Annotated in this window: 53 protein-coding genes and 2 riboswitches (2 of these 55 cut by a window edge); of the genes, 26 read left to right on the top strand and 27 right to left on the bottom strand. The window is 71.9% G+C overall.

What is annotated here, in order from left to right; all coding sequences use genetic code 11:
- The 7 genes from BJP65_RS10555 to BJP65_RS10525 form a co-directional block, all read right to left on the bottom strand.
- Positions 1–377, bottom strand: the 5' portion of a protein-coding gene (locus tag BJP65_RS10555; RefSeq protein ID WP_181015917.1) for a sensor histidine kinase. The gene continues 874 nt to the left of window position 1, outside the view; only the first 377 of its 1251 coding nucleotides appear in the window; it begins with the start codon at positions 375–377; its stop codon lies off the left edge, out of view.
- Complete coding sequence (locus BJP65_RS10550) at positions 374–1177, bottom strand: ABC transporter permease (RefSeq protein WP_070409108.1); 804 nt, start codon at positions 1175–1177, stop codon at positions 374–376. Before BJP65_RS10550 ends, BJP65_RS10555 begins: the two co-directional genes overlap by 4 nt.
- Entirely contained in the window at positions 1174–2049 is an 876-nt protein-coding gene (locus tag BJP65_RS10545; RefSeq protein ID WP_070409954.1) for an ABC transporter ATP-binding protein, read from the bottom strand. Before BJP65_RS10545 ends, BJP65_RS10550 begins: the two co-directional genes overlap by 4 nt.
- A gap of 237 nt (positions 2050–2286) precedes the next feature.
- Positions 2287–3603, bottom strand: coding sequence for a 23S rRNA (adenine(2503)-C(2))-methyltransferase RlmN (gene rlmN / locus BJP65_RS10540; protein WP_258027460.1), 1317 nt, complete (start codon positions 3601–3603; stop codon positions 2287–2289).
- A gap of 139 nt (positions 3604–3742) precedes the next feature.
- A complete protein-coding gene (locus BJP65_RS10535) occupies positions 3743–4573 on the bottom strand; it encodes a PRD domain-containing protein (RefSeq protein ID WP_055832807.1) in 831 nt (276 codons plus the stop codon).
- Positions 4574–4617: 44 nt separating this feature from the next.
- Complete coding sequence (locus BJP65_RS10530; protein WP_055941001.1) at positions 4618–6069, bottom strand: glycoside hydrolase family 1 protein; 1452 nt, start codon at positions 6067–6069, stop codon at positions 4618–4620.
- Positions 6056–7963 carry a beta-glucoside-specific PTS transporter subunit IIABC gene (locus BJP65_RS10525; RefSeq protein WP_070409107.1) on the bottom strand — a complete coding sequence of 636 codons (1908 nt, stop codon included), beginning with the start codon at positions 7961–7963 and terminating at the stop codon, positions 6056–6058. The genes BJP65_RS10530 and BJP65_RS10525 overlap by 14 nt, the downstream gene beginning before the upstream one ends.
- Positions 7964–8226: 263 nt before the next feature.
- Between BJP65_RS10525 and BJP65_RS10520 the strand changes: the two genes are divergently transcribed.
- The 4 genes from BJP65_RS10520 (at position 8227) to BJP65_RS10505 (ending at position 13527) form a co-directional block, all read left to right on the top strand.
- Entirely contained in the window at positions 8227–9135 is a 909-nt protein-coding gene (locus BJP65_RS10520) for a PRD domain-containing protein (RefSeq protein ID WP_070409106.1), read from the top strand.
- Positions 9136–9325: 190 nt separating this feature from the next.
- Positions 9326–11185 carry a beta-glucoside-specific PTS transporter subunit IIABC gene (locus tag BJP65_RS10515; RefSeq protein WP_070409105.1) on the top strand — a complete coding sequence of 620 codons (1860 nt, stop codon included), beginning with the start codon at positions 9326–9328 and terminating at the stop codon, positions 11183–11185.
- Between the two features lie 19 nt (positions 11186–11204).
- Positions 11205–12620 carry a glycoside hydrolase family 1 protein gene (locus BJP65_RS10510; protein WP_070409104.1) on the top strand — a complete coding sequence of 472 codons (1416 nt, stop codon included), beginning with the start codon at positions 11205–11207 and terminating at the stop codon, positions 12618–12620.
- Between the two features lie 64 nt (positions 12621–12684).
- Positions 12685–13527, top strand: a complete 843-nt coding sequence (locus tag BJP65_RS10505; protein WP_070409103.1) for an HAD family hydrolase — start codon at positions 12685–12687, stop codon at positions 13525–13527.
- Between the two features lie 158 nt (positions 13528–13685).
- Here BJP65_RS10505 and BJP65_RS10500 read toward each other — a convergent pair whose 3' ends face one another.
- A complete protein-coding gene (locus BJP65_RS10500) occupies positions 13686–14387 on the bottom strand; it encodes a GntR family transcriptional regulator (protein WP_070409102.1) in 702 nt (233 codons plus the stop codon).
- A 187-nt stretch (positions 14388–14574) separates the two neighbouring features.
- Between BJP65_RS10500 and BJP65_RS10495 the strand changes: the two genes are divergently transcribed.
- From BJP65_RS10495 to BJP65_RS10470, 6 genes are read left to right on the top strand one after another with little or no spacing between them, the layout of a single operon-like run.
- Complete coding sequence (locus BJP65_RS10495) at positions 14575–15492, top strand: ABC transporter permease (RefSeq protein ID WP_070409101.1); 918 nt, start codon at positions 14575–14577, stop codon at positions 15490–15492.
- On the top strand, positions 15489–16388 hold the full coding sequence (locus BJP65_RS10490; protein ID WP_070409100.1) for an ABC transporter permease: 900 nt from the start codon (positions 15489–15491) through the stop codon (positions 16386–16388). Before BJP65_RS10495 ends, BJP65_RS10490 begins: the two co-directional genes overlap by 4 nt.
- Positions 16385–18055, top strand: a complete 1671-nt coding sequence (locus BJP65_RS10485; RefSeq protein ID WP_070409099.1) for an ABC transporter ATP-binding protein — start codon at positions 16385–16387, stop codon at positions 18053–18055. The genes BJP65_RS10490 and BJP65_RS10485 overlap by 4 nt, the downstream gene beginning before the upstream one ends.
- The gene (locus tag BJP65_RS10480; RefSeq protein ID WP_070409098.1) at positions 18052–19590 is read left to right on the top strand and encodes an ABC transporter substrate-binding protein; all 1539 of its coding nucleotides are present in this window, start codon (positions 18052–18054) and stop codon (positions 19588–19590) included. The genes BJP65_RS10485 and BJP65_RS10480 overlap by 4 nt, the downstream gene beginning before the upstream one ends.
- Entirely contained in the window at positions 19587–20810 is a 1224-nt protein-coding gene (locus tag BJP65_RS10475; RefSeq protein ID WP_070409097.1) for an amidohydrolase family protein, read from the top strand. The genes BJP65_RS10480 and BJP65_RS10475 overlap by 4 nt, the downstream gene beginning before the upstream one ends.
- Entirely contained in the window at positions 20810–21799 is a 990-nt protein-coding gene (locus tag BJP65_RS10470) for an ornithine cyclodeaminase family protein (RefSeq protein ID WP_156784873.1), read from the top strand. Before BJP65_RS10475 ends, BJP65_RS10470 begins: the two co-directional genes overlap by 1 nt.
- A gap of 423 nt (positions 21800–22222) precedes the next feature.
- On the opposite strand, the gene BJP65_RS10465 is transcribed toward BJP65_RS10470, so the two are convergent.
- The 7 genes from BJP65_RS10465 to BJP65_RS10435 all read right to left on the bottom strand — a co-directional run bounded on the left by BJP65_RS10465 (position 22223) and on the right by BJP65_RS10435 (position 28840).
- On the bottom strand, positions 22223–23053 hold the full coding sequence (locus BJP65_RS10465) for an NAD(P)-dependent oxidoreductase (protein ID WP_070409095.1): 831 nt from the start codon (positions 23051–23053) through the stop codon (positions 22223–22225).
- On the bottom strand, positions 23050–23826 hold the full coding sequence (locus BJP65_RS10460) for an enoyl-CoA hydratase/isomerase family protein (protein ID WP_070409094.1): 777 nt from the start codon (positions 23824–23826) through the stop codon (positions 23050–23052). The genes BJP65_RS10465 and BJP65_RS10460 overlap by 4 nt, the downstream gene beginning before the upstream one ends.
- Positions 23823–24584, bottom strand: coding sequence for an SDR family NAD(P)-dependent oxidoreductase (locus BJP65_RS10455; RefSeq protein ID WP_070409093.1), 762 nt, complete (start codon positions 24582–24584; stop codon positions 23823–23825). Before BJP65_RS10455 ends, BJP65_RS10460 begins: the two co-directional genes overlap by 4 nt.
- Before the next feature lie 45 nt (positions 24585–24629).
- The gene (locus tag BJP65_RS10450; RefSeq protein ID WP_070409092.1) at positions 24630–25589 is read right to left on the bottom strand and encodes a hypothetical protein; all 960 of its coding nucleotides are present in this window, start codon (positions 25587–25589) and stop codon (positions 24630–24632) included.
- Between the two features lie 385 nt (positions 25590–25974).
- Positions 25975–26760, bottom strand: a complete 786-nt coding sequence (locus tag BJP65_RS10445) for an energy-coupling factor transporter transmembrane protein EcfT (RefSeq protein ID WP_070409091.1) — start codon at positions 26758–26760, stop codon at positions 25975–25977.
- On the bottom strand, positions 26757–28205 hold the full coding sequence (locus BJP65_RS10440; RefSeq protein ID WP_070409090.1) for an ABC transporter ATP-binding protein: 1449 nt from the start codon (positions 28203–28205) through the stop codon (positions 26757–26759). Before BJP65_RS10440 ends, BJP65_RS10445 begins: the two co-directional genes overlap by 4 nt.
- On the bottom strand, positions 28205–28840 hold the full coding sequence (locus BJP65_RS10435) for an ECF transporter S component (protein WP_070409089.1): 636 nt from the start codon (positions 28838–28840) through the stop codon (positions 28205–28207). Before BJP65_RS10435 ends, BJP65_RS10440 begins: the two co-directional genes overlap by 1 nt.
- Positions 28832–28942: riboswitch (TPP riboswitch) on the bottom strand. (Overlaps the previous gene by 9 nt.)
- 36 nt (positions 28943–28978) lie before the next feature.
- On the opposite strand from BJP65_RS10435, the gene BJP65_RS10430 reads away from it, so the two are divergent.
- From BJP65_RS10430 to thiD, 8 genes are all read left to right on the top strand, one after another.
- Complete coding sequence (locus BJP65_RS10430) at positions 28979–30577, top strand: D-alanyl-D-alanine carboxypeptidase family protein (protein WP_070409088.1); 1599 nt, start codon at positions 28979–28981, stop codon at positions 30575–30577.
- A 5-nt stretch (positions 30578–30582) separates the two neighbouring features.
- Positions 30583–30939 (top strand): GntR family transcriptional regulator, encoded by a 357-nt coding sequence (locus BJP65_RS10425; protein ID WP_055832787.1) that lies wholly within the window; start codon positions 30583–30585, stop codon positions 30937–30939.
- Positions 30940–31167: 228 nt separating this feature from the next.
- Positions 31168–31476, top strand: coding sequence for a hypothetical protein (locus BJP65_RS10420; RefSeq protein WP_070409087.1), 309 nt, complete (start codon positions 31168–31170; stop codon positions 31474–31476).
- Between the two features lie 132 nt (positions 31477–31608).
- On the top strand, positions 31609–32940 hold the full coding sequence (locus BJP65_RS10415; RefSeq protein WP_070409086.1) for an HNH endonuclease signature motif containing protein: 1332 nt from the start codon (positions 31609–31611) through the stop codon (positions 32938–32940).
- Positions 32941–33069: 129 nt separating this feature from the next.
- Positions 33070–33735 carry an SDR family oxidoreductase gene (locus BJP65_RS10410; RefSeq protein ID WP_070409085.1) on the top strand — a complete coding sequence of 222 codons (666 nt, stop codon included), beginning with the start codon at positions 33070–33072 and terminating at the stop codon, positions 33733–33735.
- Positions 33736–33820: 85 nt separating this feature from the next.
- Positions 33821–33912, top strand: a riboswitch (TPP riboswitch).
- Positions 33904–34716, top strand: coding sequence for a hydroxyethylthiazole kinase (gene thiM, locus BJP65_RS10405; protein ID WP_055940938.1), 813 nt, complete (start codon positions 33904–33906; stop codon positions 34714–34716). (Overlaps the previous riboswitch by 9 nt.)
- Positions 34713–35357: a thiamine phosphate synthase gene (gene thiE / locus BJP65_RS10400; protein ID WP_070409084.1), complete on the top strand. Its 645-nt coding sequence runs from the start codon at positions 34713–34715 to the stop codon at positions 35355–35357. The genes thiM and thiE overlap by 4 nt, the downstream gene beginning before the upstream one ends.
- A complete protein-coding gene (thiD, locus tag BJP65_RS10395) occupies positions 35354–36793 on the top strand; it encodes a bifunctional hydroxymethylpyrimidine kinase/phosphomethylpyrimidine kinase (RefSeq protein ID WP_070409083.1) in 1440 nt (479 codons plus the stop codon). The genes thiE and thiD overlap by 4 nt, the downstream gene beginning before the upstream one ends.
- A 40-nt stretch (positions 36794–36833) precedes the next feature.
- Here thiD and BJP65_RS10390 read toward each other — a convergent pair whose 3' ends face one another.
- From BJP65_RS10390 to BJP65_RS10370, 5 genes are all read right to left on the bottom strand, one after another.
- The gene (locus BJP65_RS10390; RefSeq protein WP_055832781.1) at positions 36834–37019 is read right to left on the bottom strand and encodes a DUF5302 domain-containing protein; all 186 of its coding nucleotides are present in this window, start codon (positions 37017–37019) and stop codon (positions 36834–36836) included.
- Positions 37020–37125: 106 nt separating this feature from the next.
- Positions 37126–38052, bottom strand: a complete 927-nt coding sequence (locus BJP65_RS10385) for a DnaJ domain-containing protein (protein WP_055832780.1) — start codon at positions 38050–38052, stop codon at positions 37126–37128.
- An 87-nt stretch (positions 38053–38139) separates the two neighbouring features.
- Positions 38140–38667 carry a hypothetical protein gene (locus BJP65_RS10380; RefSeq protein WP_055940929.1) on the bottom strand — a complete coding sequence of 176 codons (528 nt, stop codon included), beginning with the start codon at positions 38665–38667 and terminating at the stop codon, positions 38140–38142.
- The gene (locus tag BJP65_RS10375) at positions 38664–39515 is read right to left on the bottom strand and encodes an LssY C-terminal domain-containing protein (protein ID WP_070409082.1); all 852 of its coding nucleotides are present in this window, start codon (positions 39513–39515) and stop codon (positions 38664–38666) included. The genes BJP65_RS10380 and BJP65_RS10375 overlap by 4 nt, the downstream gene beginning before the upstream one ends.
- A 120-nt stretch (positions 39516–39635) precedes the next feature.
- Positions 39636–40700: an enoyl-CoA hydratase/isomerase family protein gene (locus BJP65_RS10370; protein WP_070409081.1), complete on the bottom strand. Its 1065-nt coding sequence runs from the start codon at positions 40698–40700 to the stop codon at positions 39636–39638.
- Between the two features lie 87 nt (positions 40701–40787).
- On the opposite strand from BJP65_RS10370, the gene BJP65_RS10365 reads away from it, so the two are divergent.
- From BJP65_RS10365 to BJP65_RS10355, 3 genes are all read left to right on the top strand, one after another.
- A complete protein-coding gene (locus BJP65_RS10365; protein WP_070409080.1) occupies positions 40788–42065 on the top strand; it encodes an ABC transporter ATP-binding protein in 1278 nt (425 codons plus the stop codon).
- Positions 42062–42880: an ABC transporter permease gene (locus tag BJP65_RS10360; protein ID WP_070409079.1), complete on the top strand. Its 819-nt coding sequence runs from the start codon at positions 42062–42064 to the stop codon at positions 42878–42880. Before BJP65_RS10365 ends, BJP65_RS10360 begins: the two co-directional genes overlap by 4 nt.
- A gap of 170 nt (positions 42881–43050) precedes the next feature.
- Positions 43051–43869, top strand: coding sequence for a TSUP family transporter (locus BJP65_RS10355; protein WP_070409078.1), 819 nt, complete (start codon positions 43051–43053; stop codon positions 43867–43869).
- 44 nt (positions 43870–43913) lie between these two features.
- Here the strand turns inward: BJP65_RS10355 and BJP65_RS10350 are convergent, their stop codons facing one another.
- Positions 43914–44303, bottom strand: a complete 390-nt coding sequence (locus BJP65_RS10350; protein ID WP_055832773.1) for a hypothetical protein — start codon at positions 44301–44303, stop codon at positions 43914–43916.
- A gap of 141 nt (positions 44304–44444) precedes the next feature.
- On the opposite strand from BJP65_RS10350, the gene cofG reads away from it, so the two are divergent.
- The 4 genes from cofG to cofC all read left to right on the top strand — a co-directional run bounded on the left by cofG (position 44445) and on the right by cofC (position 50314).
- Positions 44445–46925, top strand: a complete 2481-nt coding sequence (gene cofG / locus BJP65_RS10345; RefSeq protein ID WP_083285808.1) for a 7,8-didemethyl-8-hydroxy-5-deazariboflavin synthase CofG — start codon at positions 44445–44447, stop codon at positions 46923–46925.
- The gene (locus tag BJP65_RS10340) at positions 46922–48412 is read left to right on the top strand and encodes an NAD(P)/FAD-dependent oxidoreductase (RefSeq protein ID WP_156784872.1); all 1491 of its coding nucleotides are present in this window, start codon (positions 46922–46924) and stop codon (positions 48410–48412) included. Before cofG ends, BJP65_RS10340 begins: the two co-directional genes overlap by 4 nt.
- Positions 48409–49419, top strand: a complete 1011-nt coding sequence (fgd, locus tag BJP65_RS10335; protein WP_055832771.1) for a glucose-6-phosphate dehydrogenase (coenzyme-F420) — start codon at positions 48409–48411, stop codon at positions 49417–49419. The genes BJP65_RS10340 and fgd overlap by 4 nt, the downstream gene beginning before the upstream one ends.
- A gap of 265 nt (positions 49420–49684) precedes the next feature.
- Positions 49685–50314, top strand: a complete 630-nt coding sequence (gene cofC / locus BJP65_RS10330; protein ID WP_070409950.1) for a 2-phospho-L-lactate guanylyltransferase — start codon at positions 49685–49687, stop codon at positions 50312–50314.
- A gap of 212 nt (positions 50315–50526) precedes the next feature.
- Here the strand turns inward: cofC and cofD are convergent, their stop codons facing one another.
- From cofD to hemQ, 6 genes are all read right to left on the bottom strand, one after another.
- Positions 50527–51492, bottom strand: coding sequence for a 2-phospho-L-lactate transferase (gene cofD, locus BJP65_RS10325; RefSeq protein WP_055832770.1), 966 nt, complete (start codon positions 51490–51492; stop codon positions 50527–50529).
- A 281-nt stretch (positions 51493–51773) separates the two neighbouring features.
- Complete coding sequence (gene hemL, locus BJP65_RS10320; protein ID WP_070409077.1) at positions 51774–53114, bottom strand: glutamate-1-semialdehyde 2,1-aminomutase; 1341 nt, start codon at positions 53112–53114, stop codon at positions 51774–51776.
- Positions 53115–53217: 103 nt separating this feature from the next.
- Positions 53218–54201 carry a porphobilinogen synthase gene (gene hemB, locus BJP65_RS10315; RefSeq protein ID WP_070409076.1) on the bottom strand — a complete coding sequence of 328 codons (984 nt, stop codon included), beginning with the start codon at positions 54199–54201 and terminating at the stop codon, positions 53218–53220.
- Entirely contained in the window at positions 54198–55013 is an 816-nt protein-coding gene (locus BJP65_RS10310) for a uroporphyrinogen-III synthase (protein ID WP_070409075.1), read from the bottom strand. The genes hemB and BJP65_RS10310 overlap by 4 nt, the downstream gene beginning before the upstream one ends.
- A complete protein-coding gene (gene hemC, locus BJP65_RS10305) occupies positions 55010–56008 on the bottom strand; it encodes a hydroxymethylbilane synthase (RefSeq protein WP_055832766.1) in 999 nt (332 codons plus the stop codon). The genes BJP65_RS10310 and hemC overlap by 4 nt, the downstream gene beginning before the upstream one ends.
- Entirely contained in the window at positions 56005–56676 is a 672-nt protein-coding gene (hemQ, locus tag BJP65_RS10300; RefSeq protein ID WP_055832765.1) for a hydrogen peroxide-dependent heme synthase, read from the bottom strand. Before hemQ ends, hemC begins: the two co-directional genes overlap by 4 nt.
- A gap of 140 nt (positions 56677–56816) precedes the next feature.
- Between hemQ and BJP65_RS10295 the strand changes: the two genes are divergently transcribed.
- Positions 56817–57145, top strand: the beginning of a protein-coding gene (locus BJP65_RS10295; protein WP_055832764.1) for a DUF4239 domain-containing protein. The gene runs 460 nt beyond the window's last position; 329 of the gene's 789 nt are visible here — the first part of the coding sequence; the start codon lies at positions 56817–56819; its stop codon lies beyond the right edge, outside the window.

The raw sequence follows: 57145 nt of genomic DNA, 5'->3' as shown, positions 1-57145 counted from the left end.
TACGCCGCGAACTGCAGCATCGCGATCCACGGCACGCACGCGATGGCCAGGGGAAGGAGCAGCAGCGTCGACACCGCCAGCCCCGTGGCGACCCGCGGCGCTCCCTGCTCGCTCAGCACACGAGGGAGGACGACGAGCACGAGCGCGGCGTGCACGACGACGGCTCCCAGCGCCACGAGCGCCGGCCCCCACGGGACCGCCCCGATGCTCCCGGCCACGAGGGCGATCGCGATGCCCACGGCACCCGCGATTGCGTAGACCAGGGTCCATCCGCGCACGGCCGAGGCCACGGCATCCGCCCGCTCCCGCTCCCCGCGCGGGCTATCGGTCCCCGTCGCTACGGCGCCGCCGGAGGCGACGGTTCCCGCGCCCCTCACGCGTCTTTCCGGATCCATCGGAACGTCGCCCGCACCACCGCGAGCCCCACGATGAGCCAGAGTCCCGTCACGAGCAGGATCAGCGGGTGCTCCCACGACCCCGACGGCTCGGCCGCGGCGAAGCCCTCGGGCAGGAAGACCGAGCGGAAGCCCTGCGCCAGCCACTTCAGCGGGAACACGCTCGCCACGTTCTGCAGCCACTCCGGCAGGGCGGCGAAGTTGATGTAGACCCCCGAGATGAACTGCAGCAGCAGCACGATCGGGATGACGACGCCGGTGGCGCTGCGACCAGTGCGCGGGAGGGCCGAGAGCCCGATGCCGAGGATCGCGCAGGTGGTGACGCCCAGCAGGAACACCCACGCGAAGGTCAGCCAGCGCTCCGGTTCGGTGGGCAGCGGCACGCCGAAGAAGACCGCCGCGACGACGATCAGCAGCACCGACTGCAGAAAGCCGGTCACCAGCACCTGCCCGAGCTTGCCGATGAAGTACGACACGGGGCTGAGTGGAGTGCCACCGAGGCGCTTGAGGGTGCCGTCGCTGCGTTCCATCGCGATGTCGATCGACATGTTCTGCAGACCCGACAGCAGCACGCCCGCGGCGAGCATGGCGGGCAGGTAGAACTGCGCGGCCTTCACCTCGTCGCCCGGGGGACCGAAGGTCTGCGCGTCGAAGGCGACGGCGAAGATCAGCAGGATCATCACGGGGAACAGGAAGGTGAAGAACACCGAGTCGCCCTGGCGGAAGTACGCGCGCACCTCGAACCCCACGCGTGCGGCACCGAGCCGCAGGACCCGGCTCACGCGGCACCCCCCGCAGCCGCGGTGCGGCGCTCATCGGCACCGAGGAACGACAGGTACACGTCTTCGAGGCTCGGCCGCACGACCTCGAGCCGCTCGGGTTCACCGCCTCGGGCGTAGAGGGCCGCGACGAACGCGCCCGGGTCGTCGGTGCGCTGCTCGCGCGTCACCCCGCCCTCGCGCCACCGCACGAACGGCACGCGGGCGTCGGGTCCGCCGAGTTCGTCGATGCGGCCCACGGATGCCACCTGCCCGGCCACGATGATCGCGGCGCGCTCCGAGAGCTCGGCGGCCTCGTCGAGGTAGTGGGTCGTGAGCAGGATGGTGGTGCCCTCCGCCTGGAGCAGGCGGATGAGGTCCCAGAACTGCCGCCGCACCTCGGGATCGAAGCCGGTGGTGGGCTCGTCGAGGAACAGCAGCTCGGGGCGGCCGATGATCCCCAGCGCCACGTCGACGCGGCGACGCTGCCCGCCCGAGAGCTTGCGCACGCTGACCGTGGCCTCCTCGGTGAGACCGACCGCGGCGATGACCTCGTCGACGTCCCGCGGGCGCGGGTAGAACGAGGCGAAGTGGGCGAGGAGCTCCCGCACGGTCGCGGTCGGCGCCTCGCCGGTGTTCTGCAGGACGATGCCGAGTCGCGCCTTCCAGTCGAGGCCCCCGCGGTGCGGGTCGACGCCGAGCACGCTCACCTCACCGCTCGTGCGATCGCGGTAGCCCTCGAGGATCTCGATGACGGTGCTCTTGCCGGCGCCGTTGGGGCCGAGCACCGCGAACGTCTCGCCGCGTCGGATGTCGAAAGAGACCCCGCGCAGCGCTTCGACGCCTCCGCGGTAGGTCTTGCGCAGGTTCTGCACCCGCACGACGTGTTCGCTCATGCCCTCAGTCTGACCGCGCGCGGCCCCGGCGGGGAACGACGGACCGGTGGACTCGGCATCCACCGATCGGTGGACGCGCGGCCGCCACCCCCACGCGGAAACGCCGATCCTGCGCATGAACGCTCAGCCAGCGCGTTTATGCACAGGAAGAGCGTTTATGCCCGGGGCGGCGAGAGCGCTCGACGGGCACCGCCGAACGCACGGGCGGGCGTCAGCCGCCGAACGGACCGGCGGGCGTCAGCCGACGGGCGTCGCCGCGGCCGCCACCGCGTCGTCTTCGGTCGCCACGAGCTGACCGCAGGCGCCGTCGATCTCTTTGCCGCGGGTGTCGCGGAGGGTCGTCGGAATGCCCGCGTCGTTCAACCGGCGCACGAACTCGTTCTGCACGGGCACCTCGGATGCCGTCCAGATCGACCCCGGAGTCGGGTTCAACGGGATGGGGTTCACGTGCACCCAGCCGCGACCGCGGGCGTTGAGCTTCTCGGCCAGCAGGTCGGCGCGCCAGGCGTGGTCGTTCATGTCCTTGATCAGGGCGTACTCGATCGAGACACGGCGGCCGGTCTTGTCGAAGTAGTTGCGCGCGGCATCCAGTGCCTCGTCGACCTTCCACTTGGAGTTCACCGGGATGAGCTCGTCGCGCAGGTGGTCGTCGGGAGCGTGCAGCGACAGGGCGAACGTCACCGGGATGTCTTCATCGGCGAGCTTCTTGATCGCGGGCACGAGTCCGACGGTCGAGACGGTGATGCCGCGGGCGCTCATGCCCAGGCCGTGGTCCTTGTCGACCATCACGCGCACGGCCTGCATGACCCGCGCGTAGTTGGCGAGCGGCTCACCCATGCCCATGAAGACGATGTTGCTGACGCGGTCGAGCGAGTGGTCGTCGTGCTTCTTGCCGCCCAGGCCGCCGGAGGCGATGAGCGCGTTGGCCCGCACGATCTGCTCGATGATCTCGGCCGCCGACATGTTGCGGGTCAGACCCGCCTGGCCGGTGGCGCAGAAGGGGCAGTTCATGCCGCACCCGGCCTGGCTCGACACGCAGAGCGTGATGCGGCCGGGGTAGCGCATGAGCACCGACTCGACGAGCGCGCCGTCGTGCAGCTTCCAGAGGAACTTGATCGTGTCGCCGCGGTCGGTCTCGAGCCGGCGTACCTCGGTGAGCAGCGGCGGCAGCATTCCCGCGACGAGCTCTTCGCGACCGGATGCCGGCAGGTCGGTCATGTCGGCGGGGTCCGACGTGTAGTGCGTGAAGTAGTGCTTCTCGAGCTGCTTCGCGCGGAAGCCGGGCAGGCCCAGCTCCTTGGCCTTCTCGACCCGCTCCGCGGGGGTGAGGTCGGCGAGGTGCACGGGGGGCTTGCCGCGCTTCGGGCTGGCGAACTGCAGCAGCGGACGACCGGTCTCGTCTGTCGCCTGCTTCCACCCCTCGGTCGCGGGGCGCACCTGGCGGACGCGCGTCGACGGCGCGGGGCGCGTCTCGCGGATGCCGGTGTTCGCCGGGGCCCCCTCGGGGCGCACCTGCCGGGGCGTGGTGGAGCGCACGGGGGGCTGATCGGTCATGGTTTCCAGGTTACCCGGCGCGCCTGCACCGCGGCTGGACGCCCCCGCCCGAGAGCCGCGTGAGTCGCCAGGAATCGTCGCTCCGGGGCGTCGCCGGGCGACGAATTCCGGCGACTCACGCAACGACGCAGCGGGGTGCTCAGGCGGATTGCGCCCGCGCGATGTGCAGGGCGAGGTAGCCGACCTCCTCGTCGGAGATCTCCACCTCGTGCTCCTTGCGCACGAAGGCGCGCACGCGCTCGGCCGTGGCGACCGCCCGCGGGTGCTTCTGCGTCATGGTCGCGAAGAGCAGGTCGTCGTCCTGCCCGGCCAGGCGGCCCGAGAACAACCGCTCGGCGAAGAACTGCAGGTGGGTGAGGAACCGCCGGGTGTGCAGATCGTCGCCGTCGAGCGCCACGCCCCCGGAGTGCGTGACGATCGTGGTGATGTCCGACACCAGCCCCACCACGCGGATCGAATCGACCGCCGGACGCCCCACCTCGGAGTTGACGAGATGGAACGCGATGTTGGCGGCCTCCTCGTCGGGCAGGGCGACGCCGGTGCGCTCGCGCAGCAGCGCCAGCGCCCGAAGGCCCACCTCGTACTCGCCGGGGTAGACCGTCCGCACCTCCCACGCCAGGCGGTTGGTCACCTGCAGCCCCCGCCGTTGACGTTCCACGGCGAAGTGCAGGTGATCGGTGAGGGTCAGGTAGATGTGCGCATCGAGCTGGATGCCGGAGTTCTCGGCATCCAGCACGATGGCCCGGGTGAGCTCGACGAACTCCCCCGGAATCTGCGCCAGCAGTTCGACGAGGTTGCGCTGGTCGGCGTCGTCGAGGGCGACGAAGACCCGATCGGTCGCCTCGGGGGCGACGCTGTCGCCCTGCTTCGCGCCGAAACCGATGCCCTTGCCCAGCAGCACGCGCTCCACGCCGCGCTCGTCCTCGACGAGCACGACGCTGGAGTTCAGCACCTTCTTGATGATCTGCATGGGTGTCTCCGTCGACCCCGGGGAACGCGCATCGAGTGCGGCGGTCACCCCAGGTCGGCCCCGTTCGAGGAGATGACCTTCTGGTACCAGAAGAACGAGTCCTTGCGGCGCCGCTCCCCGGTCCCGTTGCCGAGGTCGTCCTGATCGACGTGGATGAAACCGTACCTCTTCGAGATCTGCGACGACGAGGCGCTGATGATGTCGATCGGGGCCCAGCTCGTGTAGCCGCGCAGGTCCACGCCCTCGTCGACGGCGCGGATCATCTCCGCGAAGTGCGAGCGGAAGTAGTCGATGCGGTACGGGTCGTGGATGCGCCCGTCGTCGGTCAGCTCGTCGCGCATGCCCAGACCGTTCTCGACGATGAACAGCGGCTTGCCGTAGCGGTCGTAGAGGTCGATGAGTGCGATGCGGAGCCCCACCGGGTCGATCTGCCAGCCCCACTCGCTCGAGGCGAGGTACGGGTTCTTCACGCCCAGCACCGTGTTGCCGGGCGTGCGCTCGGCATCCGGACGCACCGACTCGGTGAGGGTCATGTAGTACGAGAACGAGATGTAGTCGACCGGGTGGTCGCGCAGCAGCTCGACGTCGCCGTCCTCGAAGGGGATGACGACACCCTGCCGCTCCAGCGCGTTCAGCGCGAGGCGCGGGTAGGCGCCGCCGGCCTGCACGTCGGTGCAGAGGTAGAGCATGCGCTCCTTCGCCTGGGTGGCGGCGACATCGTCGGGGTGACAGGTGTTCGGGTAGGTGGTGAGCATGGTGAGCATGCACCCCATCTCCGACGCGGGCCACATCTCGTGCAGCATGCGGGTGACCGACGCCGACGCGACGAACTGGTGGTGCAGGGCGGTGTAGCAGGCCTGCTCCAGCGACCCCTCGACGGTCTCGTCGATGATGCCGCCCGAGGTGAACGGGTGCCGGATGATGCCGTCGATCTCGTTGAACGACAGCCACAGGTCGACGAGGTGGCCGAAGCGCTCGAAGCACGTGCGCGAGAAGCGCTCGAACAGCGCGATCGTGCTCCGGTCGACCCACGCGTTGTTCTTCAGCGCGAGGGCGAGCGGCGGGTCGTAGTGCGACAGCGTGACGAGCGGACGGATGCCGAGACGGCGCATCTCCGTGAACAGGTCGAGGTAGAAGGCGATGCCCTCCTCGTTCGGTTCGAGCTCTTCGCCGGTCGGGTACAGGCGCGACCACGCGATCGACACGCGCAGCACCGAGAAGCCCATCTCGGCGAACAGCGCCAGGTCGTCGCGGTACCGGTGGTAGAAATCGATGCCCCGGCGCTTCGGGTAATACGCGATGTCGTCGTCGGCCATGGCCTCGCGGATGCTCTCCAGCGTGTGCTGGTGGTGCACCGCGTACTCACGCGGGTCGACGTGAGGCCGGTATTTCGCCACGTCGGAGACCGCGGGACCGCGACCCCCTTCGTTCCAGGCACCTTCGGCCTGGTTGGCGGCGAGGGCGCCGCCCCAGAGGAATCCGTCAGGCAATCCCATTCGCGGTCTCCTTCTCTTCGGTCGACAGGAGCGCGGCGCCCGCGGCGACGCGTCCCGTCACGAGGGGGGCGACGTCGTAGGCGTCGCCGTTGAGCACGACGACGGGCGTCGTGATGTCGAGGCCCGCGGCTTCGATGGCCGCGAGGTCGGCGATGAGCACGGGCTGGCCCGCGGTCACATGATCGCCCTGCGCGATGAGGGCGGTGAAGGGAGCGCCTTCGAGGCGCACCGTGTCCAGACCCACGTGCACGAGCACTTCGAGACCGTCGTCGCCGAGGATGCCGAGGGCGTGGCGTGAGGGCAGCAGGCTCGACACGGTGCCGGTGATGGGCGCGCGCACCTCGCCGTCGGTGGGGCGGATGGCCACGCCCGGTCCGAGGATGCCGCCCGAGAACACCGGGTCGTCGACCTGATCGAGCGGAACGACCTCGCCGGTCATCGGGGCGATGATCCCGGCGTTCGAGACCGGGCCGGCGTCGGCTGCGGGCGCCGCGACCCCCGCCTGCTCGTCGAGCAGGCGCACCGTGGCGGAGTCGGAGTCCTTCCAGATCACCAGCGACACCGCGAACGACACGATCATCGCCACGAGGGCGCCGATGACGGCGTGCAGCAGGTTCCAGGGGTTGGCCATGTCGATGAACATCGAGATGCTCGCCGCTCCCGGGCTCACCAGGGCGAAGGCCGAGATGGCCGCGATGCCGAGGTACGCGCCGCCCACGAACGATCCGATGACGACCGAGATGATCGCGCGGCGGTTCTGCAGCGTCACGCCGTACAGCGCGGGCTCCGTGATGCCGAAGAACGCCGAGATTCCCGACGAGATGGCGGTGCCGCGCAGCGTCTTGTTCTTCGTGCGCACGGCGATGGCGAGGCTCGAGCCCGACTCGGCGAGGTTGTGGGCGAGCGAGGCGACGAGGTAGAAGCTCTCCCGACCGCTCGCGGCCATGGTGGCCACGGTGGGCGGAATGAAGGCCTTGTGCATGCCGACCGAGACGATGAAGGGCAGGGCTGCGGCCATGAGGGCGACGGCCACCCAGCCGAGGGTGCCGTACAGCCACAGCATCGCGCCGGTCAGGAGCGAGCCGAGCCAGAACCCGAGCGGGCCGAGCAGGAAGATCATGGCCGGGGCGACCACGACGAAGCAGATCAGCGGCACGAGGAACGTGCTGATGACGCTCGGGCTGATGCGGCGGGCGAAGCGCTCGACGACGGCGAGCAGCAGCACGGCCAGGATCGGGGGGAAGACCTGGGCGTTGTAGGCGATGGCGGGGACGGCGATGCCGAAGAGGGCGACGCCGCCTTCCTGCGTCAGCAGACCCGCGAAGGTCGGGAAGACGAGCAGTCCGACGATGCCGAGGGCCAGCGGGATGTTGGTGTCGAGCTTCTTCGCCGCGGTGTAGGTCACGAGCAGGGGCAGGAAGAAGAACACCGCATCGGGGATCGCGGTGAGCACCTGATAGGTCTGGTCGCTGGTCTGCAGCCACCCGAGGGCGACCGCGAGGATCAGGAACGACTTGAAGATTCCGGCGCCCGCGACGGCCGGGATGATCGGGGTGAAGACGCCGACCACGAAGTCCATCGCGATCGATCCGGCGCCCTTCCACGTCAGCTTCGGCTTCGCGGCATCCACGCGGGCCGCGGAGCGGGTTCCGCCCCCGCGCACCTTCTCGATCTCGCGGAAGTAGTCGGCCACGTTCGAGCCGATGATGACCTGGGTCTGGGTGCCGCGCACGACGCCGATCACGCCGGGGGTCGCCTTCAGCGCCGCCTCGTCGGCCTTCGTCTCGTCGGTCAGGGTGAATCGCAGACGGGTCGAGCAGTGGTGCAGAGCGGCCACGTTGGCGGCTCCACCGACGTGCTCGAGAATGCTGCGCGCGCTGTCTGAGGTGGTCATCGACGTCCTTCCTTGGATCGACGGACACATCGACCGGGCGTCGGCGCCGCGGTCGCCGGGCACAAAAAAAGGACCCGAAGGCGGCGCTCTCGCACTGCTTTCGGATCCTGCCTGCATGACCAGTCACATGTCCGTCGGCGACTCTACACGAGTCCGCCGCCCGGCGCCCCGCGCGTGAGTCGCCCGGATTCGTCGCCCGGCACCGCCTCGCGGCGACGAATTCTGGCGACTCGCGCGCGACGCGCCGCTCTAAACTGCATCCCATGCCCGGTGCCGGTGATGCCCCCATCCCGCCCGGCGGCGTGCAGAAACTTCTGAACAACAACGTCGTCGTGGCGATCGACGCCGACGGCCGCGAGCGCGTGCTCATGGGACGCGGCATCGGCTTCCAGCTCAAGCACGAGGGGCACGTCGACCCCGCCAAGGTCGAGAAGACGTTCGTGCTCGACCAGGCCACCGACACCGCGCACGCGCAGAAGCTCCTCACCGACGCGCCCTACGCCCTGGTGCAGGCGGTGCTGCGCGCGGTCGACGAAGCCGAGCGCGAACTGGGCCGCGACCTCGGGCGTCGGCTGCCGCTCGCCGTCATCGACCACGTCAACTACGTCATCGAGCGCCTCGACCAGGGCATCCGCATCCCCGTCACCTCGATGCCCGAGCTGCGGATCCTCCACCCCGACGAATCGCGTGTCGCCGAGCGCATGGCGGCCTCGATCGCGGCATCCCTCGATCGCGACCTCCCGCCCGAAGAGGGCGTGTTCCTCACGATGCACCTGCTCAACGCGACGCGCGACGAGCCCAACGGCACCGCGGCCCTGCTGTTCCGCCGCGTGCAGCACGTCGTGCGCACGGTCGAGACGGGCCTCGGCGTCCCCCTCGACACCGCCGGCCCCGACTACGCGCGGTTCATCCTGCACGTGCGGTTCCTGCTGCAGCGGCTCGTGGACCGCTCGATGCTCACGAGCGGCGACTCGTCGTTCTTCGAGTTCGCGAAGCACCGCTACCCCCGCGCCTTCGGCATCGCCGAGGCCGTGAAGGCCTACGTGCTCGCGGCGACGAGCTCGACCCTCACCGACGAGGAAGTGCTCTACCTGACCGTGCACGTCGAGCGATTGGCGACGAGCATGGGGCGCGCTGACACCTCTGGCGCACCCGACGCGCCGGTGCTATAGTCGCGGACGCAGGTTCACACCTGCCGACGATTTCCGGATTGTTACCGCGCGAGCGGGCAAGACCTGAATCCACATCGCTGACGAGCGATGAACGGATTCGGGTCTTTTTTATTGCCCGAAAGCAATCCGGGTCGTCGCCACAGAACATTCGACGGGCCGCATGGATGCGGCGAAAGGCAGGCGGATTCCGATGGCGGATTACGCGAAGACAGCGGCGGCGGTTCTCACCGGCGTCGGCGGAGAAGGCAACGTCACCTCGCTCGTGCACTGCGCGACGAGGCTCCGATTCGTACTGAAAGACGAGAGCAAGGCGAACGCCGCAGCCCTCCGCGCCACCCCCGGCGTGATCACCACCGCCCAGGCGGGCGGGCAGTACCAGGTCGTCATCGGCAACGACGTGCCCGAGGTGTTCGCGGCGATCCAGTCGCAGACGAAGCTCGGCGCGGGCTCCGACGACACCGGCGAGAAGGGCCCGAAGGGCAATCTCTTCAACCGGTTCATCTCGATGATCTCGGCCATCTTCACGCCGATCCTCTGGGCGCTGGCCGGCACCGGTCTGCTCAAGGCGTTCCTCGCCGCGGCCGTCACCTTCGGGTGGATGGATGCCACGACCACCACCTACACGATCCTCAACGCCCTCTCCGACGCGCTGATCAACTTCCTCCCCCTCGCCCTGGCGATCACCGCGGCCCGCTACTTCAAGGCCGCCGAGTTCACCTCGCTCGCCATCGCGGGAGCGCTCGTCTACCCCTCGATCACGGCCCTCACCGGCGTTCCCGACGTGACGTTCTTCGGCATCCCGGTGACGATGGTCAGCTACGTCTCGAGCGTCATCCCGGTCATCATCATCGTGTGGCTGCAGAGCCACGCCGAGCGTTTCCTCTACGCGAAGCTGCCCGGTGCCATTCGTCGCTTCGTCACCCCGATGCTCGTCGTTCTCGTGGCCGTGCCGCTGATCTTCGTCGTCATCGGTCCGCTGTCGGCGCTCGTGGGCGGCGGACTCGCCTCGGCCATCGGCTGGGTGTTCCAGACCGTGCCGTGGGCCGGTGGCGCCATCATGGGCGGCCTCTGGCAGGTCTTCGTGATCTTCGGCCTGCACTGGGGCCTCGTGCCGCTCTTCCAGCTCGAGTACCAGACCACGGGCATGATCCTGCTCATCGGACCCGTCTTCGCCGCCGTGCTCGCCCAGGCCGCCGCGGTCGCCGGTGTGCTCGTTCGCACCCGCAACAAGAGCCTCCGCTCGCTCGCCGCCCCGGCGACGCTGTCGGGCTTCCTCGCCGGCATCACCGAGCCCGCGATCTACGGCATCAACCTGCCGCTGAAGCGCCCCTTCGCCTTCGGCATCGTCGGCGGCGCCGTCGGTGGCGCGCTCATCGCGATGGGCGGGGTCTTCTCGAAGGCGTTCGTCGTCCCCTCGGGTCTCGCGCTCCCCGCCCTGCTGGGCAACGGCAACATGGTCATGCTCGCGATCGGCCTCGCCGCCGCGATCGTCATCCCGTTCCTGCTGGTCGTGCTCATCGGCTTCACCGACCCCGTCGACACCGCCGCCCCCGCGACCCCGGCCGCGGCGACCGACACCGAGGTCTCGAACCCCGTCGACGGCACAGTCGTCGCCCTCAGCGAGGTTCCGGATGCCGCCTTCGCCGACGGCTCGCTCGGCAAGGGCGTCGCGATCCGGCCCACCTCGGGCGCGGTCTACGCCCCGTTCGACGCCACCGTCGTCGCCGCCTTCCCCACCGGTCACGCGATCGGCCTGCGCGGCGTGGACGGCGTGGAGCTGCTGATCCACGTCGGCCTCGACACCGTCAAGCTCGGCGGCCAGCACTTCACCCTCAAGGTGCAGTCCGGCGCCGAGGTGAAGGCCGGTGACCTGCTGCTCGAATTCGACGGCGCCGCCATCGAGAAGGCCGGGTACGACCTGATCACCCCGGTCATCGTGACAAACGGCGACCTGTATCCCGACGTCGCCGACGTGGCATCCGGACCCCTCTCGCACGGCGAGACGCTGTTCCGCGCCATCTCGGTCGACTCCCTCTCCACCGCCCGCTGACCCCCTGGAGGCACAGACCATGACGACCACTTCCTTCCCCGACGGCTTCCTCTGGGGCGGCGCGACCGCCGCGAACCAGATCGAGGGCGCGTACGACGCAGACGGCAAGGGGTACTCGGTGCAGGACGTGATGCCCCGCGGCATCTCGGGTCCCCGCAGCGACCAGCCCACGCCCGACAACCTCAAGCTCGTCGGCATCGACCACTACCACCGCTACGCGGAGGACATCGCGCTGTTCGCCGAGATGGGCTTCGGCGTCTACCGGTTCTCGATCGCGTGGAGCCGCATCTTCCCGAAGGGCGACGAGACCGAGCCCAACGAAGAGGGCCTGGCGTTCTACGACCGCGTGCTCGACGAACTCGAGAAGCACGGCATCGAGCCGCTCGTGACGATCTCGCACTACGAGACGCCGCTGCACCTGGCCGAGGCCTACGGCGGGTGGACGAACCGCGAGCTGATCGGGTTCTACGAGCGCTACGCCCGCACGCTGCTCGAGCGCTTCGGCTCGCGCGTGAAGTACTGGCTGACGTTCAACGAGATCAACTCGCTGCTGCACGCCCCGTTCATGAGCGGCGGCATCCCGATCCCCGAGGGCGGCGTTCCCGAGCAGCAGCTGTACCAGGCGATGCACCACGAGCTCGTGGCATCCGCCCGGGCCACCCGCATCGCCCGCGAGGTCGCCCCCGAGGCCAAGGTCGGCTGCATGGTGCTGTCGATGCCGATCTACCCCCTCACCCCGTCGCCCGACGACGCCCGCGCCGTCATGGACGCCGACCACGGCAACCTCGTCTACGGCGACGTGCACACCCGCGGCGAGTACCCCGGGTACTTCCTGCGGACGCTGCGCGAGAAGGGCATCGCCCTCGACATCACCGACCAGGACCGCGAGGACCTGACGAACACCGTCGACTTCGTCTCGTTCAGCTACTACATGTCGATCGCCGAGACCGCCGACCCCGCGAAGCGCGCCGAGGGCGAGGGCAACATCATGGGCGGCATCGCCAACCCCACGCTCGAAGCGAGCGAGTGGGGCTGGCAGATCGACCCCGTGGGCCTGCGCCTCGTGCTGAACCAGTTCTGGGACCGGTGGCAGAAGCCGCTGTTCATCGTCGAGAACGGCCTGGGCGCGCGCGACCAGCTCGTCGAGGTCGACGGTGAGAAGACGGTCGTCGACGACTACCGCATCGCCTACCTCAACGACCACCTCGTGCAGGTCGGCGAGGCGCTCGAAGACGGCGTCGACGTGCTCGGCTACACCTCGTGGGGCTGCATCGACATCGTCAGCGCCAGCACCGCTCAGCTCAGCAAGCGATACGGTTTCATCTACGTCGACCGCAACGACGACGGCACCGGAACGCTCGACCGCTACCGGAAGAAGTCGTTCGGCTGGTACGCCGACGTCATCCGCACCAATGGCGCGTCGCTGACGCGCTGACCCCCCCCTGATCGGATCGGCCCCGGGTCCTCACGGCCCGGGGCCGACCTCTTGGAGTACATCTATGACCCGCATCGCCTTCCTCGACGTCGACGGCACGATCCTCGAACACGGTTCGGTGATGGCGCCCTCGACGGCGACCGCCATCCGACAGGCGCGAGAGAACGGGCACCTCGTGTGGCTCAGCACCGGCCGCTCCGCCGGCGACATCCACCCCGACGTGCTCGCCATCGGCTTCGACGGCGCGATCACCAACGGCGGAGCGTATGCGACCCAGGCCGATCGGACGCTGGTGGAACGCCCCCTCGCCCGCACCGACGTCGACACCCTCGAGCGGTACTTCGAGGCCCACGGCATCCACTACTTCCTGCAGACCCACGGCGGCGTCTTCGCCAGCCCCGGCATGGGCGCCGTGATGAACGAGTACCGGCGTGAGCGTCACGCCCAGCGCGCGGCCGAGCTCGAGGCCCAGGGGCTGCCCCCCGAGCAGCCGCTGTGGCGCGAGCCCCGGCCGGTGTCGGAGGTCGACCGCGACGCCGTCGCCAAGGCCGTCTTCGTCAGCCCCTCGACCGACACCGTCGCCCACGCCGCCGCCGAACTCGGCGACGGGTTCCACGTCATCCCGGGCTCGATCCCGCTGCCCGGCGGCTCGAATGGCGAGATCGGCCAGGCCGGCGTCACCAAGGGCTCCGCGATCACCGACGTGCTCGCCGAACTGGGCCTGTCGGCGACGGACGCCATCGGCATCGGCGACAGCTGGAACGACGTCGAGATGTTCGAGGTCGTCGGCACCCCCGTCGCGATGGGCAACGCCGTGCCCGAGCTGCAGCGCCTCGCCGGCCGGGTGACCACCGCCGTGCTCGACGACGGCGTGCACAACGCGTTCGCGGAGCTGGGCCTGATCTGACGGGTCGTGGGCCCACGCGGTCCACATGCAGGAGCGTTGGTTCGTGCGGCGCCTCACACGCCGCGCGACAGCACATGCGCCACACCGGTCATGCAGATGGACCCGCGGACGCATTACTCGCAGCCGGGCGGGGCAGCGCGGGCGCCCTCTCGGCGCGGTCAGGCCCCCGACGCAACCCGGCGCGACCGCCGGCGACGCTCCGCCCGCTCGACGGGGGGAAGCCGCTCGACCAGACCCGGCATCGACTCCACGCGGGCCCGCTCGACGTGCGCGGCGGCGAGCGTCTGCGCGAGCGAGACGTGCCCGCCCACGATCGCCTCCACCATCTCGGCGTGCTCGTCCCATCGACCGGGGGTGTCGCGTTCGGGCGTCAGACGGAAGAGCCATCGCGTGCGCCCCGTGAGCAGACCGCTCATCCGCGAGAGCAGCGCGTGACCGGCGAGGGCGAAGATCTCGTCGTGCAGATCGGAGTTGCGCGACGAGGCCGACGCCGCGGCGACCGACGCGACGTGCGCCACGTCGAGCGCGGCCCGCAGCGCTGCGGTGTCGGCGCCCGCGGCGGCGCGCTCCGCGGCGAGTGCCGCGGCGAAGGGCTCGAGGTGCATGCGCATGTCGAACAGCTCCCTCGCGTCGTCGACCGTGAAGCGGTGCACGACGGCCGCACGGCGATGGGCCGACGACACGAACCCCTCGGCCTCGAGCACGTGCAGCGCCTCTCTGACGGGCACCCGCGAAACGCCGAGCTCCTCGGCGATGTCGCGCTCGCCGAGCTTGTCGCCCATGTCGATCTCACCGGTGATGATGCGCTCGCGCAGGATGTGCGCGATGCGCCGGCCGGTCGCGTCGATGTCGTCGTCCACGCCTCCATCCTGACAGGGGTGAGACGTGGGAGGAAACCGTTCTTTGGTATTCCAAATGGCGCAATCCGGGTCTTTCAAATGGCTTGAATCGCGATTTGGTACTCCAAAATGACGCCCGCGTAAGGATCACATTGCGTGTTCGTTACATCGCCTTGGTATACCCGTTGCGCGCCGTAGCGTCACCTCCGTGCTCGCCTTCCTCCTCCGCCGCCTCGCCCTGGCCGGCGCCACGGTCTTCCTCGTGGTCACGATCGGCTTCGTCCTCGGTCGCCTCACCGGCGCCCCCGGCGCACTCCTGCTCCCCGACAACGCCAGCAGTGCCGACGTCGACGCGCTCAACGCCAGCCTCGGCTTCGACCGCCCGGTCATCGTGCAGTACGTCGACTTCCTCCGCGGAGTCGTCGTCGGCGACCTCGGCGACTCGTACCGCCTGCACGAGTCCGCGCTCGGGCTCGTGTGGGAACGCCTCCCCGCCACGGTCGAACTCGCCTTCTGGGCGTTCCTGGCCGGCTTCGCCCTCGCGCTCGTGGCAGCCGTCGTCATCCACCTCAGCGGCAGCCGGATCCTGCGCGCCGTCGTCGGCTGGCTCGGCGCCACCCGGCAGGCGGTGCCCGATTTCTTCTTCGCCCTGCTGCTCGTGCTGATCTTCTCGGTCACGCTCGGCCTGCTGCCGTCCTTGGGCCGCACGAGTCCGGCGAGCCTCGTACTCCCGGTCGTGACCCTCGCCACCGGCCAGTTCGTGATGTATCTCCGCCTGCTCGACGCCGCGCTGAGCGATCAAGCCGAGCAGGACTACGTGCGCACGGCCTTCGCGATCGGCCAGTCGCGACCGACCATCCTGTTCACGCAGATGCTCCCCAACGCCCTGCCGCCGGTGCTCGGCATGGCCGGCCTCAACCTCGGCGGTCTGCTCGGCGGCACCGTCGTGGTCGAGGTGGTGTTCGCCTGGCCGGGGCTCGGCAGCCTGCTGACGGCCGCCGTGAGTCAGCGCGACTTCCCGATCGTCCAGGCGGGGCTCCTCTTCGTCGCCGTCGCCTTCGTCGTCGTCAACACCCTCGTCGACCTGCTCGTCGCCCGCATCGACCCCCGAACGGCCACCTCATGACCACCGTCGCCCTGCCCCCGCTCCCCGAGGCCGCGACCTCGGCACCGCCCCCTCGCCCCCGTCGTCGGCGCCTGCGCCCCTCGGCCGTCGTCGGCATCGTGATGCTCGCCGTCGTGGTCGGCGCGACCGCGCTGCGTCCCGTGCTGCCCGGCTTCGACCCGCTCGGGCAGGACCTGTCGCGCGTCCTGCTCCCGCCCTTCGTCGACCCGGCGCACCCGCTGGGCACCGACCCGCTCGGGCGCGACCTGTTCAGCAGGATCGCCCTCGCCTCCGCCGTCACCCTCGGCATCACGGTGGCCATCGTGTGCCTCAACGCGGTGATCGGCACCACGGTCGGCATCCTGGCCGGCTTCTTCGGTGGGCGGATCGAATCCGCTCTGTCGGTGCTGTCGAACACCGTGCTGGCGATGCCCGTCGTCCTGCTGCTCATCGCCGTCTGCGCCGTCGTCCCGCCCAGCGCGGGGCTCACGATCCTCGTCGTCGGCTGCACCTGGTGGGTGGGCTACGCCCGGGTCACCCGCAACGTCGCCGCGGCCCTTCGGGCGCAGGACTTCGTCGTGGCACCGCGCACACAGGGTGCCGATCGCTTCTGGTCGCTCACCCGGCACGTGCTGCCGAACGTCTGGCCGCACACGCTCATCATCGCCGCGACCGACATCGCCACGATCGTGCTCGTCGAGGCGTCTCTGGAGTACCTCGGTCTCGGCGTGCAACCGCCCACGCCCAGCTGGGGCGCCATGATCTACGACGGCCAGAAGTACCTGGCCACCGACCCCTGGCTGGTGATCCTGCCCGGGATCGCGATGTTCCTCGCCGTGGGCGGCGTGCAGTTCCTTAGCCAGCAGTTCACCGCCGAGGCGCGTGGCGCCTTCCTGCGCAAGGGAGCCCGACGATGACCCGTCCCGTCCTGTCCGTCGAGAACCTGCGTCTGGATGCCACGACCGACGAGGGCCACCGCACCGTGGTTCACGACGTCTCGTTCGAGGTGGCGCCCTCGTCCGCGCTCGGCGTCGTCGGCGAGTCCGGCTCCGGCAAGAGCCTCACGATGCTCGCCGCCCTCGGCCTGCTGCCCCCGGGCGTGCGCGTCGCCTCGGGGAGCGTCTGCATCGACGGCCGCGACGTGACGTCGATGAGCGAGCGGGAGCTCCGCAGCATGCGCGGTCGGGTGACCGGGATGGTGTTCCAAGACCCGATGTCGGCGCTCAACCCGCTGCGCTCGGTGGGGGCGCAGGTCGCCGCGGCGGTGCGCGCCCACTCCCCCGCCACCTCGCGCACCGCCGCCCGCCGACGCGCGGTCGAGCTGCTGCAATCGGTGGGCGTCCGCGACGCCGCCGACCGCGCGGCGTCGCGGCCCCACCAGTGGTCGGGCGGCATGCGCCAGCGCGCGGTCATCGCCATGGCCATCGCCAACGACCCGCTGCTGCTCATCGCCGACGAGCCCACCACGGCACTCGACGTCACGGTCCAGGCGCAGGTCATGGCCCTGCTGGACGACGTGCGCGAACGCACCGGGTCGGCGTTGGCGCTCATCAGCCACGACCTGGGCCTCGTGGCCCAGCACACCGACGACCTCGTCGTGATGCGGTCGGGACGAGTCGTCGAGCACGGTGAGACCCGCGCGGTGCTGTCGGCCCCCGCTCACGAGTACACGCGGCGGCTGCTCGCGGCGGCGCCGTCGACCCGCACCGGGGCAGACCGCCCGGCGCTGGTCGAGACCGCCGAGGAGCCCGCCCTGGAGGTGACCGACCTCGTCGTCGAGTACCCCGGTCGTCGAGGCCGGCGCACCCGGGCGGTCGACGGGGTGTCCCTGCGCATCCGCGCCGGAGAGACCGTCGCCGTCGTCGGGGAGTCCGGATGCGGTAAGTCGTCGCTGCTGCGCGCCATCCTGGGCCTCACCCCGGCGAGCGCGGGCACGATCCGCTTCGAGGGGCGCACCGTGTCCCCCGACATCGCCGGACGCAGCGCCGAGATCCGCTCGCGCGCCCAGGTGGTGTTCCAAGACCCGTCGTCGGCGCTGGACCCGCGCATGAGCGTCGCCCGCTCCGTCGGCGAACCGCTGAAGATCCGCCGGAGCTTCACGTCGGCGCGCGTGCGCACGCTGCTCGACGGGGTCGGCCTCGACAGTTCGTTCGACGACCGTCTTCCCACCCGTCTGTCGGGCGGGCAGCGCCAGCGCGTCGGCATCGCCCGCGCGCTCGCCCTCGACCCGGCGATCGTGCTGCTCGACGAGCCCGTCTCGGCGCTCGACGTCTCGATCCAGGCGCAGGTGCTCGACCTGCTGGGCGGCCTGCAGCGCGAGCAGCGACTCGCCTACCTCTTCGTCTCCCACGACCTCGGCGTCGTCCGCGGCATCGCGGACCGCGTCGTCGTGATGCAGGCCGGACGCATCGTCGAAGAGGGCCCGACCGAGCGCGTTTTCGCCGAGCCGCGGCATCCGTACACCCGCACCCTGCTCGACGCCATCCCGCACCTCTTCTCCGACTCACCCACCCGCCCCGCGTCACCCGCCCTCGCCGACTCACCCACCCTCTCTGCGTCGCCCACCCGAAAGGCCCTCTCATGACCCGCTCGACAGCCCGCCGCGCCCTCGCAGGCGCCGCCGCCCTCACCCTCGGCAGCGTGATCCTCGCCGGATGCGCCGGCGGATTCGACTCCCCCGCAGGCTCGGGCGAAACCGCCCGCACGAGCCTGACCGCGGCTCTGCCCACCGACCCGAGCTCCATGGACCCCATCCGCTCGGGAGCGCTGGTGGTGCTGTCGGTCTTCTTCCACACCCATGATCAGCTGGTGAAGATCGCCGCCGACGGCACCCTCGAGCCGAAGCTCGCGACGGGATGGAAAGCCAACGACGACCTGACGCAGTGGGAGTTCACGCTCACCCCCGACGTGACCGCCAGCAACGGCGAGGCCATCGACGCCGACGACGTGGTCTTCACGTACGAGACGATCCTGGGCGATCCGAGCGGCGAGAACTACGCCTACCTCTCGTCCCTCGACAGCGTCGAGGCGGTGGATGCCACCACCGTGCGCTTCACCCTCAAGCAGCCGTTCTCGGCCTTCCCCCGCAACACCTCGCTCATCTCGATCGTGCCCGCCGACACCTACCAGCAGATGGGGGCCGACGCCTACGCCCGGGAGCCGATCGGATCGGGGCCCTACGTCTTCGACAACATCACCACGGGCGTGTCGTACGACCTGAAGCGCAACGACGACTACCGGGGTCCGGCCCCGGTCATCGAGGAGATCTCGCTGCAGCCGGTGTCGTCCACCGAATCGCGCGCGAACGGCGTGCTCTCGGGCAGCCTCGACGTCGCCCAGATCGGACCGACGCAGGTGGCCTCGGTGCAGGCCGCGCCGTCGGCGCAGACCTTCTCGGCCGCCTCGAACGGGGTCGTCTTCCTCGGCGTCAACTCCACCGCAGGCCCCCTGCAGGACGTGCGCGTGCGCCAGGCGGTGGCCAAGGCCGTCGACACCCAGGCGATCGTCGACTCCCTGCTGTCGGGACTCGCCGAGCCCGCGAAGGCCATGATCGCGCCGGCGGTGGAGGGCTTCTCCGACTCCGTCCAGCCCGTCGGCTACGACCCCGACGGCGCGCGTGCGCTGCTGGCCGAGGCCGGCTACGACGGCACGCCGATCCCGTTCGACTACGCCACCGACGGTCGCATCCCGCTCTCGAGCGAGGTGGCCCAGAGCATCCAGGGCTACCTGCAGGCCGTCGGCATCGCCGTCGACATGCGCGGTGCCGACCAGCAGAGCCACACGCTGAAGGTGCGCAGCCGCGAGATGCAGGGCGTCTACCTCAACACCTGGGCCCCCTCCACGCTCGACGGCGACCTGCCCCTCACCGACTTCTACGAGACGGCGGGCAACAACAACTACGCGCAGGATCCCGCCACCGCCGCCTGGGCGGCGGAGCAGCGCGGGGTCGAGGGCGACGCACGCCAGCAGGTCTTCGAGGAGCTGCTGGACTACAGCAACACGCAGGGCTACTTCGTTCCGCTGTACGTGCCCTTCAACAACTTCGCCGCCGTGAGCGGACTGCGCTGGACCCCGCGCGCCGACGGTCTGTACGACTTCACCGGAACGAGCTTCGAATGACCTCCACCGTCCTCACCGACGTCCACCCCTGGGGCGGCCCCCTCTCCGACGTCGTCCTCGCGGACGGCCTCATCGCCGGCATCCATCCGGCGGGTACGGAACCCATCGACCCCGCGACCGAGACGGTGTCGGGCCGCGGACGCATCCTGCTGCCGTCGTTCGCCGACGTGCACGTGCACCTCGACTCGACCCGCATCGGCCTGCCGTTCCGGCCGCACACCGGGGTGCCCGGGGTGTGGGGCATGATGCTGAACGACCGCGACAACTGGCGCCACGCCGAGCGGAGCATGGAGCACCGCGTGGCGACGACGCTCGAGGGCGCGATCGCGCGCGGCACGACCCAGGTGCGCACCTACGCCCAGGTCGACGTCGACGCGGATCTCGAGAGATTGGATGCCGTGCTCGCGGCGCGCGAAGCCAACCTCGACCGGTGCGAGGTCGAGATCATCGCGTTCCCACAGGCGGGTCTGCTGCGCGAGGCGGGATCGATCGAGGTGCTCGATCGGGCGATGGCCCGCGGGGCCGATGTGGTCGGCGGGATCGATCCGTGCGCCCTCGATCGCGACCCGGTCCGGCATCTCGACGCCGTGTTCTCCATCGCGGAGCGCTACGGCGCCCCCATCGACATCCACCTGCACGAACCGGACCAGCTGGCGAAGTTCTCGGCCGAGTTGATCGTCGAGCGCACCCGCACCCTCGACATGCGGGGCCGCGTCACCATCTCGCACGGCTACGGCCTGGGGCGCCTCCCCGAGGCGCAACTGCGGGCGCTGCTCGAGCAGTTCCGCGACCTCGGGATCTCGATGGCCACGATCGCCCCTCAGGCGCCGCTGCCCACGCACCTGCTCGACGAGTACGGCATCGCGCTGGGCCTGGGTCAGGACGGCCAGCGCGACTACTGGTCGCCCTACGGCAACACCGACATGCTCGATCGCACCTGGCAGCTGGCCTTCACCAACGGCTTCCGCCGTGACGACGACATCGAGCACTGCGTCGCGATCGCCACGGTGGGCGGTCGCGCGGTGATGGGCCGCGCGGCCATGCCCGCCCTCGGCGCCGACCGCCCCGGCGTCGGGATCGGCGACCCCGCCGACCTCGTACTGGTCGCCGGCGACACCGTGACGGCGGCCGTCATGGACCGCCTGAGCGACCGCACCGTGATCTTCCGCGGCGCCGTCGTCGCCGACGCCCTCGAGCTGACCGAGGGGAGCCGCGCCTGATGCTGCTGCTGAGCACGCCCCAGCTGGAGGGTCTCGTCGACCGCGAGGCCATCGCCGAGGCCGTCTCCCGGGGGTTCGCCGAGATCGCCGAGGGCCGCGCCGATCAGCCCGGCCCGACCTCGATGTCGACGCCCGCGGACTCCAACCGGTTCATCCTGATGTCGGCGGTGTCCGAGGCCTCCGACCTCGCGGGCGTCAAGCTCCTGGCCGACGTGCCCGACAACGCGGGGCGTCGGCTGCCGACCCAGCGCTCGATGATCCTCGTCGTCGACCGCGTCGACGGGTCGCCGGTCGCGCTGCTGCACGGCGCCGTGCCGACCCGGGTGCGCACCGCCGCCGCCAGCGCGGTGGCCACCCGCACGCTCTCCCGCCCCGACAGCCGGACCCTCGGGCTGATCGGCGCCGGGGCGTTGGCCCGCGAGCACGCCCTGGCGCTGCGCGACGTGCGGCCCTTCGACCGCGTCGTGGTGTGGTCGCGCACGCGCGAGCGCGCCGAGGGTCTCGCCGCCGAGCTTCGAGACGAGGGATGGCCCACGACGATCGACGTCGTGGCATCCCCTCGCGAGGTGCTCGAGGAGGCCGACGTCGTCTGCACCCTGACCCCGTCGGTGGAGGCGATCGTCGAGGGCGCGTGGCTGCGCCCGGGGCAGCACCTCAACGTCGTCGGAGCCCGTCCGCGCGCGGATGAGCGCGAGGTCGACGGTGCGGCCATGGCCCGGTCCTCGATCTGGGTCGACGACCGGGCGACGGCGCGCACGAAGTCGGGCGATCTGCTGCGGGCGATCGCCGAGGGCGCGATCTCCGAGGCCGACGTCGTCGGCACGATCGGAGAGGTCGTCGCCGGTCTGGCGCGGGGCCGCCGGTCGCCCGACGAGATCACGCTGTTCGACTCGGTGGGGATCGGTGCGCAGGACGTCGCGGTCGCCGACGTCTTCATCCGCGCAGCCCGCGCGCAGGGCCTCGGCACGACGGTCGACCTGAGCGCCTGAGCGACCCGTCGTCCCGGCGGCGCCCACGCGCGGCGGCGCCCACGCGGCATCCGCGATGCCGATAAACGCTGTTCGTGCGCATAAACGCGGTGACGGAGCGTTTATGCGCACGAATCGCGTTTATGGACGCACTGCACCACCGCGACTCCTCGCCCACTGGGGGCCGTGCGCCATTGCGGCACCGCGCACCTCTTGCGCGTGGGACTTGCCCGTCGGTCTGTCGTGCGAGCGGGGCACCCGCCCATGAACGCGATTCGTGTCGATAAACGCGGTGACGGAGCGTTTATGCGCACGAACAGCGTTTATGGATGCCGACCGCAGGGCCCCGCGCCGACGTAGGACGCGACACCCACCGCGGGGCCCCACGACCCCACGCCCACTGCACGACCTCCACCGCCCGACGAAGGGACCGCAACGCCCCGCTCAGTCCAAGAAGATGTCGGGGTACATCGCGGCATCCGGGGTTCCGGGCACGGCGGCGTAGCCTGAGAAGTCCGTCACTCCCGCGGCGAGGAGCACGTCCTCGACGATCAGCGTCTGTCCGGTCCGCTCGCGCGACGGTGCGGTGAGCACCTCGTACGCCGCGTCGGCGTAGATCTCGGGCGTGCGCGACACGGCCATGAGCCGGTCGCCGCCGATGACGTTCTGCACCGCCGCGGTCGCGATCGTCGTGCGCGGCCACAGGGTGTTGGCGGCGATCCCGTCGCCCGCGAACTCCTCGGCGAGGCCCAGCGTCGCCATCGTCATGCCGAACTTCGCGAGGCTGTACCCGGTGTGCGCCCCCAGCCAGCGAGGAGTGACGTTCAGCGGCGGCGAGAGCGACAGGATGTGGGGGTTCTCGGCATCCTTCAGCAAGGGGACCGCGGAGCGCGAGAGCAGAAACGTGCCGCGGACGTTCACGTCCTGCATGAGGTCGTACTTCTTCGTCGCGAGCTCGAGCGAACCCGACAGGTCGATGACGCTGGCGTTGTTCACGACGATGTCGATGCCGCCGAACTCCCCCACGGTGCGCCGCACGGCCTCGGTGATCGACTCCTCGTCGCGCACGTCGCCGACGATGGGCAGCGCCTGACCGCCCGCCGCGCGGATCGCCTCGGCGGCGGTGTGCACCGTGCCCTCGAGCTTGGGGTGCGGGGTGTCGGTCTTGGCCAGCAGCGCGATATTCGCACCGTCGCGCGCGGCGCGCAGCGCGATGGCGAGGCCGATGCCGCGGCTGCCGCCCGACATCAGGATGGTCTTTCCGGCGAGCGTCACGAGCGTCCTTTCGCGGAGGCGGCGGCGAAGGCGGCGACCCGCGCTTTCGCCTCGGGGGTGTCGAAGGCGGCGCCGATCGTGGCGGCCTCGTCGGCGAGGTTCTCGGCCAGCGTGCGTGCGGCGCCCACGCGCACGAGGCGCGTCGCCTGACCGAAGGCCGCGGTCGCACCGTCGAGCCAGAACCGCGCGATCTCGTTCACGCGGGGCGCCAGATCGCCGGATGCCACGACCTCGGCCACCAGCCCCCAGTCCAGGGCCTCGGCGGCCGAGAGCATGCGGTCCTGCAGCAGCAGCTGCAGCGCACGACGCTGACCGATCGCCGCGGGCAGCAGAGTGGAGACGCCGAGGTCGGGGGTGAGCCCGATGTTCGCGTAGCGACTGACGAAGCGGGCGTTCTCGCTCGCGACGACGTAGTCGGCGGTGAGCATCAGGCCGAGCCCGCCACCCGCGACCGCACCGTGAACGGCGGCGACCATCGGCAGCGGCGCCTCGACGAAGGTGCGGATGCCGTCGTGGATCGCCTCGGCCGTCTCGGTCACCTCGCGACCCGACGCGCCGGTCGTCGCCATGGCCACCACGTCGCCGCCCGCGCAGAACGCGGGGCCGGTGGCATCCAGGATCACCGCTCCGACGGACGCGTCCGACGTCACCTCGTGCGCGACCTCGCGCCAGCGGCGCGCCATCGGGAAATCCATCGCGTTCAGCGACGCGGCGCGGTCGAAGGTGACGCGCGCGAGCCCGTCCTCGACGTGGAGCAGGATGCCGTCGGTCATTTCGGCGCCATCCGGATCGCGCCGTCGAGGCGGATCGTCTCGCCGTTGAGGTAGCCGTTGTCGGCGATCGCGAGCACGAGACGCGCGTATTCGTCGGGGGTTCCGAGGCGGGAGGGGTAGGGCACCTGCTGGCCGAGGGAGTCCTGCGCCGCCTGCGGGAGGCCCTTCAGCATGGGGGTCTCCATGATGCCGGGGGCGATCGTGACCACCCGGATGCCGTAGCGGGCGAGCTCTCGCGCGAGGGGCAGCGTCATCGCGTGCACGCCGCCTTTGCTGGCGGAGTAGGCGGGCTGGCCGATCTGTCCGTCGAAGGCCGCGACGCTCGCCGTGTTCACGATGACGCCGCGGTCCCCGCTCTCGGTCGGTTCGGTCTTCGCCATGACGGCCGAGGTCTGCGCGACGACGTTGTAGGTGCCGATGAGGTTGACGCGCACGACGCGCTCGAAGTCCTGCAGCGAGGTGGGCGCGCCCTCGCGGTCGAGCACCTTCGCCGGCGGGGCGATGCCCGCGCAGTTGACGACCACGCGCAGGGGGCCCGCTTCGGCGGCGCGGGCGGCAGCGTCCGCGATCTGATCGGCATCCGTCACGTCGGCGGCGACGAAGGAGCCACCGAGCCTCTCGGCGACGGCAGCGCCGTTCGAGGAGGGCAGGTCGACGATCGTGACGTTCGCGCCCGCTGCGGTGAGGCGGCGGACGGTGGCCAGGCCCAGGCCCGAGGCACCGCCGGTGACGAGGGCGGAGGCTCCTGCGATATCCATGCATTCTCCTTCGAAGCTGAAACCGGGTCCCACCCTAGTCGAGACTCAGGATCGCGACGAGCCCCGCCCGCGCGTGCGCCCGGGGTGGGTGCGGATGGCCGCGGTGGCCGCCCCGTCGACGAGCAGGATGACCTCTTCGGGATTCCAGTCGTACGCGGTGCGCAAGCGTTCGCCGAGCGCCGTCGTCGCGTTCGGCACCGACGTCTCCACCCCGCCCGCCACGTCCGCGGCCTCGGGATCGAGGTCGCGAGCGGCGGCGCGCAGGTCGACGAGAAGAGCGCGCATGCGGTCGGGTCCGTACGCCGCGGATGCCAGGTCCCAATCGCCGAGGACGACGGCGGCGCCGGGTGCGCACCGCGTCGGGGGCTCGGCGACCCGGGGACCGAAGCGCAGACGCACCACCGACGCGCCGTTAAGCAGCACGGCGAGCGCGCCCAGCACGGTGGCCGGAGCGAACGAGAAGGCCGTGAGGTACAGCGGGGAGTCCCAGCCCGCACCGAACCCGACCACGACGCGCGCGAGGCTGTACAGCGCGTAGACCGCGGTGACGACGGCGATGATCCGCAACGGCCCCGACGGTTCCACGCGCGCGCGGATCGCCGCCCACGCGCAGGCCCCGCTGACCACCGTCAACGCCAACGCCTTCACCGCGAGCGACGTCGGCAACGGCACGGTCGCGGTGACCGTGGCCACCAGCAGCGCCAGGGCGAGCGTCGCCATCGAGGTGCGAATGGCCCGGGACCCGTCGAGCACGCGCACCGCCACCAAGAGCAGGGCGGGCGCGAGCACCATCGCCACGTCTCCCGCGACCAGGGTGATCATGCCGCCACCCGTGCCGTAGATGAGGTACATCGCGCTCGAACCGACCGCGCACACTCCCGACACCGCGGCGAAGCGCAGGAAGAGGGTCATCGCCCCGGGGGTCGCGACCCGCGGCAACGCCACGGACAGCACCGCGGCCGCGACCGCGACGCTCACCGCCAACAATCCGATCGACAATTCCATGGCATCCCCCGTGCTCATTCTGCCGCGCTCCCACCCGCCATACGAACCCCTCGCGCCGCCCCGTCCAGCGCCCCGCTCTCTCCCCGCCCGCGCCCCGCCCTTGCCCCGCCCAGCGCCCCGCCCGCTCCCCCGCCGAGTGTCCAAGACGCGCCGCGCCGCCCGGGCCCACCCCGGCGTGTTCTGGACACTCGACGGCATCGCCGCCGTCCGCGGGTCGCGGGGGTGCGCCGGGCACGCGAGGGTCGTGCGACGAGCATCCCCGATGTCGGAGAACGGCACGCGACCTGAGCGTTCTCTTCCCCCCTCATCCCCCCGTTGAGTGTCCAGGACACGCCGCGCGGGGCCCCCGGGCCGCGGCGTGTCCTGGACACTCAACGGGAGTCGGTCACGTCCCCACCACGCGGAACGCCCCCGTCACCACCGCCGCCGCCAGCGCGACGGCGATGAGGGCGACCGCGCCGGCGAGGGCCACGGCATCCCGACCCGACAACGTCGACGCGCGCGACCAAGTGCGCTCGACGTCGGCGCCGAAGCCGCGGGCTTCCATGGCCGTGGCGAGGGTCGTGCCGCGGCGCACGGCGAAGACCAGCAGCACGAACGCCATCGACAAGAAGCGGCGCACGGCCCCGCGGTCGCCCAGACCGCGGGCACGGCGGGCGAGGGTCATCGTGCGCCAGTCGTCGACGAAGAGTCCGACCGTGCGGGCTCCGGCGAGCACGCCCAGCACGAAACGGCTCGGCAGTTTGGCGATCTGGGCGAGGGCGTCGGCGACCTCGGTCGGGTCGGTGCGGGCGAACAGCAGCAGGGTCGGTAGAGCCAGGGCGAACACGCGCAGCAGCACGGCCACCGCCAGAGAGAGGGAGTCGTCGCTGATCGTGGCGAAGAGGAACGAGCCGTACACCGTTCCTCCGGGACGGGCGTACAGCAGCATGCTGACCGCAGCGACGGGGGCGAACAGCGCGATCGGCAGCAGGCGTTTCGCGAGCGTGCGGTAACCGACGCCCGTCAGCGGCACGAGCAGCAGCTCGAGCACGATCGCGGTCGCCGCGCTCACCACGTCGATCGAGGCGAGCAGGGGAACCGACAGCACGAGGGCGATGGCGATCTTCGTGACCGGGTTCACGCCGTCGAGCCAGGCTGTCCTGCGCACCTCGACGGCCGCGCCGGTCACGCCGCGCCCCCGAGCGTGATGCGGTGCTGCCCGAGGTGGCGCACCACGTCGGCGTCGTGCGTGACGGCGACCACCGTGCGCCCGCGCGCGATCTCGCGCTGCAGCAGTCCGACGAGCTCGCTCCAGCCGCGGCGGTCCTGCCCGAACGTCGGCTCGTCGAGCACGATCACCTCCGGAGACGCCGCGAGCACCGTCGCCACCGACAGCCGCCGCTTCTGCCCGCCCGACAGGGTGAAGGGGTTGGCCAGGGCGAGGGATGCCAGATCCAACCGCTCCAACAGCTCGTCGACGATCGCGTCGACCTGCGCCGCCGACATCCGCAGGGCTTTCGGTCCGACGGCGAGCTCGTCACGCAGGGTCGCCGCGAGGAACTGGTGCTCGGGCTCTTGGAAGACCGTGCCGATCCGCGTGAGCAACTCGGTCGAGCGCCACCGCGACGGCCGTCGCACCCCGCGGGCGGCGAGCGACTCGGCGGCGACGACCTCGCCCGACAGCTCGGGCAGAAGTCCCGCGAGCGTCAGCGCGAGCGTCGACTTGCCCGCGCCGTTGGGGCCGGTCACGACCGTGCCCGCGCCACGCGGTACGACCACGTCGAGCCCGGATGCCACGACCGTGCGCTTCTCGCGCCCGATCGACAGCGCCGCGGCCGAGAGCACGGCATCCGGGGTCTCGATCGGAGCGAGCACGGGGAGGTCGACCGGGCGACCGGGCACCCAGACGCCCGCCGCGGCGAGCGCGTCACCGTGGTCGGCGAACACCCGCGCCGGCGGGCCGTCGGCCAACACTCCGCCGCCGGGGGCGAGCACGACGACCCGTGTCATGAGGTCGGCCCAGACGGCCGTGCGGTGCTCGATGAGCACGACGGTCGTCCCGTCGCTGCGCGTGATGTGCTCGACCGCCCGGCGCACCTCGGCCACGCCGTCGGGGTCGAGGTTCGCCGTCGGCTCGTCGAGCAGCAGCAGTCCGGGGCGCATCGCGAGCACACCCGCCAGCGCCAGACGTTGCTTCTGCCCGCCCGACAGCGCCTTGGTGGGGCGGTCGAGGGGAACGTCGAGACCCACGGATGCCACGGCCTCGGCCACCCGCGCGGGGATCTCGGCCGCGGGGAGGCCGAGGTTCTCGCATCCGAAGGCGACGTCGTCGCCCACCTTGGACAGCACGATCCCCGCCTCGGGGTCTTGCAGCACCAGGCCGATGCGGCCGCGCTGCGACTCGGGGGCGGCGCCGTCGACGAGGATGCGCCCGGTGCGCTCGCCCTCGTCGCTGCCGCCGAGCAGGCCCGCGAGTCCCGCGAGCAGCGTCGACTTGCCGGCCCCCGAGGCACCGAGCAGCAGCACGCGTTCGCCGGTCTCGACGATCAGATCGACGTCGCGGGTGGCGGGGAGCTTGCGGCCGGCGTAGCGCCAGCCCCATCCCTCGACGTCGACGCGGGCGGGGCCCGTCATCAGACGTCGCGGCGCAGTTCCCGCCCCACGGCGAATCGGCTGAGCGCCCCGGTGGCGGCGAGCGCACGCACGAGGAGCCAGCCGACGAGGCCCGCCAGCAGCGCGCCCGAGATCACCAGGGTGCCGAGGTACAGCAGGTTGAACTCGAGGGACTTCACGATGTTGGGCGAGAGGAACAGCTCGAGGATCCAGGCGCCGACACCGGCGCCGACGCCCGCGAGCATCGCGACGGGGAGCGTGAAGCGCAGGTAGAGGAAGGCGAGGAAGATCAGCTCGGCGCCGAGGCCCTGCGCGAGGCCCGAGAAGATCGTGCCGATGCCCCAGACGTTGCCGATCAGGGCCGACACGACCGCCGCGATCAGCTCGACGAGAAGGGCGGCGCCGGGCTTTCGGATGATGAGCCCGCCGATCACCCCGCCGATCAGCCAGATGCCGACGGCGATGCCGCCGAGGCCGGGCGTGAGGGCATCCATAGCGCCGAACCAGATTCCGCCGACGGTGTTCCAGCCCCAGAACACGAGACCGATCGCCACGCCCAGCACGGCGGCGACGACGATGTCGACGACGCGCCACTGGAAGCGGTTCGCCGGGGCGACCGCCGAGCGGTTCGCGGGGGCAGACGTAGACGTGTGCATTGTGCTCCTCCCTGCGCCGGCATGATCCGGATCAGGTTCGACGGTCGAAGCGTGGATTCGCTTCCTCTCAGCCCGGCTCACCGGACTCCCGTGGTTGTCGTGACGAGTATAGGGGTGCGCCCGGGGTAGCGTGGGCGGGTGCACGAGCAGACCCCGGAGACACGGCGCGCGCGGCGTGACCCGGCGGACCCCGCGCCCGAGGGCGAAGCGACACCGGATGCCGAGATCCCGCCCGTGACGGCGGACGGCACGGCCACCGCGGAGCCCGGTGCAGAGGCAGCCTCCTCAGGCGCGGACACGTCTGCTCCCGTCGCGGCCGGGGACCCGGCATCCACGCCGCCCTCCGACGCACCAGCCTCCGACGCACCGCCCTCCGTCTCACCGGCCGCGGAGCCCACCTCGGCCGCCTTCGCCGCCCTGGGCTGGGTCGATCCCGCCGAGGCCGGCGCCGCGCGCCCCGCGCCGGCGTTCGTGGTCTCGGGTGCGACCGTGCGTCAGGCCGACCTGCTCGCCGGCACCCGCCGCCGCATCCTGCGGCCGGCCACCGTCGTGCCGACGGTGCTGCTGATCCTGCTCGTCGCCGGCTACGCGGCGGCGACCCTGCTGTGGCCGCTGACCGCCGTCGCCCCCACCGTGCGCGCCGTGGCCGTGCAGCCCACGGCCGCTCCCTCCGCCGTGCCCGCCTGGCCCGCGCAAGGAGAAGCCGCGATCGCCATCGACGGCGTGCCCGAGACGCTGTCGTCGTCGGCGAGCGCGCCGGAGTCGATCGCGAGCATCACCAAGGTCGTCACCGCCCTCGTCGTGCTCGACCGACTCCCCCTGGCTCCCGGCGAGCAGGGCAAGTCGTACGCGTTCACGCAGGCCGACAGCGCCGATTACTGGCAGTACCGCGCCCGCGGCGAATCGTCGCTCGACGTTCCCGTCGACGGCAGTCTCACCGAGCTGCAGATGCTGCAGGGCATGCTCATCGCCTCGGCGAACAACTACGCCCAGCGGTTAGCATCCGACCTCTTCCCCTCGGATGCCGAGTTCGCGGCCGCCGCCAACGCGTACCTCGCCGAGCGCGACATCACCGGGGTCACCATCGTGAACCCGACGGGGATCGAGGCGGGCAACACCGCCACTCCCGCCGCCCTCATCGCGCTGGCGGAACGGGCACTGGCCAATCCCGTGATCGCCGAGATCGTGCGGACCCCCGAACTGACGCTCCCCGGTGCGGGCACGTTCAAGAACGGCAACGCGCTCTTGGCCGATCCGGGAATCGTCGGGGTGAAGACCGGCACCCTCGACGCGTGGAACCTGCTCACCGCCAAAGACATCGCGGTCGGCGGCACGACGGTGCGCGCCTACGCCGCGGTGCTCGGCCAGCCCGGACCCGACACGCGCAATCAGGCGGCGCGCGACCTGTTCACGCGCATCGAGCAGGAACTGCAGCCCCGCCCCTCGGTGACCGCCGGCACCGTCGTCGGCAAGGTCGAGACGCTGTGGGGCCCCGACATCGACGTCGTCACCGAGGCCGACGCGACCGTCGTGCTGTGGAACGGCGGCGCCGCGAAGCACACCGTCGACTTCGACCTGGGCGACGCTCGGGAGCCCGGCACCACGATCGGCACGCTGACCGTGACCGGCCCCGTCGACGCCGACACCGTCGACGCGCAGCTCACGGGCGAGATCGAACCGCCCGACCCGTGGTGGCGCCTCACCCACCCCCTCGACCTCTTCGGACTGAACGGCTGACGGTCATGGACTTTCGCCTGGATGCCGCTTCCCCCACCCCGCCGTTCGAGCAGGTGCGCGCGCAGATCATCGCCGCGATCGACGACGGAACGCTCGTCGCCGGCACCCGGCTGCCGCCGGTGCGCACTCTCGCCGGCGACCTGAACCTCGCGGCGAACACCGTCGCCCGCGCCTACAAGGAGCTGGAAGAGGCGGGGTACGTCGAGACGCGCGGCCGCGCCGGCACGCTCGTCAAGGGCACCGACGCCGCATCGTCGCGCGCCGCCCAGGCGGCACGGACGTACGCCGAGACGGTGCGCCGCCTCGGCGTGGATCCGGGCGACGCGGTGGAGCTCGTGCGCGCGGCCCTGCGCGACGGCTGACGGGATCGCGGCGGTCGACCCCCGGCGCGGAGCGTGCGCTGCGCGGGGTATGTCGCCCGGCTCGTTCGCGCGTGAGGCCCTGTCGCCCCGCTCCCGCGTGGCGGGGGCTCTGCCCCGCGGCTCGTGTCGTCGTGGCGGTCCCGGGGCGCGCCGAAGGGACCGGACTCGCCCCGGCATCCCGAGGTCCACGGTGCACCTGGAGCCCGCCTCCTGCGATAGACATCTTCCATGCCCGATCACGACGAGCCCGGGAGCGGCACGGAGCCGGAACGGCGCGCAGAACTGGCGCGCATCGAGCGCCAGCTCTCGGAATCGGTCGAGGCCGCCCTGCGCTATCCCAACAGCCGCCGGTTCGCGATCCACCAGGACGAGCTGCAGGCGCGCGCCAATGTCATCCGGTCGCAACTCGGCGAGCCCGAACGACCCCTGGGGCCCGTGGGGGGACGCCCGGGCCGCTGGCAACGGGCGCTTCTCCTCGCCTCGCTGGCCGCGGCCGTCCTCGTCGTCGTCTGGCTCGTGGCGTCGAGCATGCTCTGACGGCCGCACGAGACGGACGACGTCCCAGCCCGGCCACGCACCTGTCCTCCACAGGCGAGGAAAGTGCAGATCCGTCCCCGGAACGCTCCTCGCGGACCGCCCAATGTCGGAGGTCCTCGCTAGCATGCACACATGCACATCGACACCTCACCGACGGGCCCGAACGGCGGGCCGAAAGCCCTCTCCGCGGTGCTCGCCGAGGTGCTCCGCACCGGTGCCGATCTGGCCGTGGCCGAGGTTCAGCGCACCCGCGCGCTGGCCGAAGCGGGGCACCTCGCGCTCGGCGCCATGGCCGACCGACCCCCGTCGGGGCGGGTGGCCGAGATGGCGTTGCGCGAAGTGGCGTCCGAGCTCGCCGCCGCCGAGAATCTCTCGGACCGCAGCATGCAGACGCAGATCAACGCGGCGATGACCTTGGTCGACGACTACCCCGCCACCCTCGCGGCATGGGAGGCCGGCGCGATCGGTCGACCTCACGTCCGCACGATCCTCGACGCCGGCGAGCCCCTTTCTCCCGACGTCCGCGGTGAGTTCGACGTGCTGGCCGTGGCCACCGCCGAGGGGCTGAGCCCCGGGCGTCTGCGTTCGCGTCTTGCAGTCCTCGCCGAGCGGCTGCAGCCGACCACCCTCACCGAGCGCCACCAACGGGGTCGAGAGACGCGGGGCGTGCGCATCGTGACCGGTCGCGACGGCATGTCCGATCTGGTGGCGACCCTGCCGACCGTTCTGGCCGTGGGCGTCTACGACCGACTCACCCAGCAGAGTCGGGCGCTGATCGACGCGCGCGGCGAAACCGCGGTGTCGGTCGCCGACGAACGCACCATGGCGCAGGTGCGGGCCGATGTGCTGGCCGATCTACTGCTGACGGCCGCACCCGAGGCCGATCCGACGCGGGGCGATGACGGCCCCGGTGTCCTGGGGGCGATTCGCGCTCGGGTGCAGGTCGTCGTGCCCGCGCTCACCATGATCGACCCGGGCAACGAGAACCTCGAGCCCGCCGAACTTGTCGGGCACGGCCCCATCGACGCCGACACGGCGCGCAGCCTGGCCGAGTCGACGACCGTTCCGTGGGACCGCGTCATCACGCACCCCGTCACGGGCTCCGTGCTGTGCACCGACACCTACCAGCGCACCTCGGCGATCGACCGGTTCCTGCGGGCCCGCGACCGACACTGCCGCTGGCCCGGGTGCACCGTCCCCGCGGTCCGCTCCGAGGTCGATCACACCCACGACTACGCCCTCGGCGGCGCCACCGAGGTGGGCAACCTCAGCCACCTCTGCCAGCGACATCACACACAGAAACAGTTCACCCGCTGGACGGTCAGACAACTGGCCGGCGGGGTGCTCGAATGGACGAGTCCGACCGGCCGGGTCTACAGCGACGAACCGCTCCCCTACTCGCCGGCGGTGAGGTTCCTGCCCGACGACCCCTCCCCGCCCGAACGAGAACGCGCCCCCTTCTGAGCCCTCTGGGGTGCAGGCCCTCTGCCCGCCGGTCTCCGCGCCCGAACCGACGAGTCGCACTCCCCAGCGCCCACGCCCCCACCACCGCGTACTCGCGCACCCCCGAGCACCCGCTCTACGCTCGACTCCATGCCCCTCGCCCTCGTCACCGGCGCCGCGCGCGCGAACAGCATCGCCGCGGGCATCGTCCCGCGCCTCGAGGCCGACGGCTGGGAGGTCGTCACGAGCGACCTCGCGACCGGCGACTACCCGTGCGATCTGTCGAGCCCCACCGCCCCGACCGATCTGATCGCCCGGATCTCGAGCGAACGCGGACCCCTCCACGCGCTCGTGCTCAGCCACGCGCACGACGTGGAGACCGGCATCCTCGACACCACCGCCGAGAGCTTCGACCACCACGTCGCCGTCAACGCCCGCGCCTCACTGCTGCTGATCGCCGCGTTCGCCCGCCAGGTCGATGCCGGCGGTGGCGCGATCGTCGCCTTCACGAGCGACCACACCACGGGCAACCTTCCCTACGGCGCATCGAAGGGTGCCCTGGATCGCATCGTCATCTCGGCCGCCCGGGAGCTCGGACCCCGCAACATCTCGGCCAACGTCGTGAACCCCGGCCCCATCGACACCGGATGGATGGATGCCGAGACCCGCGACGCCCTGACCGGGTACCACCCGCTCGGCCGCATGGGCACCCCGCGAGACATCGCGGGTGTCACGGCCTTCCTGCTCTCGGAGCCGGGACGCTGGATCAGCGGTCAGCTGCTGCAGACCGACGGCGGGTTCTCGGCGCGATACTGAGCGGCGCGGTACCGACCGTCGCGGTAGTGGCCGTCGCGATAGTGGCCGTCGCGGTACCGACCGTCGCGCCTGTGCTAGCGTCACCGGCAGTGACACGGGGTGCCCTTCGGGGCTGAGAACACACCCGTCGAACCTGATCTAGTTCGTACTAGCGAAGGGATGTCGCGAATGGTCGTTCGCACGTCGTCGTCTCCGTCCGCCCCTCTCACCGCCCCCGCACCCGCCGAGGCGCTCGCGGCGCTGCGCGAAGCCGCCCCGCTCACGCAGTGCATCACCAATGCGGTGGTGACGGGCTTCACCGCCAACGCCCTGCTGGCCCTCGGCGCCGCCCCCGCGATGTGCGACATCCCGGGCGAGGCGGGCCTGTTCGCCGGGATCGCGGGCGGAGTGCTCGTGAACCTCGGCACCCCCACCGCCGAGCAGCGCGAAGCCGCCCGCGAGGCCGTTCGGGCGGGAACCCCGTGGGTGCTCGATCCGGTCGCGGTCGGTGCGCTGCCCGTGCGCACGGCGCTCGCGCACGAGCTGCTCGACGCACGCCCGGCGATCATCCGCGGCAACGCGTCCGAGATCCTCGCCCTCGCGGGATCCGGCGCCGGCGGGCGGGGCGTCGATGCGACCGACTCGACCGACGACGCCCTCGAGGCCGCTCGCGCGCTCGCCCTCCGCACCGGCGGCACGGTCGCCGTCTCGGGAGAGACCGACCTGATCGTGGATGCCGAGCGCACGGCGTCGGTGCCCGGCGGCAGCATCCTGTTGACCAGGGTCACCGGCGGCGGCTGCGCCCTGGGGGCGGCGATGGCGGCCTTCGTCGCCGTCGTGCCGCCCTTCGACGCGGCCGTGGCGGCGAGCGCGGTCTGGGCCGTCGCGTCGGAACGCGCGGCAGCGCACAGCCGGGGACCCGGGTCGTTCGCGGTGGCGTTCCTCGATGAGCTGGCCGCCGTGCGCCCCGCCGATCTCGACGGCCGGGTGCGACTCTCGTGAGCGACCTGTCGCTCCACCTCGTCACCGACCACCGCGTGCCCTTCGCTCGACTGCGCGACATCGTCGACGCGGCCGTCGACGCGGGCGTCACCGTCGTGCAGCTGCGCGACAAGGTCGCCTCGGGCCGCGAGCTGTTCGCCCGCACCCTCGACCTCGCCGATGTGGTGGCCGGTCGCTGCGCGTTCGTCGTCGACGATCGCCTCGACGTCGTGCTGGCCGCCCGCGACCGCGGCGCCCGGGTCGACGGCATCCACCTCGGCCAGGACGACGTGCCGATCGGTTCGGCGCGCGCCCTGCTGGGAGTCGACGCCCTGATCGGATGGACGGCTCACACCCCCGCGCACCTCACCGCCGCGGCGGCGTTGCCCGCGGGCACGGTCGACTACCTCGGCGTCGGCGTCATCCGCGCGACGACGACGAAGCCCGACCATCCGCGACCGCTGGGGGTCGACGGGTTCGCCGAGCTGGCGGCCTCGACCGCGTCGCCGTGCGTCGCGATCGGCGGGATCGACGTCGACGACGTCGCCGCCCTGCGCGCGGCGGGAGCGGCGGGGGTCGCGGTGGTGTCCGCCGTGTGCGCGGCCGACGACCCGGGCGCCGTCGTGCGACGACTGCGTGCGGCGTGGGGAGCCGAAGGATGAGCGGATCGAGCCCGCGCGTGCTGAGCATCGCCGGCACCGACCCGACGGGCGGCGCCGGCATTCAGGCCGATCTCAAATCGATCGCCGCGTTCGGCGGCTACGGCATGGCGGCGGTGACGGCGCTCGTCGCGCAGAACACCTCGGGCGTCCGCGACGTGCACGTGCCTCCGACGGCGTTCCTCGACGCACAGCTCCGCGCCGTGAGCGACGACGTCGAGATCGACGCGGTCAAGATCGGCATGCTCGGCTCGGCCGAGGTGGTCGCGACGGTCGACGCGTGGCTCGCCGACGCGCGTCCGCCCGTCGTCGTGCTCGACCCCGTCATGATCGCCACCAGCGGCGACCGCCTGCTCGACACCGATGCCGAAGCGGCCGTCCGCGCCCTGTGCCGACGCGCCGACCTCGTCACCCCGAACCTCCCCGAGCTCGCGGTGCTGGTCGACGAGCCCGTCGCGACGACGTGGGAGGCCGCCGTCGTCCAGGCGCAGACGCTCGCGGCCCGCGCCGACACCGCCGTGCTGCTGAAGGGTGGGCACCTCGGCGGTGCGGAGAGCCCGGATGCCATCGTCGACGCCACCGGCGTGCACGTCGTGCCCGGCCACCGCGTCGCCACCCGCCACACCCACGGCACGGGATGCTCCCTGTCGTCGGCGATGGCCACCCTGGCCGCTCACGGGCTGAGCTGGCCCGAGGCCCTGACGCGGGCGAAGCGGTGGCTCACCGGCGCGCTCGAGCACGCCGAGGCGCTCCACGTCGGCGTGGGGAACGGCCCCATCGACCACCTGCACGAGCTCCGCCCGCACCTCGACCTCGGTCGCTCGTGGAGCGACGAGCGGTGGGAGGCCACGGCCTCGACCCGCGCCGACGTCGACGCGTGCGCGTTCGTTCAGGGCTTGGCATCCGGAGACCTCGACCGCGGCGCCTTCGAGTGGTATCTCGGCCAAGACCTGCTGTACCTGCGCGAGTACGCGCGGGTGCTCGCGCGCGCCGCGGCCCTCGCCCCCACGGTCGATGAGCAACGCTTCTGGGCCACGGCGTCGGTGTCGTGCCTGGTCGAGGAGGCGGCGCTGCACCAGTCGCACGTCGACCCCGCGGGTCTCGCTCCCGCTCCCGCGACCTCGGCGTACACGGACCATCTGCACGCGGCATCCACCGCCGGGTCCTACGCGGTGCTGGTGGCCGCGATCCTGCCGTGCTTCGTGCTGTACACCGACATCGGCGTCCGTTGGCGCGGCACGTTCACGTCCGGGCATCCTTACGCGGACTGGCTCACGTCGTACGGCGACGAGGCGTTCGAGACGTCATCGGCCGAGGCGTCGCTCATCGTGGATGCCGCCGCCCGCGAGGCCTCCGCCCGCACCCGTGCGGCGATGGCCACCGCGTACGACCGGTCGATGCTCCTCGAGCTGGCGTTCTTCGAGGCCCCGCTCGTGTGAGGGGCCGGGGCCCCTCACACGCACGCGATGCGGGGTGGGATCATCCCCCGCTCTTGCGGCGGAACTCCCTCTTGGTGACGGCTCCGTGCGTTCCCTGCACGGCGGAGTTTCCGTCGAGGTGCGCCTGACCGGAACGGTGCTGGCCGTTCTTCTTCTCGAGCGCTTCTTTGAACTTGCGCTTCATGTCGTCGGATGCCGAGGCATCCGAGGTCTCGTCGGTACTCATGCCTCCACCCTAGGCACGTGCGCGCGGGGTGTCTCGCGGGCCGGGCGAGAACGCCGCGATCGGCGAAGCGGCGGGACAGCCCCGGGAGCCCCTCCGGAGACGCCCCTCAGACGTGACGCACGCGCTGCTGCAACCGCGTGCGGATGTCGAACAGCTCCGTGCCGCCGACCTCGCGCGCCCCGGTGATGCCGCGCCGCAGCAGGGTGGTCAGGGCACTGCGCGTCACCAGCGCGACGGGGGTTCCGCGCACCTTTCCGAGCTCGGTGATGGCGTCGAGCACGGCGTCGTCGGGCAGCACGACCATCGCGCCGCTGAAGCGCACACCGGCGGCCCGCGCGATCACGCGGGCACGCGACACGAGCTCGGTGACGGGCGACCCGATGACGTGGGCTCCCGAGATCTCGCCGCGGCGCACCCCGACGGGGCCGCCGAAGTCCTCGCTCAGCAGGGCGTACAGGCCGCTCGGACCGAGCACGAGATGGTCGAGCTTCTGCTCGGGATCGCGCCCGTCACGATCGGCGAACACGTCGTGCCACACCGTGTAGCCCATGCCGAGCTCCGAGACGAGACGCGCGGTCTCTTCCTCGGCGAGCGCGTCGGCGAGGATGTGGCGGATCTCGGGCGGCGCCGAGCGCACGAGCGCCGGGTCGTACGGGTCGGCGATGTCGACGCCGCGGCCCACCCACTCGCGGATGAGGTCGAGGTACCTCTCGCGCCGCCACCCGCCGGGCTGGCCGTGCGATCGGGCGCGCGGGCGCGTGTCGGCGGGGCGGGAGGGACCGGATGCCGAGACCCCGCCGCCCCACTCCCCGGGGACCGTCCCGCGACCGCGGTCGTAGGCGCTGCGGGCCTCGGGCGTGCCGATGAGCTCCCACGCGCGCTGCACCTGCACGAACAGGGCCGCGTCGCCCCCCGTGTCGGGGTGCGTCTCGCGCAGGCGCACGCGGTACGCGCGACGCAGGCCTTCGTCGTCGACGTCGGGCGCCACGCGGAGCACCTCGTATGCCGAGGACGACATGGGGCTGTCGAACACGTCCGTCTTCCGTTCCGCCGCGGGCGAGCGGCACCTCTCAGGCTAACCCGCCGAGATCCCCCGGGGTCGCGAGCGCCACCCGGTCGCTCAGCGCCGGCGATCCTTCCGCCGCGCGTACGCCGCCGCATCGCGGCTCGACAGGGCCAGCAGCACGAGCACGTCGAGGCTCAGGGTCGCCAGCGTCGTGCGCACCGTGATCTCCTCCCCCAGCTGCCACCACCCGGTGAACGCCGCCGAGATCGATACCACCGAGATGAGCATCACGGCCACGCGGGCGAGGTTGCTCCCCCACAGCAGCAGGATGCCGAACACCACCTGCACCACGAAGATCGTCGCGAGCACACCGGCGAACAGACCGAAACCGACGTCGAGGTCGGACAGGGTCAGGGTGTCGGGCTCGATGGCCGAGCCGTTCGCCGCCCCCGCCACCGCCCGCATCCACGACGGGAGCCCGAACACGACGGTCGCTCCCCAGAGCACCCCGGCCACCGCCCGCAGCAGCACCAGCACCGCGCCGGCGACCGTCGCGACCGGGCGACGCATGGCCGGGTCGACGGGGACGGGGGCGGCGAGGGGTTCGAAGGCCGCGCGCTTGCGGGGATGCCGGGTGATCACGGTCGCACCTCCGTCGGCGCGGCGGGGGTCGCGGCATCCGGGATCTGCACGGCGCGCACGTCGATGATCGGCAGGTCGCCGTCGGTGGTGATGCTGTCGCCGCCGCCGTTGCGCGAGTGGTACCCGGTCGCGAAATCGCGGATGACGTCGACGGCCACCGCGGGCACGGCGGTGACGCTGGCGACGATGTGGTCGCGCTCGATGTCGGTGTCGGCGTCGATGCGGTGGGTCACCTGCAGCGTGAACAGCGACAGGCCCACGGCCCGGTCGAACGTGCCGGCGGCGAGCCAATCGACCCGGCGCCCTCCCGGCAGCAGCCATCCCTCGGGGCACCTCCACAGGCGCACGTGGTGGCGTTGGGCGGGAGAGCCCGCGACCTCCTGCTGGTAGGCCAGGTCCTGCATGCGTCCGAAGAGGAAGAGCGGGCTGACGGGGGCTCGCGGATAGCTGCGGCGCCGCAGCGTCGAGGCGATGATGCGCCACGACGATCCCAGGCTCACCGGGTCGGCGGCGATCCAGCCGGCCTCGGCCATGACCGCTTCGATGCGCGCCCGGTCGCCCTGGAACGCGAGGTTGACGGGGTCGCCGAGCAGACCGTCGGAGGTGCGGGTGCGGCCCATGAAGTAGTCGGGCACGTAGATCGCGGTGAGGATCCGGTGCAGTCGCGGCAGCACCAGGTAAGCCAGCAGGCCCCAGAACGCGATCGCCATGAGCACCCCGCCCCACCCGAGCCGGAACGACTGCGTGAAGCTCAGGTAGGCCAGCCAGATCGCGGCGAGACCGGCGAAGACGAAGAAGAACCCGTCGAGGGCGTGTCCGAACGACCAGCGTCGTCGCGGCGCGGTCATCTCGTCGCCGCCCGCGGGTCGCTCCCCGCGCCGGAGGCCGGGGACACGGCGATCACGGGAACAGAAGACGTCACGGCCGAGGGCACGGCGATCACGGGAAAAAGAGAGATCATGGCCGGGTCACCACAGCGCCGGGTTCGGCTCGTACGCGAAGGCCTCGGCCACGCGGTCGGCGGGGAGATCGTCGAGGCGGGCCGGCGACCACGACGGCGAGCGGTCCTTGTCGACGACCTGCGCGCGGATGCCCTCCACCAGGTCGGGCTGCGTCTGGGCGAACCACATCACGAGGCCGTATTCCTGGGCGAGGGCCGCGCGCAGCGACGGCAGGGCACGCGCCCGACGCACCGCCTCGAGCGTCACGGCGAGCGCGGTCGGCGCCGATGCGGCCAGCAGCTCGGCCGTCTCGCGGGCCTCGGGCTCGGGCCGCGCACGCAGACGGTCCACGATGGCGGGAACGTCGTCGGCCGCGAACGCGTCGTCGATCCATTCCCTCGCCGCGATCAGCCTCGACGGCTCGGGGCTCTCGTCGAACAACAGCACGAGCTCGGTCGGGCTCGACGGGTCGGCGCGGTTCTCGAGGGCTTCGTACAGGGCCTCGAGGTGGGCGGCGGGCACCATGTGGTCGGCGAAGCCGGCGTAGATCGCGTCGGCGGCATCCATCGACCCCCCGGTCAGCCCGAGGTACTCGCCCAGGCGACCGGGCGCGCAAGCCAGCAGCCAGGAGCCGCCCACGTCGGGGGTGAAGCCGATGCGCGTCTCGGGCATGGCGAGCCGCGAACGGTCGGTGACGACGCGGATGGCCGCGTGGCCGGCGAGGCCGATCCCGCCGCCCATGCACACGCCGTCGGCGATCGCGACGACGGGCTTGGCCGAGGTGGCGATGAGGTGGTCGAGCGCGTACTCCTCGCGGAAGAACGCGTGCACCTCGTCGCCGCGGCCGCCGACGACCATCTCGTGCAGAGCGCGCACGTCGCCGCCGGCGCAGAACCCGCGCTCGCCGGCCCCGTCGAGCAGCACGACGTCGACGTCGGTGTCGCGCTGCCACCGGTCGAGGGTGAGGGTCAACGCGCGGATCATGTCGAGGTCGAGCGCGTTGATCGCGCGCGGACGATTCAGCGTCAGACGACCGAGGCCGCGCCTCGACCGCACGAGGACGCTGTCGTCATCGGTTCGCTGAGCGTGCACGGTGCCACGTTACACACGCCCCGAGATGGGTTTTCGGCCTCGGATCGGGGAAGATAGGCGGAACGCCCATCGAACGAGAGGTGCCCGATGCCCGACGGACAGGTGCTCGAGCTCAACGGGCTCACCAAACGCTTCGGAGCCGTCTCGGCGGTCGACGGTCTCGACGCCCGCATCGAGCCCGGCCAGGTCACCGGCTTCCTGGGCCCGAACGGCGCCGGCAAGACCACGTCGCTGCGCATGCTGCTGGGCCTCGTGCAGCCCACCGCGGGCACGGCCACCATCGGCGGCAAGCGCTACGCCGACCTCGCCTCTCCGCTGCAGAGCGTCGGCGCCGCCCTCGAGGCGTCGAGCTTCCACCCCGGCCGCTCGGCCGCCAACCACCTCAAGGTCTATGCGCGCGCGGCGTCGCTGCCCGTCTCGCGCGTCGACGAGGTACTGGGCCTGGTCGGTCTCGCCGACGTCGCCGGACGCCGCGTGGGCGGCTTCTCGCTCGGCATGCGCCAGCGCCTGGGCCTGGCCACCGCGCTGCTCGGCGACCCCGGCGTGCTCGTACTCGACGAGCCGTCGAACGGCCTCGACCCCGAGGGCATCCGGTGGATGCGTTCGCTGCTGCGTCACCTCGCCGAAGAGGGACGCACGGTGCTCATCTCGTCGCACCTGCTCGCCGAGGTGCAGCAGACCGTCGACGCGCTGCTGATCATCTCGCGCGGTCGCCTGGTGTTCCAGGGCGGGGTCGAAGACCTCGCCGACCCCGAGGAGTACGCCACGGTCGTCGACTCCCCCGACCGCACCGCCCTGTCGAGCGTGCTCGACGAGCGCGGCATCGACTACCAGCTGCTGCGCAACGGCTACACGATCCGCCACCACGAGCCGGTCGAGATCGGCGCCCTCGCCGCGGGCGCCGGTATCGCCCTGTCGAACCTGCAGAGCAAGGGCGCCAGCCTCGAAGACATCTTCCTCGAGCTCGTCAGCGGCGTGCGCGTGCACGCGAGCGCTGCGGCGGGCGGCGCTGCGGCGGCTCCTGCTCCGACTCCGGATGCCGAGACCCCCGCCCCCGCGTCCACGCCGGCGCCCGAGCCCGTGCTCGCACCGGCGGCGGCCGCGACGGCGACGACTGCCACAGCCGACGAGGTCTCCCCCCGACCCGACGAGTTCGACGACGACGATCCCCGCCCCTCGACCGCGATGGTCGCCGTCATGGCCCCGCCGCGATCCGCGCGCGTCACCGCGTCCGACGGGGCGTCCTCGAGCGACGACTCACCCCGCCGCTCGTACTCCGTCGCCTCGACCGGCGTGATCGACATCGTGCCCACCGCCGACCTCGACCACACGGACCAGACAGACCACACGGGGGTGCAGCGGTGAGCCTCGTCGCAGCGACACGATCCGAGTACACCAAGCAGTTCACCACCGCCGGCTGGTGGGTGCTGGCGATCGTGCTCGTCGCCTACGTCGCCTTCACGGCCGGCGTGCTCGCCTTCGTCTTCGGCGGAGTCGCCTCGGGTCGCCTCGGCGGCGCCACCGGCCCCGCGATGTCGGCCGAGGGCGTTCCGGGCCTCGTCTACAGCTCGGCCAGCGCCGTCGGGTACGTGTTCCCCCTCCTCGTGGGCACGCTCATGGTCACGACCGAGTTCCGTCACAAGACGCTCACGCCGACGTTCCTCGCCACCCCGCGCCGCGGCGTGATCCTGGGCGGCAAGTTCGTCGTGGGCGTGCTGGTGGGCCTGCTCTACGGCATCCTCGGTTCGGCCGCCGCGATCGGGGCGGGCGCCGGAGTGCTGAGCATCTTCGGCATCGACACCGCCCTCGGCTCCGCCGACACCTGGGAGCTCGTGGGCCGGATGCTGCTGGCCTTCGCCCTGTGGGCGCTGGTGGGCATCGGCGTGGGCACGGTGGTGCGCAACCAGGTCGCCGCCATCGTCATCGTGCTCGCCATCACCCTCTTCATCGAGCCCATCGTGCGCACCATCGGCGGCGTGGTCGAGGGCTTCGACGACGTCGTGAAGTGGTTCCCCAGCGCCGCGAGCGACGCCCTGGTCGGCCAGACGATCTTCAGCTCGGTGTCGACCACCGGGGCGTCGACGCTCGATTGGTGGGTCGGCGGCCTGGTGCTGCTCGGGTACGCGGTGGTGCTGGTGGTCGTGGGGATGCTCACCACCTGGCGCCGCGACATCGACTGATCGGCGATCGCCCGGCGCGCACCGACGCCGCTCGCCGACCGCGGCGCCCGTGACGGCGGACGCCGTGCAGACCGCGCCGCCTGTGACGGGCGACGCCGCGCAGACCGCGACGCCCGTGACGGGCGACGCCGCGCATTTGGCGCCGCCGCCCACACCGGCGAGAATCAACCGTGCTCGATGGACCGGTGATCGCCGAATGGCTCCCCGTGTCGGTGGCATCCCTCGTGCTCCTGCTGGTCGCCGCGGGCGTCGCCGGATGGGTCGACGCGGTCGTCGGCGGCGGCGGACTGATCCAGTTGCCCGCGTTGGTCATCGCCGTACCGAAAGACGTCGCGACCCCGTTCATCCTGGGCACGAACAAGCTGTCGTCGTTCTTCGGCACGCTCTCGGCGAGCGGGGTGTACCTGCGCAAGATCAGGGTGCAGCTCGTGCTCCTGCTGCCGCTGGTCGCGGGCGCGTACGCCGGTTCCACGGTCGGTGCCGCCCTCTCGCGCTTCGTTCCGCGCGAGGTGCTGACGCCCGTGGTCCTCGTCGCGGTGATCGCGGTGGCGCTGTACACGCTCTTCAAACCCCGCATGGGACTGCACCACGAGCCGCGGCACACCCGCCCCGCGGCCATCGCCTGGCGGGCGGGCGTGATCGGTCTGCTGGTGGGTTTCTACGACGGCATCCTGGGTCCGGGGACGGGGTCGTTCTTCGTCATCCTGATCGTCGCCGTGCTGGGGTACGGCTTCCTGCAGGCGAGCGTGAACGCCAAGATCGCGAACCTCACCACCAACCTCGCCGCCCTGGCCGTCTACGGCGTGCACGGCGAGATCCTGCTCGCCCTGGGCTTCGCCATGGCCGCGATGAACATCACCGGCGGATTCATCGGCGCGCACATGGCCACCCGCAAGGGCAGCGGCTTCGTGCGGATCGTGTTCCTGGTGACCCTGTCGCTGCTCGTGGTGAAGCTCGCGTGGGACACCGTGGTGCAGTTCACGGCGTGAGCCCGACCGCCGGGCGCGTGTAGCGGGCGCGTGTACCGGGCGCGTCAGCGGACGATGTCGGCGACGTCTTCGGGCTCGGATGCCACGTCGAGACGCAGCGCCCGCAGCAGCGCCACCCCGTGCTTGGTGGTGAGCACCAGACGCTCGTACTCGTCGTGACCCGTGAGGTCGACGACGACGCTGGGTTTGCGACCGCGGATGACGACGAAGTCGTTGCCGCTCGCCGACTTCCACGTGCCCATCCCGACGGCCACCGGCAGGTTGATGCCGGGATTCGGCACGCCGCGCAGCCACGTCCAGGCGTCGTCGGTCAGTTGCACGCGCTCGATGTGCTCGCGCGGCACGACGATGTTGGTCTTGCGGAAAGACATCGCTCGCTCGGTCGGCGACAGCACGACTTCGAGCTGCGTCGAGTCGAGCAGCAGGGTCACCATGCCTTCCATCCTGCCAGCGTCGACGGGGCGCGACAGGCTCGGCACCTCACGAGAGCGCAACGATCACCCGCCGCACGCACGCGCCGCGCGACGCCCCGTCTCACCGGCCCGGATGTCGGAGTCGAGGGATAGCCTGGGACGATGAGTACGGGCAGTGTTGCGCCGCGAGTCGCACCGGCCCGCGGCACGTCGATCGACGACCTCCTCGCGCGCATCCGCGCCGGGCACCGCCCCGACGTCGACGAGACCGACGCCCTTCTGCACGCACCGCTCGACAGCCTGCTGCCCGTCGCCGCGGCGCTCCGCGACGAGGGGCTCATCGACGCCGGCCGCCCCGGCGTCGTCACGTACTCGCGCAAGGTCTTCGTGCCGCTGACGACCCTGTGCCGCGACCGCTGCCACTACTGCGTCTTCGTCGACACCCCCGGCCAGCTGAACCTGCTGCGCAAGCCCGCGTACATGAGCCCCGAGCAGGTGCTCACCGTCGTGCGGCAGGGACAGGCCCTCGGCTGCAAAGAGGCGCTGCTCACCCTCGGCGACCGCCCCGAAGAGCGGTGGCCCGAGGCCCGCGCCTGGCTCGACGCGCACGGCTTCGCCTCGACCATCGACTACGTCGCCCACATCGCGCGTCTCGTCACCGCCGAGACCGGCATGCTGGTGCACGCCAACCCCGGCGTCATGCACCCCGACGAGCTGGCGGCGCTGCGTTCCGTCTCGCCCTCGATGGGCATGATGCTCGAGACCACGTCGCGACGCCTGTTCGAGGAGCCCGGCCAGGTGCACTTCGGCTCGCCCGACAAAGACCCCGACCTGCGCCTCGGCGTCATCGACGACGCCGGCGCGGCCGGCATCCCCTTCACCACGGGCATCCTCGTCGGCATCGGCGAGACCGTGCGCGACCGGGCCGAGTCGCTCGTGGCGATGCGCGACCGGCACGACCGGCACGGGCACGTGCAAGAGATCATCGTGCAGAACTTCCGTGCCAAGCCCCGCACGGCCATGCAGGGCGCGCCCGACGCCGACCTGGCCGAGTACGTCGCGGCGGTCGCCACCGCCCGGCTCGTGTTCGGGCCGCGCATGCGCATCCAGGTGCCGCCGAACCTGTCCGACCCGGGCGAGCTGGGCCTGCTGATCGCGGCGGGCATCGACGACTGGGGCGGCGTGTCACCGCTCACGGCCGACCACGTCAATCCGGAGCGTCCCTGGCCGCAGATCGACGACCTCGCCGCCCAGACGGCCGCGCACGGCTACACGCTCCGCGAACGCCTCACCGCGCATCCGGAGTTCGTGCGCGATGCCGCGCGCTGGATCGACCCCGCCCTGCACGCTCCCCTGCGGGCACTGGCCGATGCCGAGGGGCTCGCCGCCGACGTGACGCCGCACGCCAGCCTGCCCGGGAGCACGCACGCCGTGACGAGCGGAGGACGGGGGACAGAGGGAGGACTCCCTCGCGACATCGCGTCCTCCGCCCGTCCCTCGTCCTCCGCCCATCCCGGCTCGACGCCCTCAGGCCCCCTCGGGAGCACCACCGGAGTGCCCGGCGGAGTATCCGGCAGCGACCTGGGCGTCCGCCGTCTCGCCGAGCGGGCGGCATCCGATCCCCTGTCCCTCGACGACGCCGACTGGGTGCGCCTGCTGCGCACGACCGGCGCCGAGCTCGACGACCTCACCGCCGCCGCCGACGACGCGCGCCGCTACACCGTCGGCGAGCCGATCACCCTCGTGCAGAACCGCAACCTCACCTCGACGGGCTTGCGACGCACCGGCCGCACCGCGCCGGGCGAGTTCGACCTCGACGACGCCACGGCCATCGCCGCCGACGCCGCCGCCCTCGGTGCCACCGAGATCTGCATCCAGGGCGCGCTGCGCGGCGACGAAGACCCCGCCGGCTATCTCGACCTCGTGCGGGCAGTCAAGCGCGGGGCTCCCGGCATCCACGTGCACGCTTACCGTCCGCTCGACGTGCGCGACCTCGCCGACCGCGGCGGACTCGGTCTCGCGGGCGCCCTCGCGGCCCTGCGCGAGGCGGGCGTCGACACCGTGCCGGGCACCGGCGTGAAGGTGCTCAGCGAGCGGGTGCGCGCCCTCGTCGCGCCGGGCGACCTCGAGATCGACCACTGGGTCGAGGGCATCACCGCGGCTCACCGCGCCGGTTTCCGCTCGACCTCGGTGCTGTTCTACGGCCACGTCGAGACCGCCGAGGAGCGCATCGCGCATCTGCGGCGCCTGCGCGAGATCCAGACCGAGACCCGCGGCTTCGCCGAGTTCGTGCCCATCCCCCTGCCCGGCGGCGACGTGCCGCTGGTCGCCGACCGCGCCCCGATCGACGAGCATCGCGCGATGGTCGCCGTGTCACGGCTGATGCTGTCGGGCAGCATCCCGCACGTGCAGATCCCCTGGACCCGCGTGGGCCGCGACACCGCCGCCGTGCTGCTGCGCTCCGGCGGCGACGACCTGGGCGGCACGCTGTACGACGGACGCGTGCGGCCCGACACGGGCATCGAGCAGGGACTCGAGCTCCCGGTCGCGGCGGCCGAGCGCATCGCCCGCAGCCTCATGCGACCGTTCCGCTTGCGCACGACCGACTACCGCGTCGCGGCAGAGGGCGGAGCCCGCGCGTGAGGGTCGTCGACGTCGCGATCGTGGGCGCAGGCTTCGCCGGCCTCGCCATGGCCGGGGCGCTCCGCCGGGCCGGGCGCGACGACTTCGTCGTGCTCGAGCGCGCCGACGACGTGGGCGGCACGTGGCGCGACAACACCTATCCCGGCGTCGCGTGCGACGTGCCCGCGCACCTCTACAGCCTCGCCGCGCACCCGAACGCCGGGTGGACGCGCACCTTCGCCCCCGGCGGCGAGATCCAGGCCTACCTCCGTGATGTCGCCGACCGCGAGGACCTCGGGGATCGGCTGCGGCTGCGCACGCCCCTGGTCGGAGCGGAATGGGATGCCGCCGACGCCGTCTGGCACCTCGACACGGGCCACGAGATCCTCACCGCGCGCTCCCTCGTGCTGGCCTGCGGACGCCTCACCGAGCCGCACGTGCCCGCCATCGACGGCCTCGAGTCGTTCGACGGGCCCCTCTTCCACTCCGCGCGGTGGGACCACGACACCGACCTCGCCGGCATGCGGATCGCGGTCGTCGGCACCGGCGCCAGCGCCGTGCAGCTGGTTCCCGAACTCGCCCGCCGTGCCGCCCACGTGACGCTCTTCCAGCGCACCCCCGCGTGGATCGTGCCACGCGGCGGAGGCGACATCGCGCCCGCCGAGCGCGCGCACCTCGCCGCCCATCCGGGGGATCTCGCGCGCCTGCGCGCCGAGCTGTACGCCGAGGGCGAGGCGCGCTTCGCGTCGCGCTCGGGTGACGCCGTGGCCTCCGCCGACGCCCGCGCCCACGCGCTCGCGCACCTGCACGCCCAGGTCGCCGACCCGGCCCTGCGCGCAGCCCTCACCCCCGACTACGCCTTCGGCTGCAAACGCGTGCTGCTGTCCGATGCGTTCTACCCCGCCGTCGCGTCCGAGGCTGTGAGCCTCGAGCCCACCGCCCTGGCCGCGGTCGACGGCTCGACGCTGACGGCGCAGAGCGGCGCGACGTACGAGGCCGACGTGCTGGTGCTGGCCACCGGGTTCACCGCCGCCGAGCAGCCCTACGCCGACCTCGTGCACGGAGAAGACGGCACCCTCGCCGCGCACTGGGCCGAGGGCATGACCTCGTTCGGCTCCACGGTGGTCGCCGGCTTCCCCAACCTGTTCGTGCTGAACGGCCCGAACGCGAGTCTCGGCCACAACTCCTCGGTCCTCATGGCCGAGGAGCAGTCGGCGTACGTCGTGCGGGCCCTCGCCGAGCGCGACCGCCGACCCGAGCGGGTGCTGCGGGTACGCCCCGAGGTCGAGGCGGCGTACACCGACGAGATCGCCGCGGCCGCGGCATCCACCCCCTGGCTCACCGGCGGATGCCGCAACTGGTACGTCGACGACCGGTCGGGGCGGCTGACCCTGCTGTGGCCGGGCACCGTGCAGGCGTTCCATGAACGACTCGCCGGCACCGACGGGTCGGAGTTCGAACCCGCGCGCACCCCCGTGCGCGGTGGCGACGTTGAAGGAGAGAAATGACCGTTCCCCTGCGTTTCGGATACAAGGCTTCGAGCGAGCAGTTCGGACCCAACGAGCTCCTCGACTTCGGCGTGCTCGCCGAGAAGATGGGTTTCGACTCGGTCTTCCTCTCGGACCACCTCCAGCCGTGGATGCACGACGGCGGACACGCCCCCAACGCCCTGCCCTGGCTCGGCGCCCTCGGCGCGCGCACCGAGCGCGTCATCATCGGCACGAGCGTGCTCACCCCGACGTTCCGCTACCACCCCGGCGTCATCGCCCAGGTGTTCGCCACCCTCGGCGTGATGTACCCCGGCCGTGTCGTGCTGGGCGTCGGCACGGGTGAAGCCCTCAACGAGGTGACCCTGGGCCTCGACTGGCCCGAGGCGCCCGAGCGCTTCCAGCGCCTCAAAGAGGCCATCGCGATCATCAACGAGCTCTGGGCCGGCGAGCGGGTCACCTACGAGGGCACCTACTACTCGGTGAAGGATGCCACGATCTACGACCGCCCCGAGCAGAAGGTGCCGATCTACATCGGCGCCTCCGGCCCCGCGGCCACCCGCCTGGCCGGCCGCATCGCCGAGGGCTACATCACCACGAGCGGCAAAGACCCCGCGCTGTACACCGACACGCTGCTGCCCGCGCTCGACGACGGCCTCGGCAAGGCCGGCCGCACGCGCGACGACGTCGACACGCTCATGGAGGTCAAGGTGTCGTACCACCCCGACCACGACACCGCGCTCGAGAAGACGCGGTTCTGGGCGCCCCTCGCACTCAGCGCCGACGAGAAGATGAGCGTGCACGACCCCCTCGAGATGCAGCGGCTCGCCGCCGAACTGCCGATCGAGCGTGTCGCGTCGCGGTTCATCGTCTCGACCGACCCCGACGAGCACGTCGAACGCATCGCGCGATACGTCGACCTCGGCTTCCGCCACCTCGTGTTCCACGACCCGGGCCACGACCAGGAGGAGTTCCTGCGCATGTACGGCGAGGAGATCCTGCCGCGCCTGCGCAAGCGCTTCGCCTGAGCCGGATCGGGGCGACGACGCGGCGGGTCCGGCGGCGCTGCGGGCTCCGGCAACTCACCGGCGCCGCGGGGTCCGGCGGCTCAGCGGCGCCGCGGGGAACGGCGGCTCAGCGGCGCCGCGGACGGGAGCCGCGCGAGCGGCCCGCTTGCGGGGCGCCGGTGGGCCACACTCCTGAGAAAAGGTCCCCACGCTGCCCCCTACCCGCCGAAAGCACGACCCCCAGCCAGATATCTCAGGAGTTCGGCACACAATGGAGGCGATGAACATGCCTGACGTCCCCGCCTGGACGATCATCGTGCCGGTCAAACCCGCCGCGGTGGGCAAGACGCGCCTGACCGACGTCGGCGTCGACCGCGAGGCGCTCGCGCGCGCCATCGCGCTCGACACCGTGACCGCGGCAGCCGCGGCGGCCCGGGTCGCCCGCGTCATCGTCGTGACCGACGACGCGGGGGTGCGCGCCGAGCTCCGCCGCACCCGCAAGGTCGAGGTCGTGCCCGAGGGCGACACCCGCGGCCTCGACGCCGCGATCGCCCTCGGCGCGGCCGCGGCCGGTGTCGCCACCGCGCGCGCCGCCCTGCTCGGCGATCTGCCGGCCCTGCGTCCCGCCGATCTCGACGCGGCCCTCGAGCTCGCGGCATCCGTCGAGCGGGGAGTGGTTCCGGATGCCGAGACCACCGGGTCCACCCTCGTCACCGCCCGAGCGGGGGCGGTGTGGGTCTCGGCGTTCGGCGAGGACTCCGCCGCCCGTCACCGCCTGCTCGGGTGCACCGACCTGGCCGTCGAGCGTGCGTCGTCGCTCCGCCGCGACGTCGACACGGCCGAACAGCTCTCGCAGGCGGTCGCGCTGGGCGTGGGCCCGCGCACGTCGGCCGTGTTGGCGTCGGCGGCGGCCTGACCGCTCGCCCGCGCGGCCGCTCGCCCGCCCAGGCCCCGCGCCCAGGCCCCGCGCCCACGCCCCGCGCGCAGCGCTCGCGCGCGGCGCTCGCGCGCGGCGCCCACCGCGAATGGCGGCTCAGGCCGCAGCGCCCACCGGCGAAGCGCATGCCCCGCGCAGAGCCCACCGGCGAAGCGCAAGTCCGCACACAGAGCGCACCCGCGAACGGCTCCTCAGGCGCGCAGCGCCGCCTCGGCGATCGCCGCCGAAGTCGTCTCGTCGCGCATCCACAGCGGCGCGACCACCGTGCGGATCCCCGCCGCCTCGACCTCGGGCGCGGCGGCGGCGTCTTCTTCCGCCAGCAGCCACGCGTCGAGCACACCGCCGGCCGACCGTGCCGCGTAGTGCCGCGCGACGGCCGATGCCGAGGTCTCGACGCCGATCGCCGTGAGGCAGACATCGGCCATGCCGCGCACGACCCGCCCGGCGATGATCGGCGAGACGCCCACCACCCGCGCCGAGGTCGCCCGCAGGGCCTCGCGCATTCCGGGGACCGCGAGGATCGGACCGATCGACACCACCGGGTTCGACGGCGCCAGCAGCACCACGTCGGCCTGGGCGATGGCATCCACGACACCGGGGGCGGGCACGGCGTCGGCGATCCCGGGATTCTCGAAGGCGCGCGGAGTGAGCGTGGCGCGGTGCCGCGTCCACCACTCCTGGAAGTGCAGCCGTCCCCCGTCCTCGAGCAGCACGTGCGTGTCGACCTCGGTGTCGGTCATGGGCAGCAGCCGCACGCCGAGCGGCCAGCGCTGCGCCATGCGGGCCAGCACCTCGGTGGGGGTGAGGCCGTCGCGCAGCCAGCCGGTGCGGGCGAGGTGGGTGCCCAGGTCGAGGTCGCCGAGCGTGAACCACGGCCAGCCCGCCCCCCAGGCCTGGAGTTCTTCGTTGACCCGCTCCGTGTCGCCCGCGCGTCCCCACCCGCGCTCGGTGTCATTGACCCCGGCGAGGGCGTAGGTGAGGGAGTCGACGTCGGGCTGCAGGCGCACACCCGACAGCCACAGGTCGTCGCCCGTGTTGACGACGACGGTCGCGTCGGGGGCGCCGAGGCGCCGCAGCGCCGCGCGGACGCCGAGCGTGAACTTCGACCCTCCGACTCCACCGGCGAGGACGACGACACGGGGCTGGGGAGAAGTCATGCGTCCAGTCTTCCATCGGGCCCGGGGACGAGCCCGTCGTCGAGCTCAACTCGGTCGGGTGCCGCCCCCTCCGCGGGGGCAGGGCTGCCAGGTGGCGCGTCGACGCCGCGGAGCCATCGACGTGGGCCACCACGCCGCGAGTCGCGAGAGGAACGCCGAGAAGGAGGGCGGGGCGGCGTGGGCGGGGAGCATGGTCCCAGCCTCGTCGCCCGGGTCCGCCCGCACATCATCACGAAGGACGAAACCGCTCCCTCGCGAGGATGACCTCGGCGCGGCCGCCGTTACTGGGCGAGCAGCGTCGGGTCCAAGGCCTCCGCCGCCGCCTTCGCCGCGGCCGGCAGGGCGTCGACCACGTGCGAGAGGGCGTCATCGTCGTGCGCCGCGGTGAGGAACCACGCCTCGAACACGCTCGGGGGCAGCGAGATGCCGGCATCCAGCATCGAGTGGAAGAACGCGGCGTACCGCCACGACTGCTGAGTGAGCGCCGTGGCGTAGTCGAGCGGGATCTCGGGCAGGAACGCGACGCCGAACAGCGAGCCCGCGCGCGGGATCGCGTGCACGACCCCCTCGGCGCTCAGGGCGGCGTCGAGCGCGTCGGCGACCCGCTCGGCCGCGGCGTCGACCGTCGCGTAGACCTCGGGCGTCGCGAGGCGCAGCGTCGCCAGGCCCGCGGCGACCGACAACGGGTTCCCCGACAGCGTGCCCGCCTGGTACACCGGGCCGAGGGGGGCGAGGTGGTCCATGATCTCGGCGCGACCGGCCAGGGCGGCCAGCGGCATGCCTCCGCCGACGACCTTGCCGTAGGTGAGGATGTCGGGCAGGTACGTCTCGCCCCGCGAGGCCTGGAGCCCCCAGAAGCCGGCGGGGTGCACGCGGAAGCCCGTGAGCACCTCGTCCATGATGAGCAGCGAGCCGTGGCTGTGTGCGATCTCGGCGAGCGCGGCGTTGTAGCCCGGCAGCGGCGGCACGACGCCCATGTTGGCCGAGGCCGCCTCGACGATGATCGCGGCGATGTTCTCGCCGTGCACCGCGAACACCTCGCGCACGGCGTCGAGGTCGTTGTAGGGCAGCACGAGAGTCTGCGCGGCGATGGGCGCGGGAACACCGGCCGAGCCGGGCAGGGCGAGCGTGGCGACTCCCGATCCGGCGGCCGCCAGCAGCCCGTCGGAGTGACCGTGGTAGTGCCCGGCGAATTTGATGAGCAGGTCACGGCCGGTGACGCCGCGCGCCAGTCGGATGGCGGTCATGGTCGCCTCGGTGCCGGTCGAGACCAGGCGCACCTTCTCGATCGGTGCCAGATCGCCGACCCGCACGCGGTGGGCGATCAGGTCGGCCAACTCGACCTCGGCCCCCGTCGGCGCGCCGAAGGACAGACCCCGGGATGCCGCCGACCGAACCGCCTCGACCACCTCGGGGTGCGCGTGGCCGAGAAGGGCCGGACCCCACGAGGCGACGAGGTCGACGTACTCGCGACCCGTGGCATCCGTGATGCGGGGCCCCGACGCCGACTGCATGAACCGCGGCGTTCCGCCGACGGACCCGTAGGCGCGAACGGGTGAATTCACGCCGCCCGGGATGACGTCTTTGGCGCGGGCGAACCACTGGTCGTTGAGATCGGTCATGCGTCAATTCTCCCCGGTGCACGCGTGTGAGTCGCCAAGATCTGTCGCTTCCGCGGACAGCGAAGCGACAAATCGTGGCGACTCACGCGAAACGAAGGGGGGCTCAGAGCTCGGCGCGCAGCCAGCGGGCCGCCTCGACGGCCCAATACGTCAGGATCGCGTCGGCGCCGGCGCGGCGGATGCCGAGCAGGCTCTCGAGGATGGCGCCGCGGCGGTCGATCCAGCCGTGCGCCGCGGCGGCCTCGACCATCGCGTACTCGCCCGACACCTGGTAGGCCCAGACCGGCACGTCGACCGAGGCCTTGACGTCGGCGAGAACGTCGAGGTACGGCAGCGCGGGCTTGACCATGACCACATCGGCGCCCTCTTCGACGTCGAGCAGCGCCTCGCGCACGCCCTCGCGCCCATTGCCGGGGTCGAGCTGGTACGAGCGGCGGTCGCCCTTCAGCTGCGAGTCGACGGCCTCGCGGAAGGGTCCGTAGAAGGCTCCGGCGTACTTGGCCGAGTAGGCGAGGATGAGCGTGTCGGTGAAGCCCTCGGCATCCAGCGCCTCGCGCACCGCGCCGACCTGGCCGTCCATCATTCCCGACAGGCCCAGCATCGCCGAGCCCGCCCGCGCCTGCGCGAGACCCATGGCCGTGTACCGCTCGAGGGTCGCGTCGTTGTCGACGGCACCGTCGTCGCGGAGCACACCGCAGTGCCCGTGGTCGGTGAACTCGTCGAGGCACAGGTCGGTCTGCACGACCAGTGCGTCGCCCACCTCGGCCACGACGGCCTCGGTCGCGACGTTCAGGATGCCGCGGGGGTCGTCGGCTCCCGAGCCCACGGCGTTGCGCGTCTCGGGGACGCCGAACAGCATGACGCCGCCGATGCGCTGCTCGGCCGCCTCGGCCGCGGCGCGGCGGAGCGAATCGAGCGAGTGCTGCACGATGCCGGGCATCGAGCCGATCGGACTCGGCTCGGTGATGCCCTCGCGCACGAACATCGGCAGCACGAGCTGCGACGGCACGAGGTGCGTCTCTCGTGCGAGACGACGGACGGCGGGGGTGCGACGCAGGCGCCGCGGGCGGTGCTCGGGAAAGCTCATGAGGTCGATTCGTCGGGGGCGAGGGTGAAGCGGGCGACGGCCTCGATCAGCGACTCGACCGTCTGCGTCTCGGCCACGACGTCGACGCTGAGACCGGCGCGCTTGGCGTCCTTCGCGGTGCGCGGGCCGATCGCGGCGATGACGGTGGATGCCGGGATCTCGGGGAACTGATCGACCACCTGCTCCGCGACCGAACCACTGGTGACGAGGATGGCGTTGATGCGACCGGAGTGCACGTCGCCGGCGATCTTGTCGGACACCGGCACACCGACGGTGCGATACGCGACCACGCTGCGCACGTCGTGCCCCGCCTCGATCAGCAGGCGCGTGAGCACGGGCTTGGCGATCTCGCTGCGCAGGGTCAGCACCTTGCGCGGCTCGGACTCGAGGTCGATCATCTGCTCGGCCATGCCCTGGGCCGAGTTGTCGCGTTCGGGGACGAGGTCGACGTGGTAGCCCACGGCCTGCATCGCTGCGGCCGTGGTCTCGCCGACGACGGCGACCTTGGTGCCGGCGGGGATGACGGCCTTGTAGGCGTAGAGGACGTCGACGGTGGTGGCGCTGGTGAGCGTCAGCCAGTCGAACACCCCGTCGGCCAGCTCGGCGAGCGCCTGCTCGAGGGTGGCCTGGTCGTTCGTGGGCGCGAAGTTGATCAGCGGTGCGATGACGGGAACGGCCCCGCGCTGACGCAGACTCGCCGCGACGCCGTCGCCCCAGGGACCACCGCGCGGCACGAGGACGCGCCGGCCCGCGAGGGGCTTGGGCGTGCTGCCCGTCGTGGGGTGCGGCGTGTGCCGGTGGCCTTCATTCATGTGGTCGACTCTCGTGGTACCAGGTCGGCCGCCCCACGTTCGAGCAACCGACGCGCGGCTTCTCGGCCCGCTCGCGTCGCTCGCGCGATCGGACCCCCGTCGTCGGCAGCATCCGCTCCATTGCCGCTGCCCGTTTCCCCACCATACCCCGGTGCGAGACGCACAGTTCGGTCTATACCGATCCTTCGTGCACCGTCGAGCGCGTAGACCACCGCGCGCAGCCGCAGGTCCCCGTCGGCGAGGGCGGCGTGCGTGCCGACGGGAGCACTACACCCCGCGTCCAGCGCCGAGAGCACGGTGCGCTCCGCGGTGATCGCGACGCGGGTGTCCTCGTCGTCGAGCTGCACGAGCGCGGCCAGGATGTCGGGATCGATGTCGTCGCGCGTCTCGATGGCGAGCGAGCCCTGCCCCGGGGCCGTCGGCCACTCCGCGAGCCCGAGCGCCTCGGCGTGCAGCCCGCCCAGGTCGCCCCCGAGGCGCGAGATGCCCGCGGCGGCGAGGATGACGGCATCCAGTTCCCCGTCGCGCACGCGCCCCAGACGCGAGTCGACGTTGCCGCGGATGTCGCGGATGTCGAGACGGGGGTTGTGCCGCTTGGCCTGGGCGATGCGGCGGGGCGAACCGGTGCCCACCCGGGCACCCGCGGCCAGTGAGCCGAGGGGCGCGCCGTCGCGGGTCACGACCACATCGCGCGCGTCTTCGCGCGGGGGCGTGGCGGCGATGACGAGCCCCTCGGGCTGCGCCGTCGGCAGGTCTTTGAGCGAGTGGACGAGGAAGTCGCAGCGGTCGGCGGCGAGAGCCTCGCGCAGACCGTTCGCGAAGACGCCGCGTCCGCCCAGCTGAGACAGCGAGGCGCGGTTGACGTCGCCCTCCGACACGATGGGCACGAGTTCGACGGGGCGACCGGATGCCGCGGCCACGGCATCGGCGACCATCTGCGACTGCGCCATCGCCAGCGTGCTGCGACGAGTCCCCAGCCGCAGGGGCGCGCTCACTGCAGGATCTCGGGGATCTCGTCGAGCGCGACCAGACGGCCGGTGTAGAACGGCACCTCCTCGCGGACGTGGCGGCGAGCCTCGGTGTAGCGGAGGTCGCGCATCATGTCGACGAGGTCGGTGAGCACGTCGGCCTCCATCGGCAGGAGCCACTCGTAGTCGCCGAGGGCGAACGAGGCCACCGTGTTGGCGATGACGCCGCGGTACTGCGACCCCTTCTTGCCGTGCTCGATGAGCATCTCGCGGCGCTCCTCCTCGGGCAGGAGGTACCACTCGTAGCTGCGCACGAAGGGGTAGAGGCAGAGCCACTGCTGCGCCTCGATGCCGCGGAGGAAGCCGGGCACGTGCGAGCGGTTGAACTCCGCGTCGCGGTGCACGCCCATGGCGTTCCAGGTGGGGAGGAGGTTCTTCAGCAGCTCGGTGCGGCGCAGGCGCCGCAGGTCGCGCTGAAGGGCCTGGGGGTCTTCGCCGTGGAGCCAGACCATGAGGTCGGCGTCGGCGCGGAGGCCGCTGACGTCGTAGAAACCGCGGACGGTGACGCCGTCGGCCTCGACGAGCGAGACGAGGTCGGCGAGCTCGGTCGCCTCGGTGGCGGTGACCGGGTTCTCGGGATCGCGGCGGAAGACCGCCCACAGCGTGTACACGGAGGAGGAGCTGTCGTGGGACATGCCTCCAGTTTCGTCCCGTCGGGGCGGGGGGCCAAACCGGTTGACTCGCCGCCGAAGCACACTCTTGCGTGCACGCGTCGACGCGCATTGATAATGTGCGTCGACGGCGTCGGGGGACGCCGCCCGCGAAAGGGTGCCCGATGTGGCTGTACGACCTCCCCATGGCTGTGGGGTTGCCGATGTTCATCCTGCTCGTGGTGGGAGGCTCGTGCGGAATCCTGCTGGTGCTGCGCAAGTGGGTCTTCAGAGTCGCCCCGCAGGGTGACGAGTGGGACCGCGTGCTCAGCTACGCGGTCGGCGCCTACGGCGTCTTCTACGGCGTGACGCTCGCCCTGATCGCGGCCGCCGCGTACGGCAACTTCACCGAGGTCGACGGCGTCGTGCTCGATGAGTCGTCGTCATTGGCCACGCTGTACCGCAGCGCCACGCTGTTGCCCGAGCCGCAGGCCGACGAGCTGCAGGAGCAGAT

Origin of the sequence: Microbacterium sp. BH-3-3-3 (assembly GCF_001792815.1) — a bacterium.
Lineage (GTDB): Bacteria > Actinomycetota > Actinomycetes > Actinomycetales > Microbacteriaceae > Microbacterium.
The sequence above is the reverse complement of the archived record's forward strand: the minus strand, read 5'-3'. Positions and strand labels throughout refer to the sequence as shown.

Bases quoted from the DNA above. Each gene is read 5' to 3' on its own strand.
- BJP65_RS10455 (WP_070409093.1), bottom strand. From the start codon at position 24,584: ATGGATATCGCAGGAGCCTCCGCCCTCGTCACCGGCGGTGCCTCGGGC.
- BJP65_RS10535 (WP_055832807.1), bottom strand. From the start codon at position 4,573: ATGCAGATCATCAAGAAGGTGCTGAACTCCAGCGTCGTGCTCGTCGAG.
- hemB (WP_070409076.1), bottom strand. From the start codon at position 54,201: ATGAGCTTTCCCGAGCACCGCCCGCGGCGCCTGCGTCGCACCCCCGCC.
- BJP65_RS10425 (WP_055832787.1), top strand. From the start codon at position 30,583: ATGGACTTTCGCCTGGATGCCGCTTCCCCCACCCCGCCGTTCGAGCAG.
- BJP65_RS10505 (WP_070409103.1), top strand. From the start codon at position 12,685: ATGACCCGCATCGCCTTCCTCGACGTCGACGGCACGATCCTCGAACAC.
- thiM (WP_055940938.1), top strand. From the start codon at position 33,904: ATGGTCGTTCGCACGTCGTCGTCTCCGTCCGCCCCTCTCACCGCCCCC.
- cofC (WP_070409950.1), top strand. From the start codon at position 49,685: ATGCCTGACGTCCCCGCCTGGACGATCATCGTGCCGGTCAAACCCGCC.
- BJP65_RS10350 (WP_055832773.1), bottom strand. From the start codon at position 44,303: ATGGTGACCCTGCTGCTCGACTCGACGCAGCTCGAAGTCGTGCTGTCG.
- BJP65_RS10545 (WP_070409954.1), bottom strand. From the start codon at position 2,049: ATGAGCGAACACGTCGTGCGGGTGCAGAACCTGCGCAAGACCTACCGC.
- BJP65_RS10435 (WP_070409089.1), bottom strand. From the start codon at position 28,840: ATGCACACGTCTACGTCTGCCCCCGCGAACCGCTCGGCGGTCGCCCCG.
- BJP65_RS10520 (WP_070409106.1), top strand. From the start codon at position 8,227: ATGCCCGGTGCCGGTGATGCCCCCATCCCGCCCGGCGGCGTGCAGAAA.
- BJP65_RS10375 (WP_070409082.1), bottom strand. From the start codon at position 39,515: ATGACCGCGCCGCGACGACGCTGGTCGTTCGGACACGCCCTCGACGGG.
- BJP65_RS10450 (WP_070409092.1), bottom strand. From the start codon at position 25,589: ATGGAATTGTCGATCGGATTGTTGGCGGTGAGCGTCGCGGTCGCGGCC.
- BJP65_RS10390 (WP_055832781.1), bottom strand. From the start codon at position 37,019: ATGAGTACCGACGAGACCTCGGATGCCTCGGCATCCGACGACATGAAG.
- BJP65_RS10470 (WP_156784873.1), top strand. From the start codon at position 20,810: ATGCTGCTGCTGAGCACGCCCCAGCTGGAGGGTCTCGTCGACCGCGAG.
- BJP65_RS10485 (WP_070409099.1), top strand. From the start codon at position 16,385: ATGACCCGTCCCGTCCTGTCCGTCGAGAACCTGCGTCTGGATGCCACG.
- BJP65_RS10415 (WP_070409086.1), top strand. From the start codon at position 31,609: ATGCACATCGACACCTCACCGACGGGCCCGAACGGCGGGCCGAAAGCC.
- BJP65_RS10530 (WP_055941001.1), bottom strand. From the start codon at position 6,069: ATGGGATTGCCTGACGGATTCCTCTGGGGCGGCGCCCTCGCCGCCAAC.
- BJP65_RS10490 (WP_070409100.1), top strand. From the start codon at position 15,489: ATGACCACCGTCGCCCTGCCCCCGCTCCCCGAGGCCGCGACCTCGGCA.
- fgd (WP_055832771.1), top strand. From the start codon at position 48,409: ATGACCGTTCCCCTGCGTTTCGGATACAAGGCTTCGAGCGAGCAGTTC.
- BJP65_RS10310 (WP_070409075.1), bottom strand. From the start codon at position 55,013: ATGAATGAAGGCCACCGGCACACGCCGCACCCCACGACGGGCAGCACG.
- hemQ (WP_055832765.1), bottom strand. From the start codon at position 56,676: ATGTCCCACGACAGCTCCTCCTCCGTGTACACGCTGTGGGCGGTCTTC.
- BJP65_RS10460 (WP_070409094.1), bottom strand. From the start codon at position 23,826: ATGACCGACGGCATCCTGCTCCACGTCGAGGACGGGCTCGCGCGCGTC.
- BJP65_RS10525 (WP_070409107.1), bottom strand. From the start codon at position 7,963: ATGACCACCTCAGACAGCGCGCGCAGCATTCTCGAGCACGTCGGTGGA.
- BJP65_RS10420 (WP_070409087.1), top strand. From the start codon at position 31,168: ATGCCCGATCACGACGAGCCCGGGAGCGGCACGGAGCCGGAACGGCGC.
- BJP65_RS10515 (WP_070409105.1), top strand. From the start codon at position 9,326: ATGGCGGATTACGCGAAGACAGCGGCGGCGGTTCTCACCGGCGTCGGC.
- thiD (WP_070409083.1), top strand. From the start codon at position 35,354: ATGAGCGGATCGAGCCCGCGCGTGCTGAGCATCGCCGGCACCGACCCG.
- BJP65_RS10480 (WP_070409098.1), top strand. From the start codon at position 18,052: ATGACCCGCTCGACAGCCCGCCGCGCCCTCGCAGGCGCCGCCGCCCTC.
- rlmN (WP_258027460.1), bottom strand. From the start codon at position 3,603: ATGACCGATCAGCCCCCCGTGCGCTCCACCACGCCCCGGCAGGTGCGC.
- hemL (WP_070409077.1), bottom strand. From the start codon at position 53,114: ATGACCGATCTCAACGACCAGTGGTTCGCCCGCGCCAAAGACGTCATC.
- BJP65_RS10365 (WP_070409080.1), top strand. From the start codon at position 40,788: ATGCCCGACGGACAGGTGCTCGAGCTCAACGGGCTCACCAAACGCTTC.
- cofD (WP_055832770.1), bottom strand. From the start codon at position 51,492: ATGACTTCTCCCCAGCCCCGTGTCGTCGTCCTCGCCGGTGGAGTCGGA.
- cofG (WP_083285808.1), top strand. From the start codon at position 44,445: ATGAGTACGGGCAGTGTTGCGCCGCGAGTCGCACCGGCCCGCGGCACG.
- BJP65_RS10510 (WP_070409104.1), top strand. From the start codon at position 11,205: ATGACGACCACTTCCTTCCCCGACGGCTTCCTCTGGGGCGGCGCGACC.
- BJP65_RS10475 (WP_070409097.1), top strand. From the start codon at position 19,587: ATGACCTCCACCGTCCTCACCGACGTCCACCCCTGGGGCGGCCCCCTC.
- BJP65_RS10410 (WP_070409085.1), top strand. From the start codon at position 33,070: ATGCCCCTCGCCCTCGTCACCGGCGCCGCGCGCGCGAACAGCATCGCC.
- BJP65_RS10440 (WP_070409090.1), bottom strand. From the start codon at position 28,205: ATGACGGGCCCCGCCCGCGTCGACGTCGAGGGATGGGGCTGGCGCTAC.